Here is a 57671-nt window from a genome sequence, read left to right as displayed (position 1 = left end):
TCCTTACGATCAGCTGTACGAAATGGACGATGTAAACCCTCGCATGGAAAATTATGACGTGGTGATTGTTATTGGTGCCAATGATGTAGTTAATCCAGCCGCAAAAGAAATGAAAGGTAGCCCTATTTATGGCATGCCGGTTATTGAGGCATACCGCGCCAAAACGGTATTTGTATTAAAGCGTTCTGCCAATGCTGGTTTTGCTGGGGTGGATAACCCACTTTTCTTTAAAGAAAATACGCGAATGGTGCTAGGTGATGCGAAAGAAACCATCAACAGTATTATCCGTGAATTTGGTGACGATTAATCACGTTCATCGGTAAGACTAAAGTGGGCCCGGCAATAACTCAATCCGCCGGGCCCAACATATAGTCAAAACTCATACCCAAGAAGCCGCCTTAATCGCATCGCCCAGAACTACAAAATATGTAACGAGTACAAGGTTGTTTAATCTTTCAATACGTTCTAACATCGAATTATTAGCCTTTTTTTAACTACTGAGTGTTAACCCTGTAATGAGTGGCAACCCGTCTCATCGTCCATTTGATATTGAAATATTTCAGAACTGTATTTTAGTGACGCTTCGTGGGCATTGGGATATGGGAACCAATATTAGTTACTTGGGTGAACTGTCAGATGCATTACAAAGCAGAAGAGGCAAACCCTTCCATTTATTTGTTGATATGCGCTCATGGTCTATTCCAAATACCGACATCTCAAGGCGCATAAAAGAGCCTGTTCAACTCGATCGCAGAAATCAATTAAGTGAATTGTGGCTGGAAGATGATACGACTGATGCCAATCACATTGCAGAGAAGTTTCTCGAAAATCAGCCTTTTACTTTTAGTCGCACTAACGATGTAACCACATTTTTAAACGACGCTGACAAGAGAGTTGAACCAAGCGTGATGACATACGTAGCATCATGGATAGATACAGCAAAGCCGCGATAAATTAAATTAGTCGAAACAATCGATATTTTACGTCGCAACATTTATGGCTTTGTCTATAATACGCGACTCATTTTTGCACGCATAAGTTAGGTAAACCCTAACGCACTTTTTAAAAGGTGACCATATTGTCTAATTGGAGTATCGAGGAAGCAGAGCGCGTCTACGGCGTCTCTCAATGGGGTGGCGGTTATTTTCAGGTTGGTGAAAATGGCAACATTCACATTACGCCCGTGCCCGAAAATCCGAGTATACGCATAGACTTCAATTCAATTATTGAAGATATACGTAAAGAAGGTGTTCAGTTCCCCGTTGTTGTTCGTTTTCACGATATCTTGCGCTCGCAAGTAGCAGGGTTAAATAAGGCATTTCGTAAATCGATTGCTGAAGCTGAGTACAAAGGCGAATATCAAGGCGTTTACCCAGTAAAAGTAAACCAAATGCGCGAAGTGGTTGAAGAGATTGTCGATGCCGGCAAACCTTACAACTACGGGCTAGAAGCCGGGTCGAAAGCCGAGCTTTTAACTGTGCTAGCCATGAACACAAACGAAGAGTCGCTCACCATTTTAAATGGTTACAAAGACGACGAAGTCATGCGCTTAGCCCTACTAGGGCGCAAGCTTGGTCGCCGCGTAGTCGTGGTTGTAGAGAAATACACCGAGCTATTGCTGCTGGTAAAAGTAGCAAAAGAATTAGATATCGATCCTATTATCGGCGTTCGCTCGAAAATGACGGTAAAAGGTCGCGGAAAGTGGGAAAGCTCAGGCGGCGAAAGAGCGAAATTTGGTCTTACTATCACCGAGATAATCAATGCTGCTCGCTACTTAGAAGAGCAGGACATGGCTCACTGCCTTAAGCTTTTGCATTTTCATATTGGTAGCCAGCTTACCGATATCAGAGCGGTGAAAGAAGCAGTTACTGAAGGCGCTCGTATTTATGCCGACCTTCATAAAATGGGCTTTGAGTTAGACTATGTTGATGTGGGCGGCGGCCTGGGTATTGATTACGACGGTAGTAATTCAACCAACGAATCGTCGCGTAACTACAGCATGCAAGAATATGTTGCTGACGTAGTGTACGGCATGAAAGAGATGTGCGACCTAGAGGGCGTACCTCATCCTCATTTAGTGAGTGAGAGCGGACGCGCAATTACGGCGCACCACAGCTGCGTTGTGACTGAAATTGTGGGCGAAATTAAATCCAATGCCGCCACCATGGATACGTCAGCTAAAGAAGGTGAGCACTTTTTCTTAAAGAATATCAGAGAACTCGCTGACACCTTCGATGAGCAAGAAAACATGCATGAGGTATATAACGATGCCTCGCAGTACAAAGAGCAGGCTCTTGATGCTTTTAAGCTTCGCGTCATTCCTCTTGAAGAACTTGCCAAAATTGAAACGCTGTATTGGCAAATTATGGGCAGGCTGCAAACCTGGTATCGCAACGAAGAATACGTACCGGAAGAGCTGCAGGAGCTTGATTATAGCTTGTCGTCGCAGTACCTGTGCAATTTCTCTGTGTTCCAGTCGGCTGCCGACACATGGGCAATCGATCAGTTGTTGCCAGTAGTGCCATTAACGCGCATGAACGAGGAGCCAACGGTGAACTGCTCTTTGGTAGATATTACCTGCGACAGCGATGGCAAAATTGACCAGTTCACTATTGGCAGAGAAATTACCGACGTGTTGCCTATGCACCCGTTAAAACAGGGCGAACCGTACTATGTAGGGTTGTTCTTAACTGGGGCTTATCAAGACGTAATGGGTGATATGCACAACCTATTTGGTCGCTTAAACGAAGTACATATTTACAGCTATGACGACGATCCAGAAGATTTCTATATCGAGGAAGTCGTTAAAGGCTCATCGGTAGAAGATGTACTTAACGTTATGCAGTATAACCCTCGAGCCATGGCATCTGACGTTAAACGCTTAATCGATAAACATGTGTGGGATGGTAAACTCAAGCCTAGAGAAGGCGTACGCTGGACAGACTTTTACGAAAAATGTCTAAACGGTTATACCTACCTCAAACAATCAAAGTAGGTACCGCTGCGCTTGGCTAGCTTTTCTTCTGGATATGAAGATTCAAAGTAGCAAGCACAGTGATAAGCCATTGAGTTAGTACGAGCCGGCGAGCTTAGTCGTCGGCTTGTTTTAAAAAGCGTTTCCACAGCTCTGCAGTAGCGCTGTTAATCATGTTCGACTCTGCATTCATCAACATGACATATCCCGCCTTTTTCTCAGGCATGAAAGCCACGTCTGCACGATAACCTTTTACCCATCCGCCGTGATAATTTAGCTGTTTGCCATCAAGGTCGTAAACACGCCAACCCAAGCCATAGTGGGCGTCGTTAATCATACCTCGCCAGCCTCGGCGATAGGTTTCGCGCTTAGTGCGTACTCGTTCTGTGGTGATATATTCCACCATTTCTTTAGAGATTACGGTGGGAAACTCTCCCAGCAATGCCTGCAAATAAATAGTCATGTCGTAAATACTGGCGTTAACCCCGGCGGCAGGTGAAAAGCGGTAGTAATTGCTTTCTACTTTACCCTCGTGCCATTTATTGCGGGCAATGGCGATGTGTGGGCGTGCCCATGATTCTGAGGCAAGCAGCCCGCCTTTACCAACACTTGACGATGTCATACCCAGCGGAGAGAAAAGGTAAGATTGAATTTGGCTAGAATAAGACGTGTCTTGCCCGCTGAAGTAGTACTCTAGCGCGCCAAACAAAGCGTTTTGATACGTGTAGCAGTCTCCCGGTTTACACAGTGGCTCAAGCTCACCTAGGGAGGTTAGTACACGTTCTAATGAATAGTCGGCTTCAATTAAATTATCGTAGGCATTTGGCATAAAGCCGCTTGATTGCCCAATAATATGCTGAAGTTCTAGTGCCTCCATACCCTTGCCCTTGAAAGGAATGTCTGGAAGTAGGGTTTTAATGGGTGTGTTCCACGATAGCTGGTTTCGCTCTACCAATTTAGCGCTAAGCAGTGCTGTGAAAGTCTTCGATACGGATGCCAGGCGAAATACGGTGTCTTTGGTTACCTTTTCGCCGCCCCGCTTGCGCGTTTTTCCGTACACATAAACTCGGGGCGTTTTCCCTTGTTCATAAAAAACAAATGCATAGCCAGGTACATTGTATTTATCTGCCTCTTTTTTTACATAGCTGGCATAGTTATCAAGCCAGTCAGCAGACAATGTGTGCGAGTAAAGCACTAGCAGCGGCAATGCACACATTAGAAAAAAGCGCGACATCGAAATGCGCAAAATAGTTGGCATACAGTTAGCTCATTAGGCCGGCTTCTCTGCAATAAGAGATAGGCAGTTGTTATCAAGGTGGCGATATTATGCGGATAGGTTGGTCATTTATCAAATGCGCGTAAAAACGGCACTTATTTAAAGAGTGACGATAACTATTAATAAGCACTGAGAAACGGTAAAAAAGCAATGCAGCGCGCAGAGCAGAAAAAGTATGACAAAATAGTGAGTTCTGATTTTGTCGCCTTAATTTCGGTTTTTACGCGTAAACTAGGCATCTGTGTATAAGTGTTTTTAAGAACAGCCAAAAAGCAAAAGCGTATGGCCAAGGCAAATATTGCCAACGCAAGCTTAACGCGATTGATATGTGTAAGAGGTTTCAATGTCGTCAATAGACAGTGCTCAACAACAAGCCTATTCATCAGCCAGATGCAGCAGAGATGCGCGATTTGATGGTCGCTTTTTTGTTGCAGTGAAAACAACAGGAATCTTCTGCCGGCCTATTTGCCCTGCAAAGCTGCCGAAAGAAGAAAATGTGGCTTATTATAGTTTTGCGGCTCAAGCCATGTCTGATGGATTCAGGCCATGTTTGCGGTGTCGGCCTGACAGTGCGCCTCAATCTCCCGCTTGGGAAGGGGTAGACACTACGGTGCAGCGGGCACTGTCGTTATTGTCTGAAATACCAGCCCAGCCAATTAGTCATATTGCATCTCGCCTTGGCATAAGCGAGCGCTATGCCAATAAATTGCTTACCGACGCTATTGGTTTGTCGCCAAAACAATTTCAAACAATGCAGCAGGCGCTATTTGCTAAGCAACTTATACAGCAAACCACCTTGCCTCTGCTTGATGTAGCGATAAGCTGTGGCTTTTCATCTCAGCGTCAGCTACAAAGAGTCGTTCAGCAGTACTGTAAAACATCGCCATCAGGGCTTAGGCGCACTAGTAAAAAGGCTAGCCAAGAGCCAGGCCAAGAGAGAGGCCAAAATATCCGGCTATTTCTTTCCTATCGCCCTCCTTACGATTGGCCTTATGTGAGAGATTTTTTAGCTGGCCGTGCGGTTGCTGCAATGGAACTAGTGACCGAGAGCAGTTATCAGCGCTGGTTTGAGTTTGACGGCGTGAAAGGGCATTTTTGCGCCATACACAATGCTCGCAAAGGCGGGTTTGAAGTAGCAATAACATTGAGTGATTTATCGCCGCTTTACCGGGTAATTGAAAACATAAAAGCCATGTTAGATTTAAAGGCGGATCCTATGCTTATTGAGCGCGGCTTACTCAATGCAGGATTAATAAAGACGCAGCTTGTAGAAGGGTTAAGACTGCCAAGTGCATGGAGCGTGTTTGAGGCCGGTTGCCGAGCTATTGTGGGTCAGCAAGTTAGCGTAAAAGCGGCTATTGGCCAGCTGACTTTGCTAGTGCATCATTTGGGTAAAAGCGATGTCTTCGACGATGAGCTTCGCTATAGTTTTCCTTCAGCATCTGCGGTAGCGAGTAGCGATCTATCTTTTTTGCGGATGCCCCAGGCCAGAAAAAATGCGATTAAAAGCTTTGCTCAGCTGTTTTCTAGCAGTCAACCTGATGTCGCTTCGCCGAGTTCTTCAGAGGACTGTTCTGAGAGCCATTTTCCAAGCCGCTCTCAAAGTCGCTCCCCGAGCCATGAAGATATGCTGGCGGTAAAAGGTGTTGGGCCGTGGACAGTAGATTATATTAAGATGCGCGGCGAACGAGACCCCGATGTTTATCTTGAAGGCGATCTTATTGTGAAAAAAATGGCAAAGCGTTACCCCGTTTGCGCAGGTGATGCAGCGCCGTGGCGAAGCTATCTTACGCTGCAACTCTGGCAGCTCTCCCAGCTTCCTCAAGCAGGCGGGGCGCCTGAGCCAGATAAAAATTGTGCACCGAAACCAGTCAGAAAACAAAGCGCCAACAGAGTCAAAAAGGATCCAAGCCAGTGAATACAGACACCGCATCAGAGGTTTTTTCTCAATCGATACCTACAGAGCAAGGCGTGGTAACGGTGACAGCAAGCAATATAGGTGTTACCCGCATTGCGTTTAGTGAGCCTGAAGGTTGCTTAAAAGACAGTGTAAAAGGCAGCGCTAAAGATAGCGGTAAGGAGGGCGTACCTAATGGCATTACCGAAGAAGCTTGTTCACAGCTATCGGCCTATTTTGCAAAAACGCGTCACGAATTCGATTTGCCTATAGAAGTCAAAGGCACAGAGTTTCAAACGTCGGTATGGAAAGCGTTGCAAAGCATACCTTACGGACAAACCGTAAGTTACTTAGACATTGCAAAACACATTGGTAACCCTAAAGCAGTAAGAGCGGTAGGGCTTGCGAATGGTAAAAACCCCATTGCCATTGTAGTACCGTGTCATCGAGTTATTGGCAGCAATAAAACGCTAACAGGGTATGCGGGTGGTTTAGCGCGAAAGCAGTTTTTGCTCAATTTAGAGGGAGCCCAAGGCGGACTATGGGACTAAGAGATATAATCGCACTGGTGGTGTTAGCCGGTATCTGGGGGGGCTCGTTTATCTTCATGCGAGTGGCGGCCCCCGAATTTGGTATTTATGTGCTGGTGGCGGTTCGAACGCTGCTTGCTACGGCGGTGTTATTGCCGCTACTGGTGCTAAAGGGTGGGTTATCGCAAATTAGGCATCATTGGTTTGCCATCGCCTTGGTTGGCTTAGTGAATACCGCTATTCCATTTGTTCTTTTTAATTACAGCAGCCTGCACTTAGAGGCTGGGGTGAATGCCATATTAAATGCAACTGCGCCCATGTTCGGCGCCATTGTTGCCTGGCTGTGGCTAGGAGATAAGCTCACAAAAAGTGCCATTGTAGGTTTACTGGTTGGGTTTGTTGGCGTAGCTGTTATCAGTCAGCAAAAACTCGGTGAGGGTGAGGTGAGCTTCTTTCCCATTCTTACCGCACTGCTTGCTACTACTTGCTACGGAATAGCTGCCAGTATGATGAAAAAGTGGCTGCAAGGTGTTAAGCCTCTTGCCGTCGCGACTGGCAGCCAGGCTTTTGCGAGCATTATGTTAGCGCCCTTCGCCCTTGCTACGCTGCCGGCTACCATGCCAAGTAATAATGCGTGGATTAATGCGGTGGCATTGGCTATCGGTGGAACAGGAATTGCGTACATCCTATACTTTAAACTGATTGCTGATGTGGGGCCGGCAAAAGCGATTACCGTTGCCTATCTGGTACCGTTATTTGGCATTATTTGGGGCGTATTATTGCTGCAAGAACACCTTTCTGCGCAAACCATCGTTGGCGGTATCATGATATTGTTAGGCGTAGCGCTCACTACGGGTGTGTTAACCAAGCGTAGAAAAAAGTCGAGGCTTGAATCGGCCTAAATTAGCTCAAACCCAAGGTAAACAGCAATAAAAAAGCAGCGTGTTTCGGCACGCTGCTTTTTTTGTAGAACACAGGTTAAACGCCCTAGTCTATTAACTGCATACGCACTAGGTTGCTTCCATCTCGCTTAGCCTGATACAGAGCGTCTTCCGCATGGGCGGTCACTTCTTGTAATGGCCGTACTGAGGCGGTGTACGAAATACCAAACGATGCTGTAATCTGAATGTCTGGGTATTCGGCAAGTGGTGGTAGTGTTGCCACACCATGACGTAGGTTTTGTGCCAGTTCTAAGGCCACATGAGGCCCTGTTTGCGGCAAAAAGATAATAAACTCGTCGCTGCTCCAACGCCCTAACACGTCTTGGTCTCGCAGCTTTTCTGATAGGTAAATAGCTACCTTATCTAAAATATCATCACCCGTGTTGCGACCGTGCGCATCAACAATGGTGGTCATTTCATCGACGTTTACCACTACAACACTTAGCGAACCGTGCTCTGCTAGTAGGCTTTTGTAAATAAGCTGCAAGCTGTCCTTTTCGGGAAGGCGGTTTGTCTGGCGAACTATCAGGTCTGGCTGCATATCTTTTCTAAAGTAATACAGTAAGTTGTATATCAATAAAAATAGAGAGAACACAACCACAAGCAGTGTTACAACGCTAAATATAAAGGCTTGTGAAATCTCAGCTTGTCTGTCTTCTAGCGGGCTTAATAAAAACACCGTCCAGCCAAACTGATTCAGCTTTACCTCTGCAATCAAAAAGTCTTTTTCGTTAATGGTAACTAGCTTGTTGTTAAGCGCCTGCTCATTTTGAATGGAAAGCGGCAGGCTTGCGTACCAAGGTAATTCAGACAGGTTGGTAAAGTCTGAATAGGTGGCAACTAACGCTGGATCAGACGACAACATAATGTCGCCCTCTTTATCGACGAATAGAAAGTCGTAGCCGTACTCTTGTTTGTAAGAGTCGAATATTTCTATAAAGCTGCGCAAGCTTTTACCTACGCCAAAAAAGCCAAGAAATTCGCCTTCTTTATTGTGAATTTTAATGTCGATGTACAGGTGGGTGTCTTCCCACTTACCGATATCGGCCACTGCATCAGTAGGGTAATCGCGGTACTTAAAATACCAGCTTACTTCACCTTCAATTAGGTTAATGATGGTGCCATCGGAGTTGTATTGTTTTCTGTCTGTTTCGCTGGCGATGAAAAAAGACAGGCCAAACTCTTCTTCAAGGCGTTGTAAGGTGCTAAATGCAGCGTCGCTATCGACTGAATCTTGATTGAGTAAATCTACAAGCTCTGTCGAGTGACCAAGGGCGTCAGAAATATGCAGGGGTTTGAGCAGCTGTTCTACAATAAGCGATATAGCGGGTGAAAGTGACTGCTGCTGGGCGCGGCTTTGCTCTGCTACTATTTTCGAAATGCTAAAGTGCACTAAAGTTACAATCGCTACCACAACGACTGCAAAAAGCATCAATATGCTTCTATGTAGGGTTCTAAATGTGTTCACAGACTGCGCATGCTCCCTTGCCTGGCTGAACTGAAATTTTCCAAAACAAAGTATACCTGTTGCAAATATGAACTACTAGCACGTTTACCTCAAGATTAGCCTAAAGGGCTAACTAGAAAACAAACTGGCAGGTAGTTGGTGTATTTAAACCGTGACAGGGCGCATTCATCCGCTGACATCTCATCAATGCTTAGTTACACTACGTGCAGATAAAAACTATGTTTACACAATAAAGGGATTGTATGGCTTTTTCAGTGGTTGTTTTAGCAGCGGGTAAAGGTACTCGCATGAAATCTTCGCTTCCAAAGGTGCTTCATAAAGTAGGCGGCGTTCCAATGGTTCAGCGTATTATCAATACGGTGAAGTCGTTAGGTGCAGACAACATCCACCTTGTTTACGGCCACGGCGGTGACTTGCTGCAACAGACCATTGTTGAAGACAACCTAAACTGGTGCCTTCAGTCTGAGCAGCTAGGAACAGGCCATGCAGTTCAACAAGCCGCGCCTCATATAAAAGACAATGAAGATGTTTTAGTACTGGTAGGCGACGCCCCGCTTATTAGAGAAGAAACCTTAGATGCGTTAAAAGAGGTAAAAGCCAGCTGTGATTTAGCCTTACTTACCGTTGAATTAGACGACCCCACAGGCATGGGCCGAATTGTGAGAGAAAACGACAACATCACTCAAATTGTTGAACATAAAGATGCCTCTGATGAGCAGCGCGCAATCAAAGAGATTAATACCGGCATGATGATGATGTCTGGGGCTGATCTTAAGCGTTGGTTACACAACTTAAGTAACGACAATGCCCAAGGCGAGTATTACCTTACCGATGTTATCGCTATGGCAGCCTCTGAAGGAAAGCGTATTCAGTCTGCTCAGCCAGCGTCGGCGGTTGAAGTTGAGGGTGTTAATAACCGCATTCAACTGTCTAACCTTGAGCGCGCCTTGCAGGCTCGTCAGGCGCAGCAGCTAATGACTGACGGTGTTACGCTGTTAGACCCAGCACGCTTTGATATGCGCGGCACGTTAGCAGCTGGAAACGACGTTGTAATCGACGTAAATGTGATTGTGGAAGGTAATGTAACCCTAGGTAACAACGTTACTATTGGGGCAAATTGCATATTACGCGACTGCCACATTGCAGATAACGCTATTATTGAAGCCAACTCTATCATTGAGCAAGCAAATGTAGGCGAAGCCTGTGTGGTAGGACCTTATGCGCGCTTACGCCCTGGTGCGGTTATGCACAAAAACGCCAAGGTTGGCAACTTTGTGGAAATGAAAAAGACAGTATTAGGTGAAGGTGCAAAAGCAAACCACCTTACTTACCTTGGCGATGCCGAGGTTGGTGCTAACGCAAATATTGGTGCGGGCACCATTACCTGTAATTACGATGGTGTAAATAAATCGAAAACCATTATTGGTGAGAACGCATTTATCGGCTCTAACTCATCCCTTGTTGCGCCCGTAAATGTAGGCGATAACGCAACCGTAGGCGCCGGCTCAGTAATCACATCGGCAGTTGACGACAGCGCCCTCGCCGTCGCCCGTGGCAAGCAGCGCAACATAGCAAACTGGCCACGCCCCACCAAAAAATAAAATAAAAGGGGGTCAGAACCGAATAAAATAAGCCAGCAACATGGCTTGCATTTTATTCGGTTCTGACCCCCTTTATTGCTTTAGGAGTTGCTATGATCACTACGCTACTAGTCGGGTTTGGCTTTTCGGCCACCACTTTCCACTTGCCCTTTCTTCAGCACCTTTCTGATTTTGTCGTTGAGGGCGTTGTGTCCTCAAAGCCGGATGAGGTGAAAACTGCGTTGCCTGATGCCGTGGTTTATTCATCGTTGGAAGAAGCACTAAACAGCACGCAATTTGATTTGGTGGTAATAACAACGCCTAATCATTTACATGCGTCACAGTCCTTACTCGCACTTGAGCACAACAGCCATGTATTAGTAGAGAAACCTTTTACCCTAAGCGCAGCCGATGCAAAGCACCTGGTTGATGTGGCGCATGCGAAAAAGAAACAATTATGCGTGTTTCACAATCGGCGTTTTGATGGCGATTTTCTCACCTTAAAGCAGCTTATTGAGCAAGGTAAGCTTGGTGATATTAAGCGCTTTGAAAGTCGCTTCGACCGCTTTAGGCCTACTCCACGCAATCGATGGCGTGAAAACAAAGGCCCTGGCAGCGGGATATTCTGGGACTTAGGGCCACACCTAATCGACCAAGCACTTCAGCTTTTCGGCAAGCCCGTGGCGGTATCGGCCAGCGTACTAACGCTGCGAGATGGTGGGCAATCAGACGATACCTTTGACCTTACCCTTCATTACGCCGACAAGATTGTGAACCTTGGCAGTTCAGCATTTCAAGGCGGGGCAACACTTCGCTTTGATTTACAGGGAACGAAAGCAAGTTTTCGAAAGTTTCACCTAGACCCGCAAGAAAATCAGTTAAGGGCGAATATGAGCCTTGCAAGTGAAAGCTGGGCAGTCACTCCTGAAAGCGAACACGGCCTACTTTCAAATGAAGATATGACTGAGGTAATTGAAACCCGTCGCGGAGAATATTTGGCCTTTTTTGAACAGCTAGCGGGCGCTATCAAAGGCGATGCCGACTCACCTGCCGATGCAGCTAGCGTTGTTGAAGTGATCAACGTTATTGAAACAGCACTGAAAGCGAGCCAAGAAGAAAGAAAGTTGCTGTTAAATTGAGCAAAGTGCTTGAACACACTTTCATAATACCTTACGATTCTTTCAAATTGTAATTCATAGCTTTCGTTTTGAAAGTTATAAGCGTTTTTTCATATTTAAATGCGGTTTGTTTTTGAGGTATGGCAAATAAACTATGCCCCGACAAAGCTGCATACAAATGTGAAAGCTGAAACGCCGTATTTAAAGAAGTAGTTCAAGTTGAAGAGCAGTCATTCGGTTGATGAGCGTCGCAAAGGCATAGTGGAATGGGTTAATGACAATGGCCATACACGTGTAGAAACGCTAGCCAGCCAATTTAACGCGTCTGAAGTTACTATAAGAAAAGACTTAACTGCATTAGCAGCACAAGGTGCGCTAATTAGGCAGTTTGGCGGCGCTGTGCCTGCTGCTTCATCACGTACTGCTAATAATACCTCTGCAGTAACGCCTTCCGCTACTTCCACTACCCCTGTGTCTTCTACCTCTTTTAAAACAGAAGCATCATCACTAGCTGGTAGTGACCTTTCGAAGGCCATCGGACAATGCGCGGCCAATTTAGTTACGCCAGGTAGCAAGCTGGTGATTGACTGCGGCTCTACTACTTCTGCAATTTTACCTTATCTATCCGCTTTAGATGACCTAGTGGTAATGACAAATACGCTATCCACAGCCAACTATTTAACCCAGTGCGATACCGAGCCAACGGTACTAATGGCTGGTGGTACATGGGATGCCCTGTCTCAGTCATTTCAGGGCTCTATGGCTGAACAGCTAGTTAGTGCCTATAGTTTTGATATTGCGTTCATTGGCGCCGCTGGTATTGACGTTGAAAGAGGCACCACCACCTTTAATGAATTAACGGGAGTCACCCGCGCAATGGCCAATGCCGCTTCAAAAGTGGTGGTAATGGCCAGTGCAAAAAAACTATTGCATAAAATGCCTAACCTCGAGTTGGGCTGGGACAAAATTTCTGTGTTAATCACCGATGACACCATCAGTGATTCTGATAAAACGAATATTGAAAATAAGGGCGTGACGGTAATCGTCGCCACGCTTAATGGAGAATAAGCATGTGTGGAATTGTTGGCGCTGTTGCCGAACGTAATGTAGTTGAAATTCTGTTAGAAGGGCTAAAACGCCTTGAGTATCGCGGGTATGATTCGGCAGGCGTTGCATTACTGCAAAGCGATGGAAACCTAACGCGCATTCGCCGCACCGGAAAAGTTCAAGAATTAGCTGACGCGGTAGCTAACAGTGAAGCACTTGGCAGCACGGGTATTGCGCATACACGCTGGGCTACTCATGGTGGTGTAACAGAAGCGAACGCTCACCCTCACTTCTCCAGCGAACGCGTTGCCGTTGTACATAACGGTATTATCGAAAACTACGTAAGCCTTCGCAATCAGTTAACTGAAAAGGGCTACCGCTTTACCAGTGATACCGACACAGAAACAATCGCACACACAGTTCATGAAGAGCTCAAGTCTGGCAAGAACTTGCTCAGCGCTGTACAAAGCGCGGTGAACACATTTCACGGTGCATACGGCACGGTTATTATGGACAAAGAAGATCCTAGCCGTGTAGTAGTAGCACGCTCGGGAAGCCCTCTTGTTATTGGGCTAGGCCTAGGTGAAAACTTTATCGCTTCTGATCAAATGGCCTTGTTACCGGTTACTCGCCGCTTTATTTTCCTAGAAGAGGGTGATGTTGCTGAAATTACTCGCCGCACGGTAGATATTTTTGATAAGCATGGCGCACCAGTAGAGCGCGAAGTTGTAGAGTCTAATATAGAGCACGATGCGGGTGATAAGGGCGGTTACCGTCACTACATGCTTAAAGAAATTCACGAGCAGCCCACCGTTGTGCGAAACGCGCTTCAGCAGCGCATTACCGAAACGGGGTTAGCGCCTGACGTATTCGGCGAAGGCGCTGATGCTATTTTCAAGCAAGTAAAACATGTGCAAATTATTGCCTGTGGTACGAGTTATCATGCCGGCATGACCGCGCGCTACTGGCTAGAACAATACGCGAACGTGTCGTGCAACGTAGAAATTGCGTCAGAGTTTCGCTATCGCAAGTCCGTAGTACACCCAAATAGTTTACTTATTACTATTTCTCAATCGGGCGAAACTGCCGATACCCTTGCAGCGCTTCGTTTAGCGAAAGAGTCGGGATATATGTCGAGCCTTACTATTTGTAATGTTCCCGGGTCGTCGCTAGTCCGTGAGTCTGACTTAGCCTTTATGACCCGCGCAGGCGCAGAAATAGGCGTGGCATCTACTAAAGCCTTCACCACCCAGCTAACGGCGTTTTTAATGTTAACCCTCGCCCTAGGTAAAGAAAATGGCATGCTAGAAAGTGATGAGAGCGGCATTGTTGCAGCCCTTCACAGCTTGCCTGCTAAGCTAGAAGAAACGCTGGCTATTACTAACGGCATCGAAGATTTGGCAGAAGAGTTTGCAGATAAAAACCACAGCCTATTCTTAGGCCGCGGCGACCAGTACCCTATTGCAATGGAAGGGGCGTTAAAGCTTAAAGAGATTTCGTATATTCACGCCGAGGCCTATGCGTCGGGTGAGTTAAAACACGGCCCACTTGCGCTTATCGATGATGAAATGCCTGTGATCGTGGTTGCGCCAAACAATGAGCTGTTAGAAAAGCTTAAATCGAACGTAGAAGAAGTGCGTGCTCGCGGCGGCATTATGTATGTATTTGCCGATAAAGATGCTGCATTTGAAGGTGATGAGTCGATGCGCGTAATCAATGTACCTCACTGCGACGGCCCCATAGCCCCGATCATTTACACACTGCCTCTACAGCTGCTTTCTTACTATGTTGCGTTAATAAAAGGTACAGATGTGGATCAGCCTCGTAATTTGGCAAAATCGGTTACGGTTGAGTAACGGTAACTAGAAGCGACTGAGGAAAATCATGTGTTGTACCACATTTTAGGTACTGTAAGCGCAGTCGCTTTTTTGCTGACCTGGTACGGATTGGCGAAACAAATTATCAATATAGAGAAGCTGCGCGAGAGCAATCAGTCTTCTACCCAAAGCTTGTCGACGAACCAGTTCGCTTCAAGCTTTTTTGCGTTTTATGCCAACTTTATTTTTGGCATCGCCATAGAGCCTTTTAGTCATTACCTGGTGTGGACTCGCTTTGGTGCGCTACTTCTAATCCTAGTTATTTTGTTTCAGCTGTGGCACGACAGACGCTCAATACCCACAGGGCTCGTTCTAGGCCTTTGCGCCACTGCAATGGTAATAGGTTTATGCTCAATGGGCTTTCGACCTTATCCTAGCGTGGCAAAGCTTGGGGCCAATAGCTTAATGCTGATTGTGACCGCGCTGCTTATACAAGGTACGCTGCATCAGTTAATAGTGGTAAGGCGAAGCAAAGCAATAGGTGCGCTATCGCCCGCGCTATTTCGCAGTATTTTGATTAAAGATGTGACGACATTAGCGTTCGCGCTAACTATGCCAATTGCAGTGGCATGGCCTCTCATTGTGCTGAATGGGGCGAGTGTAATAACTCGGGGTGGTTTGTTACTTCAAATGAAAATGGTGGGAGGAAAAGAGGGGTGAAAAGAGCGGACATAAAGAAGCATGGTAATGCGTCATAAAAGTAGGCAGCTCTGCTCACTCAAGGTTGTAAATGGGTGAACTAACCCTATGAAAATCAATTTAGAAACTTTATGATTAGCCTTATCGAGACCTAAAATTAACAGGTTTATTAAGATGATAAGGGTACTTCACCTTTTATTTGTTTTTGTGCCCATCGTCACCTTTTCTGCTTGGGCAAAAGAAAAAGTAGATGTAGCAATAATAGAGACGCTTCCAGTAGCTATTGTTACCGAATCACGCATTGCGTTTGAAGCCGAGCTACAGCGCTTGATGCCCGATAAAGACATTCACTTTCGCGTGTACAACGCTGAAGGTTCGGTAGAGCAAGCCGATGCGCTGCTGTCTGACATGTTAGCCGAATCTACCCCCGAACTCGTGGTGTCGCTTGCTACCCTTGCTACACGTGCCGTGTTAAATAAAGACGAACTATTGTCTATTCCAAAGTTATTTATGGTGGTTTCTGAGCCGGTTACCGAAGGCATTGTTCCCGCTTTTGGTGCTACGAGTAAACGCAACATTACCGGTGAATCCCATGTGGTGGATGCCACAGTAAAACTCGATATATTGAACGGTGTTTTTCAGGCATCCGAGCCCGTTAAAACGCAAAAAATTGCGTTGCTTCATACAACCTATCCGTCCTCGTTTAATGCCGCGAATGCGCTTTTAGCGCGACAAGCCGCTTACAAAAACATCCAGTTTATTCCTATTAAAACGCCTTATATCGCCAAAGAAGCGGGTTTAGAAACAATGAAGGAAGACATCATTCGTCTTTTGAAAGCGGAAAAAACAGCGCTTGATGGGTATTGGTTATCTGCAGGGCCATTAATAGAAACGCCCAATTTAATAGCAGATATAAAAAAGCAGACTGGATTGCTGCCTTTGTTTGCCGAGAGTGTGTCGGCAGTGCAGGAAGGGGCGCTTATTGGCATTGTATCTCAGCCTCAAGATATTGGCATATCTGCCGCTAATAAGGCTGAGCGTATTTTAGCGCTAGGTTCTTCTGAAACTATTCCTGTAGAACAAATTGAAAACTTTACCGTAGCAGTGAATGTAACCACTGCTATTAAATTACAGCTTCCCATACCTTCAAATTACCTGAAACTCTCTGAACAGCACGTTTATCAATAGGGTATGGATAAGAGTTAATATGCGAATAAAATCAAAATTATTAGCGATTTACATACCAATATTATTTGTTGGTATGGCGTTAACTGGCTACTGGGCCTATCTAATTGCTTACGAATCTGTGCGAGAGCGAGAGTATCAACTACTTACTCAAACATTGGCCTTCAACGTGATGGAAATAGTAGAGGATCGCAGAGCGCTATTAATAGACTCAGGCCTTGAAAATGTTCCCGTATTTAGAACGGCTTATCAAAAAGAAGTGTTCGAGGAACTTGAAGGTTTGTATACCCGAACAGGGCGTCATTTCTTAATTAGCGACGAAAGCACGCGGCAAACCCTTTACACCACGTTAAATCAGCAAGGCATTCCTGATACCAGCAGTGCATCGGTGATTACCGTGAGCGACTTCAAATTGGCATTTGGTGAATCGCAGTTCGATGGCCAAGATGTCCTATTTGCATGTACTACGTTTTCTCCTTGGAATTGGAAGCTTACCGTTATTCAGCCAGCCGATGAGCTGCAGGCTTCGCTGTCGAAAATTGCATGGCTGACCATATTGGTAACCGTGTTTGCCGTTGCGCTAGTGGCTCTTTTGATGGGAAAGGTGACTCAATACTTCGTTATTGCGCCGGTGGAAAAAATACGCAATGCAGCAAGCAGAATAGCCATTGACCATAAGCAGGTGAATATTAACGTTCAGCAAGACGATGAGCTTGGTAGCTTAGCAAGAGATGTAGAGGTGATGTCTGCGGAAATCGCTGATTATGTAAATCAGGCGCAGCAGGCTAACCGTGCGAAAACCGATTTTCTTGCGGTAATGAGTCATGAAATAAGAACACCATTAAACGGTATACAGGGCCTTGCGACATTATTGCTAGACACGCCGCTTGACGACAAGCAGCGAAAGTACTCTGCCGATTTGAAAGCGTCAGCGTCTATTTTGGCGAACGTGATCAATGATGTATTAGACCTTTCAAAAATTGAATCTGGAATGTCAGAGTTAGACATGGCGGAGTTCAATCTTGATGAAATGCTGAGCGATCTGATCACCTTGCTCGGGACCAATGCCAGTGCAAATGGCTCTCGATTGATTTACTCAAGTAAAAATCTTGATGATGTTGCAGTCACTAGCGACATTACTAAGCTACGCCAAATTGTTATAAACCTAGTGAGTAATGCGATTAAATTTACTCGCGAGGGTACGGTAACGATATCGGCAAAGCTACAAAAGCCCTCTGAAAAAAACACCCAAGATAATAAGCTCATCATATCGGTAAAAGACACTGGAATAGGTATAGAGCAAGACCGTTTAGCCCACATATTTGATAAGTTTACCCAGTCAGATTCGTCTATCACTCGCCAGTATGGCGGTACAGGGCTCGGGCTTTCTATCGCCAAACAGCTCGCTGAATTATTGGGTGGTGATATTAAGGTAATGAGCAAAGTGGGTGAGGGGTCAAACTTCTTGGTCACTGCCATGGTGAAAAGCCGTCTGAAGGTGGACATCACTGAAAGCGGCACAAACGCAAATGGACAAGGTGCAACCCAACTTCGCAAAGGAATAAACGTACTGTTAGCAGAGGATAACGCGATTAACGCGGTAGTAGCAAAAGCCTTGTTAGAGCAGCTTAACTGCAACGTTACTCACGTAGAAAACGGCATGTTTGCCGTTGATAAGGTGGAAGAAGGCGGCATCGACATGGTATTTATGGACGTTCACATGCCGGTAATGGATGGTATAGAAGCCACTCGTCGTATAAGAAAGCTGTCGGGGGCTCTTGGTGAAATACCCATTGTGGGTTTAACAGCTGAGGCCTTTCAGGAGCGACATATTGCGTTTAAAGAAGCGGGAATGAACGATATTGTTACCAAGCCAATTACTATCGATGGCTTACGGAATAGTTTATTGAAGCTAAATCTGTGATGATTTTTAGGGTGAATGGACGTTCTTGCGCTAGAATCATAGCTCCATTATAAAATTAATCATTTGCAAAACACGGAGGCGTTTTCCTTGCAGGCTAATAAAGCAAAAGAGCGAGTTCGCCTTCGAATAGCCTTAATTATTGGTGCACTCATTGTTGCGTGTTTTATGGTTGCAGACTTTTTCCTGTTGCCAAAACCCATGCATCAAATTTATCTCTATGACCGCCTCTTTGTTCAAATACCGATTATTCTTGTCGCGTTGGTGCTGTCATTTTGGCGTCACTTTTCTCACTACCGAGCCTATATATTTACTACTGTCTTAGTGGCACTGACTTACTCCAACTACTGGGTAATCTGGGTTTGCTGGCAGGAATATCAATTTGCTTTTCCCTATGAGGGAACCATTTTATATGCGTTTTACTGTGTATTTGCCTTAGGCATTCCTTTTCGCTTTGCCATTACCAGTGCAGTAATCAATGTAATTGGCTTTATTGTGGTGATGTGGCTAGCACCCGCCTATGGCGATCGTATGCCTATTTCGGTGGGCTTTGTCGCCGCCTCTTTGTTTACGTGCTCGTACGCAAAATATCGCTTAGACAGAAGCCTCACGTTATTGAAAAAAACCAATGATCGCCTTACCAAGCTCAGTAAGTTCGACCCCTTGTCAGACTTACTTAATAGGCGTGCTCTGCGCAATCAAAGCGAAAACCTTTTGGCCTATGCAAAGCGCCACCAGGTGTCATTAGCAGTCATCATGTTAGATTTAGATGATTTTAAAGCCTACAACGACCACTTTGGCCATCAGCAGGGTGATGAAGCGATACGTCAGCAATCTTCTATTCTGCGAGGCATATTTAAGCGTGAAACAGATATCATAGGCCGCTACGGTGGAGAGGAGTTTGTGGTTGTGCTTAGCGACGTGAATGAAGAGCAACTGAAGCAAAGCTGCCAAAAAATCTTACAGGGCTGGGAGGAGACGAACTTAGCTCATGCACCTAATGCGGCGCATCCATTTATAAGTTGCTCTATCGGCGCTGTTATTACCAATACGCCCGGGGATGCATCAATAGATAGTCTTATTGGTGTTGCAGATAAAGCGCTGTATAAAGCGAAAGATAAGGGTAAGGCCTGTTACGAACTTGCCGCGCTTTGATTAGTGAACCTTAATTAGTTAAGCGGAATTGGAGATTCTTAATTGGCAAAACAGTATAAAACACACCACAATTTGCGCCGTACTGCAGGCCTCAAACCATGGTGTGTTGTGTACAAAGCATCTGCTTAAACGCAGAGCTTATAACGTTCTACAGTTTTACAATCATCTTGCCTGTATTTTTGCCTTCAAACAGCATATTCAAACCTTTCTCGGCGTTTTCTAGTCCATCGATGGCGTGGGCGCGATACTTTATTTTGCCTTGCTGAACGTAAGGTGTGAGCTTTTCAAGCAGTTGAGGTAGTTCGCCCCAGTGATCAGGCATAGCAAAACCGCGAATGGTAATACGCTTTTTGATAAGTGGGATCCAATTTGGACCTGCTGAAGGTTCGTCAGCCTGGTAGTCGGCAATCATGCCACACACCACTATGCGACCATGTGCATTCATTCTATTGAAAACGTGGTGCTGAATGGGGCCACCTGTATTTTCAAAGTAAACGTCAACCTTGTCAGGCGTTAGTTCAGCCAGCTTAGATTCAATATCATCAGTTTTATAGTTTATTGCGCCGTCAAAACCTAATTCGTTGACGATCCAATCCGCTTTTTCATCGCTTCCCACTACACCGATAACGCGTAAGCCATCCGCTTTTGCTAACTGGCCTACCATAGACCCTACCGAGCCCGCAGCGCCAGTGACTACAATGGTTTCACCTTCTTTCGGGTGGCCAAAGTTATACAAGCCTGTTGTTGCAGTAAGCCCTGGTAATGCAAATACACACAGTGCCATTTCTTCTGTTACACCAGACTGTAGCTTGTTAAACCCTGAGCCATCGCTTAATACGTATTCTTGCCAGCCAGTCATGCCCATTACTTTGTCGCCTTCGGCGAATTTGGCGTTTTTAGACTTAACAACTTCACCTACGCCGCTTGAGCGCATCACTTCACCTAGCTCTACAGGCGGAATATAACTTTCTCTGTCTTCACTCATCCAGCCAAGCATCGCTGGGTCTAAAGACATGTGGGTTTGTTTTATCAGTATCTGCCCGTCTTTTACCTCTGGAATGTCTAGTTCTTTGGTTTCAAAAAGGTGAGGCCCTATTTTTTTATCACTAGGACGCTGAACAAGGGATATCGATTTGTAGGTAGCCATGGTTACCTCCTTATAGTGTGAACCATCAGTTCCCTTAAAAAGAAAGGGACTGTTATTTGGTTTAGGCGTTTAACAAGGGTGGGGGCTATTCATTCAAACACAAGTAGCACAGATACTAGTAGTACACACACGCGTTGGTCGATTTTCATTCAAGTGATCAAGTTGGAAGGAGTGTGTAGAGCGCCTAGCTATATTTCATCATTAACATAAAGAAGGCTTGCTGTTTACGTGCAGTTTTCATTTTAGGTTATAAATTCGGCGAACGTGTCGTTAAAATTGTAAAAATAGTGATAAAAGTGCGTGAATAGCATTTAGCTTTGTTGAACAAATGTGCTCCTATCCGTAGAATGCGCGCTGCAATTTTTTCTTCAAATGAGTATTTTATGAAGCAACAGCTCTCTCTTCGTGCCTCGGTATGCCTAGCGTTAACAACATTCGCTTCTTCTTCAGCTTTTTCAGCTGGTTTTCAGGTTAACGAGCACAGTGCTAATGGCCTAGGTCGCGCAATGGCAGGCCAAGCCGCAACTCCCGAAAACGCCTCTATTCTAGCCACAAACCCTGCGGCAATTGGCGTGTTTACACAGTCACAATTTAGCAGCTCGGTTAGCGTTATTGCGCCAAGCGTAGATATTAGCGGTGATGTAAGCTACGCCGCCGGCGGACAAGCCATTGGCTCTACCGATGCGTCAAACAAGGACATTGCCGATACCGCTATTGTCCCAAGCATTTTCTATACAACGCCTATCAATGACAAATGGGCTGCTGGCGTGGGCGTATTTACTACCTATGGACTTCGCTCTGACTACAGCGATGACTTTGACGCACTGCACTTTGCCGATGCAGCAGAGGTGCGCTCAATTACCATTAACCCTGCTGTTTCTTATAAAGTGAATGAGCAGCTAATGCTAGGCGCAGGTATTAACGCTACTTTTGCAGATGCAGAAATAAGCTCAGCAATCTCTAATAGTTTATCGCCAATACTGAGCAATGCACTGCAAACGCAAGTGCCTGCTACAACCTCTATTTTTAAGTTGGAAGGGGAAGATTGGGGCTTTGGATGGAATGTAGGCGCTTTTTGGCAGCCAACAGACATGACGAACATCGCGTTGTCTTATCGCGCTGAAACTGAGCTAACGTTAAGTGGTGAGGTAAGTTCACAAATTACGCCTTCGTTAAATCAGCCTGGTAGCCTAGATTTGAATTTAGCAGCTATCACTGAGCTGGCAGTAAACCAAAAACTAGACAGTCAATGGTCGGTACAGGCCAGTTTAACGTTCACCGACTGGAGCACCTTTGAAAAGCTAGAAGCTAATTTAAGCGATGGTTCTGACTTTTTGATCAAACAAGAAAACTTTGATGACTCGTTGCGCGTATCTGTTGGTGTTACGTATTTGTTCAGCGATGAGCTTACTCTACGCGCAGGTTATGCCTACGACGATGGTGTGGTTACGGTAGAAAACCGTTCACTCAGTATTCCAGATACCGATCGCCATTGGGTTTCAGGTGGCTTTACGTATTCGTTTAGTGAAAATACCTCTGTTGATGGCGCCTATGTTTACATCAATGGCCGAGAAGCGGATATCAACAAAACGCGAGCGCTGAATGAGCAAGGTACATTAACGTCTACGTTTGTGGGTACTCAATCTGCCACTGCGCATATTCTTAGCGTACAGGTTAACCACCGCTTCTAAGCGCATTTTGCTTCATGGTACACAAGTCGCAGCGAGACCGGCGGCTTGTGTGCCGTCTATCTATGTGCCGATTGCTTATGTGGATTGTAATTAGGTTAGATCCAAAGTTTGGAGGTTTTTTTAGTTTAATAAAGTGATAGGTTAAAGTATCTCAATCACTGATATCGACATAACGCTTTCATGAAAAAACACATCTTCGTACTTCTTTTCACCTTTAGTTCGCTGTGGCTATCCGGCTGCACATCAACCATTGATATTGACACTTCAAGCACGACTGCTTATGGGCCTAAAGTGTTTGAATCGCCGTCATTCACCGCTATTACCGTGGCTTATGCTCCTGAGATGCAGGGGATTTTGAATCGTATTGAGCAAGATCCAAATGCAAGTATTCACACCACAACGAATATCAAAGGGATAACGTATCGTTTAGGTACGTATCACGACCAGCCTATCCTCGTGTTTGCCACGGGTATGAGTATTGCCAATGCGGCGCTGTCCATGCAAATGGCGCTAGACTATTTCCCAGTAAAACAGGTGGTGTTCATGGGTATTGCCGGAGCGGTTAATCCAAAGTGGCGCCCTGGGGATGTCATTGTGCCGGCACGGTGGTATTACCACGACGAGAGTGTGTACACCAATGAAGACCCCAGTGCACCGGGCGAGTATATTCTTCCCGAGTATTATGAGGCGTTTGTGAAAGAGCAAGATGCCCGTCGGGTAAATGATCCACATTTGCCCCACTATAAGCCGTTTCAGTTTATTCACCCTGATGAAGTACTCATTGTAAAAGAAGGCATGGATGAGCCGGTGGACACGGCCTATTTCAGTGCAACTCAACGCCTACTGGATGCAGCGCAGACAGCCATGTCCACCATGCCAACACAGCGAGTGCTAGATGACCGGGACGCTACTCTTTTTGTGGGTGGTAACGGCGTTACGGGCTCGGTATTTTTAGACAATCGAGAGTACAGACAATGGACGCGCGATGTGTTTAGCGCAGAAGTGACCGAAATGGAATCGGCTGCCATTGGGCAGGTGTGCACTATCAATGATGTAGACTGGGTTATTATTCGCGCCATTAGCGACTTAGCAGGTGGGCAAGAAGGCCTTAATGTAGAAAGTAAATACGATACAGAAGTATCGAGAATTGGGGCTAATGTGCTTTTTTCAGTGCTAGACGAGCTATCGAAAGGGCAATAACATTTCACTGCTTGTGCGCTTAGACTGCTAGTAGCGCGCAGAGAAAAAGCGCGCTACTAGCAGAGTTGATATGGGACTAGCAATGATGTGCCTTTAGCGAATGGTTCGCACCATGTTGATAGTAGTGGTAGCTAATTTAACTTCGACTAAAAATACAATTAGCGCACTTATCAAAAAGATCATGGCAAGGATAAAAAGCACTATCACCGGTGTTTTTAAATCAACTATCCATAGCGAACCTGCAAATAAAGCCATGATGACAGTACACACGAGAAGGCCTGAGGTAACGCAAAGGCCGATGGCCCAATTAATCACCTTTACTCTTCTCCACAGCACTTTAATTTCGCGCTTAGACCTATCTACAATATGCGGGTCGGATAGCGTATGAATTTGCCGTTCTGCAACACGAACCCTGTCTGAGATTCGCCCTAGCCTTGAAGACATTACGTTTAAAAAGCCTGCAATCCCCGTGAGTAAAAAAACCGGAGCCACAGCGAATTCTATGAGTTGAGAGAGACTTGGGATTAGCGTGTTCAATACATTCTTCCTACATAGCTATGTCTAATTAAATGGTGCAATTACATGGTTATTGTACTTAAAAGTGGGTGAAAGCCAGATCTGTCTTACTTTTATGAACGTTTAACGTAATGCTTTTATTGTAGTGGTAACAATATCGTATAGTAACGTTATCACGCGGTTTATATTTTTATATATGCATATCTGATTTTGAATCGTTGTATCAGTGCGCACAGGTTTATCAATATTTGCTGAATAGGCTTGCGAATCGCAGTCGCTTGCCAGAAAGATAGCAAAGCATGAACATTTGCATCTGAAAAAAAGCTAGCACAAATAAAAACGGATACAAAAAAGTCACCGCAAACTTATTATTCAAAGGATTATTAATGACGTTTAAGCCGTTATTTCCATTGCCTCTTTTTAAATTGTCTATAACCGCATTGTCGCTAACAGCCGGTTTGTCCACTGTTTCAGCTGCAGAAAGTAGCGACAATATTGAGCGTATTGAAACCACCTCGTCCCGTATTGTAGGTAACGAAAACAATGTCGGCTATATCGTATCCTCAATCACGGAAGACACTCTTGACTTGTTATCGTTTCAGCACATTCAAGAATCGCTTAATTACATAGCGGGAGCGGGCGTACAGCGAGGCAATGGACAAGAGTACTTACCGGCACTGCGCTCTCCCGTACTTACTGGCGCAGGTGCCTGCGGCGGCATCTTAGCTGCTGAAGACGGCATCCCGCTGCGAGCTGCAGGCTTTTGTAATATCAACGAGCTGTTTGAAGCTCATGGCGAAATGGCTCAGCGTATTGATGTCATAAAAGGGCCGGCGTCTGCGCTTTATGGCTCAAATGCAATTCACGGCGTTATTAATGTGGTGACGCCTGATACCACCAGAGGGGGCGGAGTTGTAGGCTTGGACTACGGCTCTTACGGATTTCACCGCGTTAAATTAAGACAAGGCAAAGACTTCGGCGATAGTGGAATAGGCATTAATGCCAGCATCACCAGAGATACGGGTTATCGAAACGATGAGGGCGTTGATCAAGAAAAAGTGAATATTCGCCATAGAGCTGATTTCGATAATGTGTCGATAACAAGCGGTGTAACCTACACCAATCTCGATCAGGAAACGGCAGGCTATATTACCGGTTTTGAAAGTTATAAAGATAAGCAGGTAGCAAGGAGTAATCCAAATCCAGAGGCGTTTAGAAAGGCGAGAAGCTTACGCATTTGGAGCAAAGTTGATTGGCTATTTGATAACAACAGTGCACTGTCTATTACGCCTTACGTGCGCGATCAGTCTATGGACTTTAGAATGCACTTTCTGCCGGGCAAGCCACTTGAGCAAAACGCGCAAGAAGGCGTAGGTGTGCTAACGCAATACAATCACATTATGAGCCCTTCATTGAATATTGATGTTGGCCTAGATGCTGAATATACCCAGGGTGAACTCATGCAGTCACAAGACAGTGAAACGGTAGGCTCGGCGTTTCTCGTTGAAACTGTCCCCCAAGGTAAGCATTACGATTACAACGTGGACGCAACGCTGTTAGCGCCGTTTTTTGCCGTTAATTTGCAGCAAGGCGCATGGGATATTTCCATTGGCGGTCGATTCGAGAGCATGCGATACGACTATACCAATAATATGAATGTGGGGAGACTGACAGAGGACGGTTCTGAGTGCGGATTTGGAGGATGTCGATATAGTCGGCCTGAAAGCGGCAAAAACGACTTTGATAACTTTAGCCCAAAACTGTCGATGCAATACGCTTTATCTGACACTACCCGTTTTTATGGGGGCATAGCCAAAGGTTATCGAGCGCCCCAAGCCACAGAGCTTTACCGCTTACAACGAGCGCAACAAGTGACTGACTTAGACGCGGTGGACGCTACCAACATAGAAGTAGGCGTTAGAGGCGAGATTGCCGACGGCAGCTATGTGCTGTCTCTATATAGCTTAGAGAAAGACAACGTAATTTATCGCGATAGCGATTTCTTTAACGTTAGCAACGGAGAAACCTGGCACAGAGGCGTTGAGCTTACCTTTAATTATGCTATCAACTCCCGCTTACGCATCGATTTTGCAGGCTCCTATTCTGCCCATACCTATGAGCACGATCAGCTATCTGGAGAGGTCAACATTAAAGGCAACGATATGGATACGGCGCCAGACTGGTTGGTAAACACTCGACTGCAATATTTGTTAACCGACGCCATAGAAACACAGCTAGAGTGGCAACATGTTGCGAGCTACTTTACTGACCCAGAAAATGCCAACGAATACGAAGGTCACAACCTTTTTCACGCGCGGGCAAGTTATGCCGTGTCTGACAATATGACGTTATATGCCCGCATAAATAACCTGCTTGATGAAACTTATGCTGAACGAGCCGATTTTACCTCCTTCACCGGTGCACGTTACTTTCCAGGGCGCCCACGTAACTTTATGCTAAGCGCCACATTCACGATGTAAGGCTATTATTCAAAGTAGTTCATTCAGTTGCTAAATACGGCTTCTAAATACAGTGACTAAGTGCGGTTGCTATGTAAGGTGCTATGCGAGGTTATCAGAAAGGGTGACTAGAACGGAGTTCCAAAGAGGGCTACTAGGAAAAGCACTTGTTTCTAGAAAGAAAGTGCACTTTTTTGCAACCACTGCGCACTCAACGGGCTAACCAACATCACTTGTAGGCACAACGTGATAGGCGTAGTCTGTAGATGTGCTGCTTGCGCCAGATAAGTCACGCCACCTATAAAGTATTGCATCAGTGTTTATAGGTGGAATGATTTTTATAGGTAAACACGCATGCAGAAAATAGTCATAGTGGGAGGCGGCGCAGGTGGACTTGAATTAGCCAGTCGTTTAAGTCGCAAACTGGGCAGCAAAAAGAAGGCTGATATTACGCTAGTAGATAGAAGCAGAACCCATGTCTGGAAGCCGCTGCTACATGAAGTGGCCGCAGGTGTTATTGATAAGCACTCTGACGGGGTAGATTACGCCATTCACGCAGCATCACATCATTACCGCTTCCAGCTAGGAGAAATGTGCTCAATAGATGCCGCGGCAAAAACGCTCACACTCTTACCTCTCATAGATGAAGAGGGGCATGAAGTGCTACCTGAGCGCCAGGTTGAATATGATCAGCTAGTTATGGCTATTGGTAGCGTAAGTAATGACTTTGGTACGCCAGGTGTGGCAAAACACTGCTACCTGCTTGATTCTTTGGCGCAAGCCGAGCGCTTTCATCGCGCCCTGTTAAATCAACTTATTCGTATTAACCAGCAAGAAGTTTCGAATTCAGATAAAAACGCCCACATTAACGTTGCCATTGTGGGCGCTGGTGCTACAGGCACAGAGCTAGCGGCGCAGCTTCACCATGTGGCTAACCTTTCAAAGGCTTACGGCATGCCGGATATGTCGGCTTCGCGACTAAAAATTACTATTGTTGAGGCTGGAGAACGCATACTTCCCGCACTGCCGACGCGCATTGCCAATACGGCTCGTGAGGCATTAAACGACTTAGGCGTTGTTATTAAAGAACAAACAACGGTAGCAGAGGCAGATTGCGATGGGCTTATCACCAAAGACGGTTCCCGTATCGACGCTGATTTAATGGTGTGGGCGGCAGGGGTTAAAGCGCCGGATTTTGTGACCAGCATGGGGCTGTTTGAAACCAATAAAGCGAATCAAATTCTTGTTGATGAGCAGCTTCGAAGCACTACAGAAAAAACAATTTGGGTGCTGGGAGATTGCTGTGGTTTTCAGCAGGATAACGGAAAGTGGGTTCCGCCTCGGGCGCAGTCCGCGCACCAGATGGCAGATATTGTAGCTCATAATATTTGTGCCGTAGTTAATGGCAAAACAACAAAGCCATTTGTTTATCAAGACTACGGTTCGTTAGTGCATTTGAGTAAATACAGCACGGTGGGCAGTTTGATGGGCTCGTTGTCAAACGGCAGTATGTTTATAGAGGGCCGATTGGCTAAGCTAGTGTATGTGTCGCTGTATAACATGCACCAGTTTGCCGTTCACGGAAAGGTGAAAGGGGTGCTCAAGCTGTTGGTTAAAAAATTAAGCCACGCCATGAGCCCAAAACTTAAGCTTCATTAAGGCTTTATCTTTCGCAAATAACAGAAAGCCCGCATACCGGCTGTTGCTACAGCATCAAACCGGTACGCGGGCTGTTTATTCTGCTTGTTGCTCACTTATCGCAAGCATACTTTGTGCTTATTGCTTAACGCCTTCCACGTGCAGCTCTAGTTCTACAGTTTGTGATGCTGGACCTAGGTCGTAATCAATACCAAAGTCTTTCAGTGCAATAACCGTCGTTCCCATGAACCCAGCGCGATAGCCGCCCCACGGATCTTTACCTTCGCCAATCTTTTTCGCATTAATGGTAATAGGTTTGGTAACACCATGAAACGTAAAGTCGCCCATCACGTCCATCATACCGTCGCCTTTTTCAACAATTTTCGTGCTGACAAATTTTGCTGAAGGGTATTCATCAACGTCTAAAAAGTCGTCGCTTTTTAAATGCTTGTCGCGTTCAGCGTGATTTGAATCGATGCTGTCGGTGGTAATGTTTACCATTATATTTGCATCACTTGGCTTTTCGTCATCATAGCTAAAAGTACCTTCAAAGTCATTGAAGCGACCGGTAAGCCATGAATAGCCTAAATGCTGAATTTTAAAGTTGATTGACGCGTGTGCGCCTTTGCTATCGATAACGTAATCAGCTGCTTGAACCGAGCTCATCGATAATGCGGCTGCGAGTGCCAGTGTTAACTTCTTCATAGTATCTCCTTTCATTGAATTTTAGCGAAGCCGTAACATCTGCTTCAGCGTGTCGTCTTTATTGAAAAAATGGTGTTTTAGCGCTGCTACTGCGTGCAGTGAGGCAGTAACAATCAGTGTCCATGCTAAATAGAAATGGACGTCGCCCGCGATATCCTCTTGGTTCTCAATGAGCTCACCAAGGGCAGGTACTGCAAACCAGTTAAAAACGTCGATTGCTCTACCGTCTGCAGTTGAAATTAGGTAGCCAGAGGTGAACATACTTAACAGCAGCGCATACAAAAAAAGATGTCCGACTTGACTTGCGCGCTTTTCAAGCCGGTTACCATGGGCGGCTGGTCGAGTGCTAAATAGGCGAAAAACTATGCGGGCTAGAGTTAGCGCTAAAAGAATGAGACCTGCACTTTTGTGCCAATGGGGCGCGGTCTTGTACCAGTCGCTGTAGTAGGTAAGGTCGACCATCCACAGCCCAGACGCAAACATACCAGCCACTGCTAATGCGGTAACCCAGTGGATAAATAAAAGAATTCGCGGCCATCTCTTGTTCATAGTGCGTCCATCTATCATGTTAAGTTCAGCATATAGTCTAAACTTAAGGATGAAAATTTCTAAAAATTCGACAGTTCGTTCTTTTTTTTAGAATTTAACCTGAATGACGACTCGCCAGTCGTGACTTAATCAATCATGTCTCTGCTAAGCGGTTAAAAAGAGACTCTGTAAAAGAAGTCTTTAGACATAAAGCTGTTTAAACGTAACTCGTGTTAATAAAGTTTAATAATGGGTAGGTGTTTATATATGCAATCTGGCTCGATTTTGGCAGCACTACTGGGGAATAACGAAAATTAGAACACTAATGCCGATTAGAAGTGAGGTAAGAACATGAGCAAAACGCCGCTCCCCACTAATGTGGTGACAAAAGCGTTCACGTGGGCAACTCAAGAATTAGGCCTAAATGTTACGCAGGTTTCTGAAATGCTGGGGATTTCTACGCAAACCCTAGCAAAGAATACCTTGAATGGATTCGAAAACAGCACACCAGCTTACAGAAAGCAGCTGTCATTTATCCGTATGTATTATTTACTCAGTGCCATGTCAAAAGGAAACACTGAACAAATACACTCATGGTTTTATAGTTATAACATGGCGTTTGGATCAACTCCGTCGGATACGTGTTCGCAATATGACGGACTAGAACGTATATCCGACTACCTTCGTTCGTTAAAGCAAAGCGATGCGGTAGATCAATTTTCGCCCATTTTATCAAAACATAAACAGGGTGATGGCTCGGCGCTGCAAAAGACTACGATGCACTGATATTTTGCGCATGCTTGTCGTTAATAGTAAAAATAAAGTCAGCGCAACGCTGAGGTTGCGTTACGGGGATCATATGCCCTGCGTCTCCAATTATTTCTGATACAGAACCCGCGATAGTGCTTTTTACCGGATGTATATGCATGTCAGGCGCTAAGATAGCGTCTTGTTCGCCATATAACACGCCAACGGGGCAGGTTATGTTAGCGTAAGCTGAGTGCTGACGACCTAAACTACCTTGCGCTGCCACAGTATCGCGGCTCCCCTCGTAAAAAGACTTTGAATGCAGAGCCACCGCTCCACCCCCATGTTTTGCAAAACTTTTTGGGACTGCTTCAGGGTGAAAAATCTGCGATATTTGTTTGCTGCCAAATTTTACCCTGAACGGGCTAGCGATAGTTTTAGATATGCTTTTACGTAGAAAGTTATTAGGAATGTAAAGAATGGAAAGCGGGCCTGCGCCTTTGAGTAACCGCGTGGTGAGTGGACACAGCAGCGATACAGCATTAATGCGCTTAGGGGCATCAATCGCCATGCGCAGTGCAATTCCGCCACCCATAGAGTGACCAACAAGATAGGCATTATCAATACCGACTTTGTCCATCCATTGACGTATCATGCTGCTTTGCTTTTCAAATGACGCTGATGTGGACTTTGCGCGGATAGAAAACCCATTTCCTGGTCTATCAATACTGTAAACGGTGTAGCGAGTTGCTAATATTGATGCGAGCTTCGAGAAATTGGCACTATTGCCTAACAGACCATGAATAAGCACCAGTGCGGGACCACTTCCCTGCATTTGCCAGTGAATTGTGCCACCCTCTACGGGAGTCAGCTTGCCTGTTGCAAAGAAATTTTGTTCAATTTTTTTATCAATGTTAGTGGTGAACCAAACAAGTAGGGCAAGAATAAAAACAATAATAAGCAACGCAATGAACATAAGTGTTCCAACATAAAATAGATAAATAAACGTATAGGTTTCTTGAAACAGCGTCAATAACGTAATCGCGTGTTCGTGTGAAAGGGCATAGCATTTGAGAAATGTATGGTTTGAGAAATGCGTATTGATGAAAAAAGAAAGCGGCGAAACGCTCATTACAAAAGTTATCAAGAAGCCCGTTAAATAGGTTATAGGAAGGTCAATGGAACGGAAAATAACGTCGTCAATATCAATTGATGAAAGCGAAATAGAGATGCAGGCTATTCGTGCACAGGGTGCGGGTGGTCAAAATGTAAATAAAGTAAGTAGTGCTATTCATTTGCGCTTTGATATACGGGCATCATCGCTGCCGGATGCTCTTAAAGAGTCTTTGCTCTCTGCAAAAGACAAGCGAATCACAACCGACGGCGTTCTTGTATTGAAGGCACAAAATTACAGAACGCAGGAACAAAATAGAGAAGATGCGATTACTCGACTGATAGGGTGGATTAAAGCAGCGACGATTAAGCAAAAACCAAGAAAACCCACGCGAGTGAGTCGCGCCGCGAAAGCGCGAAGAGTAGACGCAAAAAAATTACGAGGTGCGAAAAAATCTTTGCGTGGAAAAGTGGAAGTTTAGGAGTAAATAAACTAAAGTATTAGCTTCAAAATTTGTCATTCCGCAAGACAACGGAAAATTCTAATAAATATAACTAGATGTGTCTTGTGTGCTGGGGTGTAGTGCCTAACAGCGCATCTAATCGATGTGTGCTCACTCTCAATATCGGAAATTAGGAAAGCAGAAAAAGTGACTCGTTCAGAAGTTATCCCAATGGTGCTCTTTGCAGCTATCGTTTTTTGTCTTGGCATGAACACTCCCCAGGCAGCAAATGAAATCATTGCGCGACTATTTAATCAATCAATCACAAATAGTGAGCTGCAGCCTTCTGAGGCAGACGTAGAGCGTTTCCAATCGATGTTAACGGATAAGTCTGAAAAGGAAGTACGCCACCTACTTGCCCAACGTGCTTTAGGTAGCAAGATCACTGAATCGGTTCTAGCTGACTTTGCACATAAAAATGAAATTACCCCTGAAGACAGTGAAATTCAATCAGCCTATTCTGTAATAAAGCTGTGGACTGTCGATTTAGACAATGCGGGTGAATACCCTGAAGAAGAGCTTGAGCGTTATCGCATGGCCTTAGCGCAAAGCATGGCTAAAAGCTGGAAAGTGTCTAAAGCGCTTTACGAAGCTTATGGCGGTGACGTTGTTTTTCAGCAAGATAACCCGCTTACTCCGGTTGGCGCATACCAGCAGCTTTTCGAGCAATACAGCGAGAAGGGTGAGTTTGTTATCTACGACCCAATATTTAAAGCGGCATTTTGGAGTTCGGTTCGCATGAAATATGCGAAGACTCAAGAGCCAGACAATATCGACTTTTCTTTTCCATGGTGGGAAAGAAGCATGAGCGCCTCTGAAGGCGGTAAAAGCAACTAAAAGACCCACCTTTTCATCATATGCTATGTGAAAAGGTGGATGCGTAGACTAATTGTCAAATTACTCATTAATCTACATAGCCATCTCACTCAGATGACTATTTAGTTTAAGTAGCTATCGACTTCACGCTCTGCTTCATCGCGATTTTTGCCGTATGCCTGCTGAACCTTACCAATTAATTCTTCTCTGCGACCATCAATTTTATCTAGGTCGTCGTCGGTAAGTTTGCCCCATTTCTGTTGCACTTTACCTTTCATTTCCTTCCAATTACCTTCGATACGATCACTGTTCATAATGTTTTCTCCTTGTCATAATGAATAAAAGCATTTGTTGGCCTTTGGAGTCGACCTGAGTTGCTTACTCAATAATATAGGTGCAATTCACAGTCCAATACGTAAGGTGCTGAAATTAATGACTATTATTAATATTGGATTACATGGCGGACTATAATTCGTGCAGTAATTACAAGCGCCTGAAAATTCTGCATGAACAGCGAGAGCTTGCTTACCCTGCTTTTAAACTATTTACAGACGCTTCGCTTAAACTATTAATAAACGCTTCGCTATCTTGCCGCTTTTCTATTTTATGCTGGTCTTCACTACGGCCTTTTTTCCAGTAGCTACTAATATAAAGCTGTTCGTGAGGCAGTTTTTTTTCGTCTTTCAGCCAGCGTCTTATATTTCGCATATCGCTGAATTCGCAAGCTATCCATACGGCAGGTAAGCCTTCGTGCCACGAAAGTGAAGCCACAGCTTCAGGCAAAGGTGCTTTTGCTTCCCATACAATTTCAACGTCGTCGGGTTTATGTATGTCGACGATATCACCCTCACTTTCAACAGTAATAACTGCATAGCCTTTCGTATTTTTAGGCAGCGCAGCGAGGTGATTCTTAATACTTGGTAAGGCGGTCATATCTCCTGCAAGTAAAATCCATTGGTAGGTGTCGCTTAATCCTTTACTGGTTCCTGGGCCTGCCAGCAGTATGGTATCGCCAGGTTTGGCTGAGCTTGCCCATGCTGATGCGGGACCCGTTGCGCCATTACTGGCGTGTAGCACCATATCAATAGTCATTTCAGGTATCGATGGATTAAAGCTATTTACCGTGTAAGTACGCATTGCAACTTGGCTTTTATCGACCACAGCGGTAAGCGGTTGGCCTTCAAGGTCAAACATCAACTTAACGTAAGCCCCTGGCGTTGTTGACGGAAATGTACGAAGCGCTTCGCCGCCTAAATGAATTCTTTGGATAGAAGGGGAAATACGGCTTGTTTTGGTTACTTCTGCAAGGCGCGGACTTGGTTTTGACATTATTGACTCCTCGATTTAATAATTAACATATTAATTGATAATGATTATCATTAACATGTGCAAAATACGGACAATAAAGCTAATTCAATTCGACTTTGTAGAAAGCGCTAAAAAAAGAAAATAAATAGAAAAAGAGAGGGAATAAAAACAAGAAAGGTAGAAAAGAAAAAGGGGCATAACGCCCCTTAAAAAAACACAATATAACTTGGAAAACACATACACACTACATAAAACCGAACACTCAACGACTTCATGTATAAGTAAGAGGGCAAAGTTTAAAAAAGGTTCCACATTTATTTAACTTTATTTCGCTAAACACATAAATAAGTCAATATTTTCTGAGGTGACATTCAAAAAGCAACGTGTTTAATGGGCTGCCGACCGCCTTATTTTATAAAGTGTGAGTAAAACGACGCATGAAATAAGTGCCATTAATATACTGGCTGCTGCAAATGGCAGTGCAATGTTAACTTGATAGAGTGTTGCAGCCAGTGGCGGGCCTACAATATATCCCATTGCCGTTGTTGCGGTAATTAAACCGGTAATTGATGATTGTTGCGACGGTGAGCAATAGGTTGTCGCTGCTGCAGCAAGAGACGGGTAGGCCATGCCCATACCCACGCCCATAATTGCCATGCCCAGATAAGAGACTGTAAAACTTTTCTGTAAAAACAGAACTAGGTAAGCCAAGGATAGCAGCGGTAATGCTATCGACATCATGCTTTCTTTGCTTATGCGAGCTCTTTGCACCACAGTAAACTGCACTGTGAGTGAGGTTACTGCGCTCATCATCATCGCAAAACCCACTAATCGTGCGGCTTCAACAGGGCTTTTAGCATAAAAATCGATAAAGAAGAAACCCATGGTTTGCTGCATCATTGCCATTGCTGCAAATACGCAAACGCAGCTAGCAACAAAAACATAGGGTAAACGTGTTGGGTTATCTTGTACCAAATTTTGCGATTGAGTCTGTTTTTCTGAAGATTGCGGCGGTAATACAGGTAGCTTAAAAACGACTAATATAAGTGCCAACATTGTTAAAATGACGATGCTATAAAGGGGAGCGAGCAATCCAAAGCCCACAAGCAGCCCCGCATAGGCAGGGCCTATAATTTGACCAACATTACTAGCCGAGGTGACTTTGCTTATAGCGCTTACACGCCCAGAGGCTGAGCTAATCGCCACCGCGTAGCCCACAGCAGATGGAGGCGTCGCTGACATAATAGTAGATTGCAGACTGCGGCTAATAAGCAGTGCTAAAAAAAGGTTAGTTCCGCTGATGAGGCCGGAAAAGCCTGCCATCCACGCACTTGCAAAAGCAAAGGTTCCTGCACTGTATCCTGCAAGTCCAACAATTAGGATGCGTTTAAACCCAGCTCGCCGCGCTATTTTGCTCCAAACATTGGTGCCAATAGCAAAGATCAGCGCCGAGCTAGACATTATTGTAGCGATATGAAATTCAGATAGATTAGCTTCTCGCCCCATTGACGGTAATGTAGCAAGCATAACGCTTTGCCCCACCGATGTAGCAAGGAGCGCACAAAACAGAACTCTGAATACGATTGCCGACGAGGGCTGTAACCTTGAAGAAGAGGGCAAAAGAGGGGATACCTAACAAAAATTCTACACCCTATTAGGGTATCACGAAGTCATGGTGTTACTTAATTTAGAGCAAAAAAATACCCGCCAAAGGCGGGCAAAAATCAGAGTTGTGTAAAGACCGGGATGGGTCTTGGTGGGGAGAGGCTAGTCGTCATGTGACAACTCATTGATAGTGTACGGGGTACATACCAACGTCCTCGCTATGGTTTCGCTGAAGTAACACACAGTCTTCAACGATACCAAATAAGTTACAATCCCTTGCTAGATACGACGTCAATGTCGATACTTTCGATGAGGGTACTGAGAAAAGTTATTTAAGTTCCGTATTAAATAGCCTTTTTGCATCCTGCTCAGTTTTATTGAGTTAATCCCAACTCAACCGCATCATCGATTAGTAGCATAACGGACATTCAGTGTCCTAAAGCGTGGTTCGGTTCAATCCATTTATCCGTGGTTGACACATTCCTTTTAATCGTGACAATTGTCTACCTACCAAACTCGCTCTTACGTAATATGGACTCTCCATTTCAAAAGCCTTCCTGGCTTCACATTACGCTCTTACCTTATCCGTTAGTATAATACATGCTTGAACTGTGCCATCTTTCTTTTCCTGCTTGAAAATTAATTATATTGTTGTTTTGTATAGGTTTTTTAGTTTATCTCGGTTTATTTGTTAATTTTCGAGTAAAACGCGATAATTACCGAGTGTAAAATTTTCTTAATGTTTGAAGTTTTTTACACGCACTTTAACCAATTAACACTCCTCGGCGATTACTTTTAAAACGCTGCCTATTTCAGTCATTATTTGACGACGTATTCCAAGAGCTAATTCAAAGCACTAGTTCAAAGTACTGGCTCAACACTTTATCCCGAAAGGCTATAAAGAAAAATTGAATCAATGATTTAATATAAGAATATCTTTATATGGAGGGTTGCCTATTTAAGGTGGCGCGTGAAGTGAGTGTTAAGTCCGGCGCTGAATCTATTAAAAGAATAAGTATTGGAGTCTTCATTTAAACGCGCAATAAGCCAAGGGCTAAAGCGGGCATTAAAAGCGCTTGGTTTAAAATGCGAGCGCTAGCTAGCACAATATCTAAGTATAAAATGGCAAAGCTCTAGGCAAACTTCATACTACGCCTCAAAAATATAGGTGTAAGACAGCGTTTTTCTCTCGATACATATCTTGATGTCGTCTTCGCTTAGCCCACTGTTTTGCAGTACTTGGCGGGCGATTGTTTTTGACGACATTGTGCTGTGCTCGTCTATAAGTGTAGCAAATGCTTTCGTGATGTAGCTTTGTAGCGCCATGGCGTTTCACCATTTGTGTTGAACAAATTTTAAACGTTTAGTTTTGTCAATTTGATCACACCAACCGAAGTACATCGATTCAACAAAGCACAGGCGAGCAAAAAAAGCCCAACAAAAAAATGCCAACAAAAAAGCCCAACCGAAAAGAAAGCAGAAGCCCACGTTCTTAACGGTTAGATCTTTTCATCACCAATACGTTTAATAAGGCAAATTATCAGTAGCGATAGCTAATCGATATCTGCCATTCGCGCCCAGGATTGGGTACCTTGTCACCAATGGCAACGTCAGACTGCATAACGCGATTTACCCCTGCCGTATGTGGTGCGTAAAACTTGTCAAACAGGTTGTTTATCTGAGCGGTTAGCTGAAAGTTTCTATGAGGCTGCCATCGGGAAGATATATGCAATAAGCCATAGCCTGGTGTGCTGTCCTCGTTTTGTAATGACGAGGTGTGGCTCTGTCTTCCTACTAGCTCAGAGGTAACACTCATTGTCACTGGTGTTGTCAACACCGAGGTCTGCCAATCTATGGTGGTTAAAAGGCGTTCAGGGGCTATACGAAATAGGGCATCATCAATATCGTCTCGATTACCGTGTTGTATACTCAATACCGAATTTAGTGAAACCGTGTCCGAAAGCTGTCCGTTAACAGTCACATCGGCCCCCGTTATCACTGCGTCAGTGTTGCTCCACATAAAAGGGGCACGACCAGACATCATGGTGGAAAACATGTTTGCGGCCATGTTTGAGGAGGGCGAACCGGCAATATAATTTTCTATGTCTTGGTAAAACAGACGGGGTGAGATTTGCCACGATGCCATGGTGTAATCGATGCCTATCTCAAATTGCCGTGCAGTTTCGTTTTCTAACTCAAGATTGCCAATGTAGTTAAATCCATCCGCAAGCCCGCCAGTAATGCCAAGTGGAAGCCAGGTAAAACGCTCAAAAAACGTGGGCGCTCTATTTTTTTGCGACGCACCTAGCACTATGTCGGTTTTATCATTTAAGTGATAAAAAACAGAGGCCGCAGCGTCAACCATATTATAAGTTTTGCTCCGCGGCCCATCATTGAAACTTTGCGCTAAGGAAGCAACAGCCTCGTTCATCATAGTTAGGCTCGAGGCTGCTGCATCTGCATCTAGGTTAACTCTGCTGTAACGCAGGCCAATTAGCGTAGAAAATGTTTTTGATGAATAATCCCATTCGGCGAATGCACTGGTGGTACTGCGGGTGCTGCTACTAAAATTATCAATAAAGAACATAGGGTTGTTAGGGTTAGAAATCACAGAGTTATTACGCCCCTTATGAAGGTTTACTCCCAACCGCAGTTCACCGTCTATCCATGGCGTAACAAAAGTAGTATCGAGCCCTTGCGCCACTGCGTCGGTTGTATTTAAGCGAGCCATGTTGGCCATCATCAGTGGCCGCTGAGAAAAGTTGTCCATAATGTGCTGATTACTGTTTCCAAACACATTAACGGTAAGGTAAGTGTTGGTATCTGCGTTGTAGCGATAACCTAGGCGATACCATGCGGCATCGATAAACGTAATGTCCATAGCGAGGGCGGGTGTGCCGCTTTCATTAGTATTCAGCCACTGATAGCTCGCGTCAAATTGATGTTGCCCAATTTGATGTCCTATGCGCAACTTACCGCCATTTCGTTGATAGTTACTGTTGGGTATTGCTTCTCCGTTACCAGACTCACGCTCTGACCGCTGTTGATGCATAAAGGTGCCGCTGAAGAAACTGTCCTGTGTGGCATAAAAAGCATTTCCTTGATACTGCTGAGCAGAGCCAGGCCCCATTGCGCTTGCGCTGATATTGCCTTGAAATCCATCGGCGATAGAAAACAGCGCATCAGCTGGCGATGCTATATTTACTTGGCCTCCGAGTGTTTGTACTCCTGCACTCACCGGCACAATGCCGCGATACAAGGTAGCAATTAACCCTGGCTCAGGCAGTACGTGGGAAAGAGGCGAGTCCATTGCATTAGGGCCTGCTCCAACAATGTTGACACCATCAACCGATATTCCCACCCTGTCGCCAAACAAGCCTCGATACTGAATGAGTGCAGTAACGGGGCCGTTGCGGGCTATCGATAAACCCGGAAGGGTGCTGAGTTGGTCGCCAAAATCTGCATCCATATTAGTTTGCGGTGTAATTGACTCACTTTTCTGAGAGCGTAATGGCGAGCCGATGACGGTAATGATTTCGGTGGATGCTGATGTTGATGCCGGTGCTATTACCGACTTCGATGCCATTGCCGATGCGGGAGCGCTCTTTTCTGGAGAAAGCGCACTGTTTTTATCAAGGCTGCGGTGGAGGTTTTCGTTAGCGGCGTAGCTTGAGTACGACAAGCCGATGCTCGCCACAGCGAGCGCAATTGCAGATAATTTCATAATACTTCCAAATATTAAATAGAGATGATGCTGCTTGGAATCTACAGACTCTGTGTCAGCAATTTTTTACTAAATGGTGTTATGAAATAGGTGGTGCGCGGCTTAGTGCAGCCGAGTAGGCAAAGGCAGTGTAAGGCTGCTGTTTGAGTCGAGTTTCAAGCGCCTTGTAGCGAATAAAAAGGGCGTCGATAGCATAGTGTGAAACACCGCTATCACTTGATGGAAGGTCTGCCAGTGTACCGTTTGTACAATCGATAGGTTGCGAGTGATCAAGGGTGTCGAGAGTATTCAGTGTATCTGAAAGTGCTGGGAAGTCGGGGGAGTCAAGATTGACATAAACAAATTCGCCTTTCAGTTGAGTTTGACTCACCGAAATGTAGCGCATGTTCTTGCCGGTACAAATTAGCTCTATGTCTTCGCTTACAAGAAGCTGTGCCTGTTGCATTGAAAATGCAGCAAGACCCAGTGCCAATGCATTTTGCATTAGCAATGATAAGCACAACAGCGTGGTAAGCGTAAAACGAATAATGATCTCGTCTCCCCAAATGTTTCAGTTATCCTAGCGCTTTTTACGGGAAGCCGTCTACAGGCAAATGATAAAACTGAGTTAGGGCTGGTTTAAAAGGTAGGATTAAAACAAAAGATTAAGAGAAAGCTCCTTTTATTTTGATATTTGCCTTTTGGAGTTTCCGGTAGAGTGTTCTCACGCTTACGTTTAAGGCTTCAGCGAGTTCTTCTACACTGCCAGTATAATTACGACAAACCTGTTTTAGATAATCTGCTTCAGCGTGCTCAAGCGTCATAATATTTTCTTTTAAGAATGCGTCTGAGTTTGCGGCAGTAAGTGTAGTAGATGTGCTGTTATATGAACCGTTCACTGCACGGTTAAATGTATTATCGGAGCTGTTATTCACAGCGCTATCAGTAGCACTATCAGTAGCTTCGTCAAAAATAGATTCAGGCAGGTCGTGCTCACGAATTGTTGTTTCATTAGCAAGCAGCGCTGCCTGCTCAATTATATTTTTTAACTCTCTAATATTGCCAGGAAAGGAATAAGTAGAAAGGCGGTTTAACACCGTTTTGTGAAGGCGTTTTTTCTCTGCTAGCGCCGATAAAATATGCGTAGCTAACATTGGAATGTCGCTAGGACGCTCTCGCAGGGCCGGCAGCTGAATGGGAAACCCTGCTATTCGGTAATAAAGATCTTGTCTAAATTCGCCACGCTGAACCATCGCTTTTATGTTTTTGTGAGACGCACAAACAAGTCTAAAGTTCGCTTTTTTTACAGTCGTGCTGCCCACCGGGCGGTAGGTTTGAGTTTCGAATAAGCGCAGTAATTTCACCTGCATGGCTAATGGTACGTCACCAATTTCATCAAAAAACAATGTGCCGCCCTCAGCGGCCTCAACCAGCCCTTTTTTACTTGAAAACGCACCAGTGAAAGCGCCTTTTTCGTAACCAAAGAGCTCGCTTTCAAATAACGCATCAGACAGCCCTGTGCATTCAATCACAACAAAAGGCTTGTTGGCACGGTAACTTGCAGAGTGCAAAGCCTGTGATACAAGCTCTTTTCCCGCCCCAGTTTCACCTTGTAAAAGTACACAAATGTCTGATTTAGCCGCACGATTAATTTTATTCAGCATGGCTTTAAACGCCTCAGACTCACCAATCATTTTACCGGGGGACGGGCTATTCGACGCAAATGTCAGCTTATCCAATACTTCCAGGTAGCCTAATAGTTCCCCCGCGCTACCGAATATTGGCCGCATAAGAATGTCGCAATAGCTTTGGCCTTCATTAGTGGCGTGAATATGCACCGCATTCGCTGCCCTGCCTGTTTTTTTACTTTCCTGCATTGGGCAGGTTTCACCGCATTCATTACATGGTTTGTTGTTTCGATGAGACACGTGATAGCAAGTGCTGAAACCTAACTTTATATCAACAGGGTAGGTGTCCCGATACGGTTTATTGACGGCTTCAATAACGTAGTTAGGGCTAATAAAAATAGCAGGCTTATCAATGGCGTTAATCATGGCTTGAATAATAGATATATTCATATCGCACTCACAAAATACATTAGCTAATCCTAATTTATTATTCCAAATACTATCACGTTGGCACGTTGCTTGTTTATCAAACGCAGAACCTTTGCTGTTAAGACAGCCTTTTCACCGCTGAAATACGTTGAAATAGTGCGAAAACACTGAGGAATTAAACAAACAATCAACACCTAAGGTTGGCAAGATGAATCCCTACTCATTTGACAATATCGCGACAAGTATAAGTACTAGCAAAAAAACGCCTCTACGCAAAGGGCTTGTGGTCATCAGTGCCTTCGCTTGCACCGTAGCCATACTGGCCTCAGGGGCGGCAAATGCAACACAGAAACCGGCTTCACCAGATCATTTAGAAGACATCCGCATGGAAGCCAGAGGCCATGCAAAAGCCCTCGGCGGCGCGCTAAAAGTAAGGCTGCAGCAAGCGATTAAACGCGGTGGCTTAGAGGCAGGCGTCGCAGAGTGTAAACTGGTGGCAGAGCCCATAGCACAGTCGTTAAGTAACGAGGGTTGGACAGTAGGTAGAACCGCATTAAAAGTACGAAACCCTAATAATACAGCAGATGAATGGGAACAAACTCAACTAGCTCACTTTGCTGAGCAGCTATCACAAAACCTGCCAGGCCCTTTAGAAGCGATGCATGTGGATGAGCAGACAGGAGAAGTGCGATATATGAAGGCTATTCAAACTGGCCAAGTATGCACAGCGTGCCATGGCAATAATATCGCGCCTGACGTTTACCGTACCATCAAAGAAGCATACCCCAACGACGAGGCCACCGGATTTGATGTTGGAAGTTTAAGAGGTGCCTTTTCTCTTACCTATTTGCCACCTAAGCCACAGGCAGATTAGCTACCCACATTTATACTCAAGACATGTCAAATTTGTCATTTAATTGTCAAATTTGACATTTTTTATCTCGTCAGTCCTTTGCGTTAGATCAAAACCCTGCCTCTTCCTCCATGCAATAATTTTTATCACGGTAAATCAGTTTGCTCGTTGCTTTTACAGCAGGGGAGCTTTGCTGCTAGCTGTTACATGCATTAAGCCAATTACTTTAACCAACGCCAGATGCGAGCTGCGCATCTAAGATACAAGGGAGATAACCCATGAGCGATACGTTAATAGAACTATCGCGGTGGCAATTTGCGTTAACCGCAATGTTCCACTTTATATTTGTACCCCTAACCCTGGGGCTTAGCTTTTTGCTGGCCATTATGGAGTCGGTCTATGTCATGACCGGTAAAGAAATATACAAACAAATGACTCAGTTTTGGGGCAAGTTGTTTGGTATCAATTTCGCTATTGGCGTGGCGACAGGCCTTACCATGGAATTCCAGTTTGGAATGAATTGGTCATATTACTCCCATTACGTGGGTGATATTTTTGGTGCTCCCCTTGCCATCGAAGGATTAATGGCGTTTTTTCTAGAGTCGACCTTTGTAGGTCTCTTTTTCTTTGGTTGGGACAAAATGTCTAAGGTTAAACACCTTATGGCAACGTGGCTGGTAGCCATTGGCTCAAATTTCTCTGCACTGTGGATCCTCATTGCTAACGGCTGGATGCAGTATCCAGTAGGTGCAGAGTTTAACTTTGAAGCAATGCGCATGGAAATGACGAGCTTCGCTGAAGTTATTTTCAACCCTGTGGCGCAAGTTAAGTTTGTGCATACGGTTTCAGCAGGATACGTCACCGGCGCTATCTTTGTGTTAGCTATATCTAGCTATTACTTGCTTAATCACAAGCATATTGCGTTTGCCCGTCGTTCGTTTGCTATTGCGGCAAGCTTTGGCTTAGCAGCAACCCTATCGGTCATCGTATTAGGTGACGAAAGCGGGTATGAACTTGGCGATGTGCAAAAAGTAAAACTTGCGGCGGTTGAAGCCGAGTATGAGACGCACCCAGCGCCTGCTCCCTTTACTGTGTTTGGATTGCCTAACGACGAAAAGCAAGAGACCGAATATGCAATTCAAATCCCGTGGGCTATGGGCATTATTGCCACTCGCTCTCTCACTGAAGAAGTCACAGGGATAAAGGATCTCAAAGAACAAAATCGAGCGCGCATTTTGGAAGGCATCAAAGCGTATGAATTGCTTGATAGCGTGCGAAGCGGCACGGCAACAGAGCAAGAACTCGCCACGTTTGAAGCGCACAAAGACAGTTTAGGCTATGCCATGCTGCTAGAGCCTTACGCTAACGATGTTACCAACCCGTCTGACTTAGCGTTGCAACAAGCGGTGGACTACAGTATTCCGCCCGTCGCTCCGCTGTTCTGGAGTTTCCGATTGATGGTGGCGTCTGGCTTTATCATGTTGGCGCTGTTTATCTGTGCCTTTTACTACAGCACAAAACACCGGATTACTCAGCCCCGCTGGCTGTTGAAAGCGTCTTTGTTTAGCTTGCCTCTACCTTGGGTAGCCAGTGAAGCAGGGTGGTTTGTGGCCGAATATGGGCGTCAGCCGTGGTCAATTGCAGAAATATTACCCGTGCATGCCTCTGTATCTAATCTTGCTGTCAGTGATGTTGTAACCACTATGGTTGCCTACACCGCGTTTTATACTGTCATGTTTATTATCGCATTTTACCTAATGAAAAAGTTTGCCAAAAAAGGGCCAGTACCACCTGAAGAAACGCAGAGTGAATCTGAACTCGAGTTAATTGATATCGACAATGAAGGAGCAAAAGCATGATTGATTACGAGATGCTTCGCGTAGTGTGGTGGTGCTTAGTGGGCGTGTTGCTTATTGGCTTTGCGGTTACCGATGGTTTCGATTTAGGCGTGGGTGCGCTACTCACCCTCATCGGTAAAAACGATAAAGAGCGCCGCGTTATGATTAACACCATAGGCCCTCATTGGGATGGCAATCAGGTGTGGTTTATCACTGCAGGTGGCGCTATTTTTGCCGCTTGGCCCATGATTTACGCAACGGCCTTTTCGGGCTTTTACTTAGCCCTCGCGCTCACATTGATTGCGCTGTGGATGCGTCCTATTGGGTTTGATTACCGCAGTAAGTTACCTAACCCTCAATGGCGTAAAGCCTGGGATTGGGCATTGTTTGCAGGTGGCGTTATCCCTTCACTTATCTTCGGTGTCGCCTTTGGAAACCTGTTGTTAGGTGTGCCTTTTGAGATGGACAACACCTTGCGTTCAACTTACACAGGGTCTTTCTTTGGTTTGCTTACGCCTTTTGCACTTGTGGCTGGCCTATTGTCAGTAGCCATACTGCTGAATCACGGCGCTACGTGGCTGCAAATGAAAACCGATGGGTTTATCGCGGTTCGTGCCCGCGCCGTCTCTATTGTGTTGAGTTTAGTTGGGGTTGTGCTGTTCGTTCTTGCGGGTATTTGGGTGGCGTTCTTAGACGGCTTCGTTATTACCTCGGCAGTGGATACGATAGCCACGTCAAACCCGCTGAAAAAAGAAGTAGCAGTGGAAGCTGGAGCCTGGTTAAACAACTACCGCGATTATCCGCTAACCATTATTGCTCCTGTGTTAGGTACTGTTGCTGGTCTTGCTTGTGCGTTTTTCTCTAAAAGAGGTAACGGTGGGATGGCTTTCGTATCGAGTGCGCTTTTCATTGCAGGGGTTATTTTAACCGCGGGAATGTCCATGTTTCCATTTCTAATGCCTAGTATCACCATGCCGAATGCAAGCCTGACCGTTTGGGATGCTACCTCAAGTCATCTTACATTAAACGTGATGTTTATCGTTGCATGCATCTTTGTACCCATTGTGCTGAGTTACACGGCGTATAGCTTTTATGTCATGCGCGGTCGCATTAAAAACGACGACCTAGACCAATCTCATACTATTTATTAAGGAGACGATTATGTGGTATTTCGCTTGGATATTGGGTGTTTTGCTAGCGTGTTCGTTTGGCATTATTAATGCCATGTGGCTGGAGTCGACAGAGAATATGGACCGGCCTGAAGACGCAGACTAACCCTGTTTTAAAATATAGAAATGTAGACCGCAACAACCTAGCTAGCTCAGTTAATGAAGTTAGCTAAGATAGTGCAGTTAGTTAAGTTAGTTAAGTTAGTGCAGCTAGTTTGCATAAAGCAGGCGCAGCCACTTACACAATAGTGAAGGTGGCTGCACCTATTTTTGAATTAGTTTTTACGCGTGCTTTTGAATAACGCTAGACACACACAATAATATTAAACGAGTAAACAGTGACTAAAGAAAAGGTTCCCAACCGACAAACACTGACTTCCTGGTGTAGGCAGCTTGATGAGGCGCATAAGCTTGGTGTGCGTACATCACAAACACGTCTGGTCGTCATTAAGTGTTTGTCGCTTTTTTCTTTAATCATTGGTTTTTATTTTTTCTCTCATATCGCCCATAGCTGGGTAGTTAATAAGGTTCATGGAACACACTCTCATATCATCGGTCTTGGCCTTGCTTTACTGTTTGCCTGGCTACTGCAAGGGGTGTCTAACCACAAGTCTCTAGACACTAAAACCAATACATTGGCAAAGCTAGAGAAAGCCCTAACGGCGGTTTTTGCCAATCGTCAGCACGCACTGGTTCGACAGCAAACAGTGTTTTACTGGCAGTCGCTGTGGCAAAAGCAATTGCACGACGTAACTGACTGGGCAGTAGAATATAGCGTGCAGCAAGCCATCGCGGTAATAGTACCGCTACTCGCGCTGGCGGTAATATTTGTTGTGAACCCCGTTATCGGTGCAGGACTGCTCGTCACTTTGCCGGTGGTGCCTTTGTTTATGATCATTGTAGGCAAAGGGGCAGCCGCACTTCATCAGAAACACTTTATAGCACTGTCCCGTCTTGGCAGTATGTTTACAGATAGATTGGCGGCACTGCCTATGTTGTCCACCTTTCAAGCTCACGAAAAGCAAACCGATTTACTCAAAGAGGCAAGCGAGACCTTAAATTTACGCACCATGAAAGTGGTGAGTGTTGCTTTTTTATCTAACAGCGTACTGGATTTTTTTGCCACCTTATCTGTGGCGCTAGTCGCGGTTTTCATCGGCTTTACACTACTTGATGAGCTAAATGTTGGCCCTGAAATTACTTTGCAACAGGGCCTGTGGATCCTACTTGTTGTTCCTTTACTGCTAAGTGAAATGAAAAGGTTAGGACAAATCTATCACCAAAAAGCACAGGCCGAGTCTGCTATGGAAGCACTTAAACCAATTGTGGCGAGCTCCTTTTGTGATACCGAAATGAAAGACGATACAGTGGACGCAACGCAAACCATCTCAGCGCATGGTGAAAATGCCAATCGATTTGTTGCAGAAAAATTCGCGGTATTTGATGAGCTGGCAGAGGCAGGGCAAGGCAAGAACGCCATAGTCAGTGCGCAAACCCTGACGCTTAATAAAGGCGACTGCATTTTACTTAGCGGTCGTTCAGGGAGCGGCAAAACCCTGCTTTTAGAGGCATTAGCAGGTCAGCGCCGTGCAACACATCGCTGTCAGTGGCCGTCAATATGGTTAACTCAGCACCCTGTTATTTTACCCAGCAGCGTAAGAGACAATTTGTGTTTATACGACCGATACACAGACCAGCAGCTACTAGCGATGTTAGAAAAAGTCGAGCTGTCCCATTGGCTTAAGCAGCTACCCTTTGGTTTAGATACCCTAATGACCGACTACCCGCTACTTTCAGGTGGCGAGGCGCAGCGCCTAAGCATAGCGAGAGCCCTATTGCGCGATCGCCCATTATGGTTACTCGATGAGCCCACAGCACACCTTCCCGATGAGCAGCACCATCGAATAGCGCAACTTATCTACCGACTAACTCAGGATAAAACAGTGATATGGGCTTCACATAAAGCGTTGCCAGCCAATTGGTTTTCTGGTTTCTGGCACGTAGAGCACCAACAGGTTATTAATAAACATCCGTTGAGTCATGCTGAAAAGAAAGAGCAGTAAAATGAAGAATGAAAGCAGGCCTGCCTACATAACCCTTGTACTTGCTGTGGTTCACGCTACCGCCGGGCTCAGTATCTTAGTGATTTCTTCATGGTTTATCGCCATCAGCGCAATTGCACCAATGGGGTTTAACTACGTGATTCCCGCCGTGGTCATTCGTGGTTTGGCGCTGCTTCGTATAGCATCGGGATATGCCAGTATGTGGGTTGGCCATAAGGATCTGCTAGGTCGAATTGCAGCCGTGAGAATGGATGTTTTCTCACAACTACACAACTGCCAATTAGACGACAAAGCATCGTCTACGGAAGCATTAGCGCAGCACACCGAAGTGCTTGCTAGCAAATGGATAGCGTGGATTTCCCCCTTATCTAGCGTTCTATTTATTTTTACTGTGACGTGTATAACTGCGTTATGGACGAGCCTTCCCGGTGCTATTTATCTCGTTATTTTGTACTGCGCATGGATTATTCTGCTTACCCTTCAATGGCTAAGTGCATTAGCGATAGCGCGTGAAAACACAGAAGCAACGAGCGCATTTAGACGTGCTTCCTCACACTTTTTGGCGGCAAGCCCAATTTGGCATTTGAATAGCAAAAAGAATGTTGAAAATGCCCCAAGCGCGGCGTCTGTATGGCAGCAGCAGCTTCAGCAAAAGAGAAAGACAATACATACAGTGTGGATGTTCCAAGGTGCCGCTTTTTTACTTACGTTGTTATTGATGGCCGGTGTATTGCCGTTTGCAGAGGTCGCCGTGTTTGCTCCCATCGCGCTTATTGTGCCAATGGTGTTGTTAGCCGCGCCAGATTGGGCGTCGGCTAGCTTTAATGCGGTAGCAAATGCGGCGCAACATCAACAGAGCAGTAACGCGTTAGATAGCTTGAACACATCGCCTATACGGCATTTGGCAGAAAAACCGGTGTTAACGTCTTTACAGCTTACGCATTTTGCGGCGAAAGGTCGCAGTACTGTGCCGGTAACCATCAACTTACCTGCAAAGGGTGTGGTAGCGATAAGCGGTGCATCTGGCTGTGGGAAGTCATCTCTTTTGCAGGCAATAGCCGGCTTATTACCCGCTACGGCTAACGGTGAGCGAAAAGTAGATGGTCACGCCTTACCCGAAGGTTTGGTAAAGCGTTGGTTATATGTAGAGCAAGAACCCATTATCTTATCTGGCAGCATTAAAATGAATTTAGACCCCGCAGGGTGTGATATTTCGCAAAAAAGCATGTGTGAATTATTATCAGCATTGGGCTTGGACACGCTTTTACCGTTAACAAATTGGGTTGGAAAGTCGGGCAGGCAACTATCTGGTGGAGAGCGAAAACGGCTTGCTTTAGCACGAGCCGTGTTAGCTGAGCCAATCGTGTTAATGGTTGATGAGCCGTTTGAAGGCCTTGATATTAGAACCCAAGAGCAGGTGTGCGCTTTACTAGAAAAAGAGGCTCAGCGTAGATTAGTTATCGTGGCCTCTCATGTGCTACCCACTGCGCTGTCTATTGATAAGCATGTGGTGTTAGAAGAAGCGAATGTAGAAAACACAGGGTTGCACGAGCGCCAGTTGGCGTAAATTGGTTTGCTTTCTTTGCGGCCACGTAATTAGAGTTTAGTTTTATCTAACCTCAAACGATTCGGTAATTTGCTCTAAGGTTTTCCCCTTAGTTTCAGGGAAGTATTTAACGACCAATACTAAGCTTACTAGGGCAAAAATACCGTAGGAGAAAAAGGTCGCCGCAGCGCCTAAATTCATTAACTCCCAAGGAAAAACAAGCTGTACTAAAAAGCTGGTGAGTGAATTAATCACGCCCACAAGAGATATGGCGATAGCCCGGGTTTGATTAGGGAATATTTCCGCTAGCATGGCCCACATTACAGGGCCAAGGGATACAGCAAAAGACGCCACGAAGGCAATAATGCCAAATAGCACTAAGGGCGCGTTCATAGTAATACTGCTGTTGAGTATATTTTGCTGGTGTGTGTCATATTCAGCGGTGGTCAGCGTAGCCTGCAGACTCTGTTTAAAGGTGACGTCTGAGTAGTACACCACATCTTTTATCTCTGTGAGCTTGGCAGCAAGCTGCTGGTCTGTTTGTTGTATTACTGCAATATCGCTGCTGTCAATTTCATACACTGCCTGTTTAAAGCCGTAGGCACATACTGTCATGCTGATAGCAACACCGCAAAGGCCAATAATAAGCAGCGGTTTTCTGCCCCATTTATCGATGGTTAACATGGCAACCACGGTAAATGCGACGTTCACCAGGCCAATCCAAACCGCTTGCATAAATGCAGCGTCGGTACCCACACCACTTTGTTCAAAAATAGTGGGGGCGTAAAAGAAAATGACGTTAATGCCGGTAATTTGTTGAGCAATGGCGATGGTAATACCAATAAACAATGGATAACGCATCGATTTAACGGTGAGAGAGCTAAGCCGCTCTTTTAACGACCAGCTCTTTTCTGACAGCGATGAGTAAATTTCATCAAGCTGCATTTTTGCTTCACGGGGGTCGAAAAGCGTAGATATTGACTGCTTGGCTTCGTCGGTTTTTCCTTTCAGCATGAGCCAGCGAGGGCTTTTAGGTACAAAGAAAAGCAGGGTAAACCAGAGCGCAGCGGGCAGGGTTTCAAGTCCTAGCATGTAGCGCCAAGTATGGGTATCAATGCCAAGCTCTTTTACCCATGTGAGCTCACTGTTACTGAGCTGCAAGAAATAATAATTACTGAAGTAGGACAGGGCGAAGCCAAGCACGATATTCAGTTGGTTCACCGACACCATTTTGCCTCGGTGTTTAGCCGCGCTAATTTCAGAAATATAAACCGGTGCAATAATTAACGAGCAAAACGCAATACCGCCAATGAAGCGTGCAGCAACCAATAATACATAGTTTGGTGCCAATGCTGAGCAAATGGCCGAGATAAAATACAGTAGTGCAACAATAATAAGTGATTTACGCCTACCAATAGCGTCGCTTATTGCGCCCGCAAACAGCATGGCAAACAATGCGCCAAGGGTAGGAGAGCTTACAACAAAGCCCTGTTGCCAGTCGCTTAAGCCAAATTCAACGTCAATAAAGCCAATGGCGCCAGATATTACACTAGCGTCAAAGCCAAATATAAAGCCTCCAAGGGAGACGATAAGCGTATAGTAAAGCGAGGTAGGCACATTTTTTATCATATTAGCGCTTGCTCAGTGAATGTCTTTCAACGACTTCAGGCACAAACAAATGCTCAATAGCGTGGTTTATCTTGGTGTCGTAGACATTCTTAAGCACCCAGCGCGCGGCCATTTCGCCAAGGGATTGAATGGGGTTATTGATGGTGGTGAGCTTTGGGTATAAATAACGGGAAAACAGCACGTTATCGAAACCCACGATAGACAGATGCTGTGGAATTTCAAGCCCTGCCTCTCGCGCCGCTGTCATTGCACCAGACGCCATTTCGTCGTTGGCGCAGATAAGGGCGGTAATATCAGGAAAGTGCTGTTTCAAATAATGCATGCCCTCTTGCCCCGAGGATTCATGAAAATCACCTTCAAAAATATGGTCGTCTTTTGCTTCAATGCCTGCTTCAGTAAGCGCACGTTTATGCCCAGCTAGGCGATCGCTTGCATCTTTTTTGAATTTGGGGCCGCTAATGTAACCTATCTCTTTATGCCCCTGCTGTATTGCTGCTTGGGCGGCTAAATACCCCCCTTTTTCGTTATCAACAACAAAGCAATGATCATCCAGTCCGTCTACTTTTCGGTTAATAACCACAACGGGTAGGTCGGATTTGCACAAGGTTGTTAAGTACTCATCTGACACCGCTTCAGCATGCAGTATAAGGGCGTCGCACCGGCGACTTTTCAAAAACTCAATGGCGTCATGCTCACGTTTTTCATCCACGTGTCCGGCAGTAATAATAACGTGTTTACCATACAGCTTTAACGCCTGCTCTACGGTGCTCATTAGGTCGCCGAAGTAAGAACCGTGAAGTTCAGAAACTAATAGGCCCACACTATTAGTTCTATTAGATGCTAAGGACTGTGCAATGGCATTTGGCTGATAGCCTAATTCAGCCATTGCGGTCTCAACTTTTTTACGGGTGCGGTCGCTTACTTTCGTGTTTCCATTCATAACGCGGGAAACGGTAGCAAGTGAAACGCCTGCTGCTTCTGAAACTTCGTATATAGTTGCCATGGTGTGGGGTACTTATCCTTTTATCCTATCCCGCTAATGTAACATTAACTCTACTGTTGACCAGTTTTTGATAGGCAATACCACTTTGTTTTAACGTTCTTTTTTGAGTGCTGTAGTCTACATACACAATGCCAAATCGTTTTGTATAGCCAAGTGCCCACTCAAAATTATCCATCAGGCTCCACGCGAAATACCCTTTAATATCCACACCTGCCTTAACGGCATTGTGTACGGCGTTAAGGTGGGAGTTGAAATAGTCAACGCGGTCGCTGTCTGCAACTTCACCCTCTACCATTTCATCATCCATGGCGGCACCGTTTTCGGTAATGTAAATGGGTGGCAGTGAATATCGCTGGTGCAAATCTACTAATAGCTCAGTAAAGGCATCGGGAGTAATTTCCCAGCCCATGGCAGTTAAAGGCACATTCTCAGGTTCTTGTACGTCGAACCAACCATTTTCTGTGGATTTATATACGGTGCGCGTATAAAAGTTAATGCCCAAGAAATCTATTGGCTGAGAGATAATGTCCATGTCTCCCTCGAGAATATCCGGCTGTTGCTCTACGGGCAGTTGGTCGCACACATCCGGGTAGGTGCCTTCAATAATCGGCTGTAAATACCAACGATTATGGTATTCATCGGCAAGCTTTGCGGCCAACTTATCGGCTGGTGATTCTGTGGCACTGTGGCAAGTAGAAAAGTTAAGCACAATACCATTTAAGCTGCTAGGGCATTTCTCGCGAAGCACCTTCATACCTAGACCATGTGCTAACAGCAAATGGTGCGCAGACTTTCTGCCGTTGGCCACGCCGGTTTTGCCCGGTGCATGAATACCGAGTTCGTAGCCTAGGTACGCTGAGCAAAATGGTTCATTTAAGGTAGCGTAAGAATACACTTTATCACCTAACGCACTGGCTACTATGTCAGTGTAATGCGCAAAGGCTGTGGCCGTTTCTCTATTTAACCATCCGCCTTTTTCTTCTAAATACTGAGGAAGATCCCAGTGATACAAGGTGACGAATACTTTGATGTTGCGTTTTACTAACTCGTCAACCAAGTTTACGTAAAACTGCATGCCGATATGGTTGATGGTTCCATCGCTGTTAACCACCCTAGGCCATGAGATTGAGAGTCGATATGCATCAACTCCTAACCCTGCGATGAGTGCAACATCTTCCTGCCATTTTTCCACATGCTGACACGCAATATCACCATTGGAGTTGTCTTCAATGGTGTTATTTTGTGAACAAAATGTGTCCCAAATTGAGTCTAGTCGCCCGCTTCTATCACCCTCTATTTGAAAGCTTGAGGTGGCTACGCCGTATAAAAAGTCCTTTGATAACAACAAGGAGTCGGCGGGCAGCGTAATGTTTGGCATTTTCTCATGTCCTAGGCTTAACAAACTTTGATTATAGTTTGTTATTCATAAATCAAAAATAACATGATTTTTACATTGAATTCGGCAACGCTTCATGTAATTATTCACTGAAATGTAAGCGCTTACAAAGAGTGCATATCTCCATGTAAGCGCTTTCAAATGTTAATTTATCATTAATTACAAAAATAGCAATAGAGGTTATCAGTGGACATACCATCGCAAGCTGAATCACAACCAATGAACAGTGCGGCGCCAAACGGTAATTATCGTTTTGCTCTCATTTCATTAACAACGTTATTTTTCATGTGGGGATTTATTACCTGCCTGAATGATATTCTTATTCCCTATTTGAAAGGTGCGTTTAACCTCACTTTTACACAAGCAATGCTTATCCAGTTTTGCTTTTTTAGTGCGTATTTTATTGTTTCGTTACCCGCTGGCGCAATCGTCTCTAGAATTGGTTACCAAAAAGGCATTGTATTGGGGCTTGGCATAGCCTGCTTGGGATGCATATTGTTCTATCCCGCTGCAGAGAGCCAAATATATGGTGTATTCCTGCTGGCCTTATTTGTGTTGGCATCCGGTATTACCATTTTGCAAGTATCAGCAAATCCGTATGTCACTGCGTTAGGCGACCCAAAAACCGCCTCCTCTCGCCTTACTATGACACAAGCATTTAATTCACTTGGCACCACTGTAGCGCCTTTCTTTGGTTCGTATTTAATGTACGGTGCAACAGGTGAGCACAACGCTGCCACCGCATCGGCTTCTGACGTTCAGATTCCCTACCTTATACTGGCAGCTTCATTGCTATTGCTTGCTCTCGTGTTTTTGTATCTAAAACTGCCTAAGCTTAATCACACCAGCAGTAATACCGGTATCTTCAAAGGTGGCGCGTGGCAGCACAAGCATCTCGTACTCGGTGCAGTCGGTATCTTCATGTACGTAGGCGCTGAAGTGGCTATTGGCAGTATGTTAGTTAACTACCTTGCGAGTCCCTCGGTTGCAGGTTTAACCGAAGCGAAAGCGTCTAAGTTGTTGGCGTATTATTGGGGTGGTGCCATGGTAGGGCGCTTTATCGGTGCATTAATAATGCAAAAAGTGTCTGGTGGTATCGTATTGGCATTTAATTCAGCCATGGCTATCTTTCTAATAGTGCTATCAATATCGACCACGGGACCGCTTGCGTTGTGGACCGTACTTGGTGTGGGTCTGTTCAATTCAATTATGTTTCCTACCATCTTCAGTCTGGCACTTCAGCAGCTTGGTAAGGATACGCCACAGGGCTCAGGCATCTTATGTTTAGCCATTGTGGGCGGCGCTATCATCCCTTTATTCCAGGGTATGTTGGCAGACAGCATCGGAGTGACTATGTCATTCTTGCTACCGGCGTCTTGCTACCTGTATATCGCCTATTACGGTTTGATAGGCAGCCGCGTAACTCAACTGATAAAAGATTAAGGAATCACCATGCGAAATACATTACTCGCTTCAGTCATTGCTGGTGCTTTACTAAGTGGCTGCGCTGAATCTGAAAAAGACGTATCCGTTAATAATGTTGATAGTGCTAACCAGAGCAGTTCGCTAAAAACTAGCTCAGCTGACACAGGCGCTGCAGCAATATGGCCTAAACTCGACATAGAAGTAAAACAAGACCCTGCTGTGGAAAAGCAAGTGTCAGACCTTTTATCGCAAATGACGCTTGAGCAAAAAATAGCGCAGATGATCCAACCGGAAATTCGCAATATCACGGTTGAAGAAATGCGTCAGTATGGTTTCGGTTCGTATTTAAATGGAGGTGGTGCCTTTCCAAACAATGATAAGCACGCCACGCCGGATGATTGGGTTGCCCTAGCTGAAAAATTATACCAAGCGTCTATCGATGACAGCCTCGACGGCTCTGCAATTCCAACCATGTGGGGCACAGATGCAGTGCACGGTCACAACAATGTGATTGGCGCGACCTTATTTCCTCATAATATCGGTTTAGGAGCTGCAAAAAATCCAGAATTGGTAGAAAAGATAGCCCACATTACAGCGAAAGAAGTCATGGCGACGGGTATCGATTGGGTTTTCGCGCCTACCGTGGCGGTGGTGAGAGATGACCGCTGGGGCCGGACCTATGAGAGTTATTCAGAAGACCCAGCCATTGTGCGCGACTATGCGGCATCAGTAGTTAAAGGGCTGCAGGGCGCGGCTGATAAAGATTTTCTCAGTGACCAACGAGTTATCAGTACGGTAAAACACTTTGTGGGTGATGGCGGAACCGTTGGCGGCGACGATCAGGGTGACAATGTTGCTAGCGAACAAGCGTTGTTCGATATTCACGCTCAGGGCTATGTGGGTGGTTTAACCGCAGGCGCTCAATCGGTGATGGCGTCGTTTAACAGTTGGAATGGCGCAAAGCTTCACGGCCACAAATATTTACTAACTGATGTGTTAAAAGAGCAAATGGGTTTTGACGGCTTCGTCGTTGGAGATTGGAATGGTCATGGCCAGGTTAAAGGCTGCAGCAACGTTGACTGTGCACAAGCAGTTAACGCTGGCTTGGACATTTTTATGGTTCCTAGCGACTGGAAAGGGGTATATGAATCTACCTTAGCTCACGTTAAAGATGGCGTCATTCCCATGTCACGTATTGATGACGCGGTACGCCGTATTTTGCGAGTAAAATTGCGAGCGGGTTTGTTTGATAAGCCAAGTCCTGCCAACCGCCCTTTATCTGGCGATCGGTCGCTTATCGGAAACGAAACGCATCGCGAGGTAGCACGTCAAGCTGTGCGTGAGTCTCTGGTTTTGCTTAAAAATAAGCAGGGTATTCTTCCTCTATCTGCTGCTAAACGCATAGTAGTGGCTGGCGATGCAGCAGACAATATAGGCAAGCAGTCTGGTGGCTGGAGTATTACGTGGCAGGGAACCAACAATACCAACGCTGATTTTCCTGACGGCACATCCATATACGACGGCATTAAACACCATGTAGAGGCTGCGGGTGGCGATGTCGTGCTTTCTGTTGATGGTGAAATTGCACAAGGCGGGAACACGCCAGATGTGGCAATTGTAGTATTTGGCGAAGAGCCTTACGCAGAAGGCCACGGTGACAGAGAGACGCTAATTTATCAGTACGGCAATAAAAAAGACCTAGCGCTGCTTGAGCGCTTCAAGTCACAGGGTATTCCTGTAGTGTCAGTCTTTATCAGCGGTCGCCCTATGTGGGTAAACGCAGAGCTTAACGCATCTGATGCGTTCGTAGCGGCATGGTTGCCTGGTTCAGAGGGCGCGGCGGTGGCCGATGTATTATTTGGCAAACAAGACTTTAAAGGTAAGCTTCCTTTCTCATGGCCAGCACAGCCACAGCAAATTGTGAATATTGGCGACGACACCTACGAGCCACTTTTGCCATACGGGTTTGGCCTCACTTACGGTGACGACAATGTGCTAGCGGATAACTTGAACACCGAGGTCAGCATAAGCAGTGACAACAGTCAGTCTCTTGAAATATTAAACGGTGCGGTGCAGTCGCCTTGGGTGTTATGGCTTTACTCTGGCGATGAGTCGCTAACGGTTAATGCGAGCACCCATAACGTGGGCGCGATTACCTATCGCACGGTGGATAAAGTCGTTCAGGAAGATGCCCGTAAAGTCACCTTTGATGGCAGTGAGTTTGCCGCCATGCGTTTTGCGAGCAAAAGCTTCTTCCGCGAAGACTTAAGTGCCCAGTTACTTAATAAAGCTGCGCTTACGCTAAATATTAACCCTCATAGCGCGGTTGAGGGCTCCCTCACTGTGGGTATGAATTGTGAAGGCGAGGGCGATAAGCCAGGTAGCTGTTCTGCACAACTTGATATTAGCGAACAAGTGAACGCCTTAGAGCAAAACACATGGTCTTCGCTCAGTATCGATTTACAGTGTTTTGTAAATGCAGGTATCGACTTTACCGGCCTTGTGGTTCCGTTTGAGCTTGGTAGCTCAGGCAAGGCAAGCATCAGCGTTGCAGATATTCAGTTTACGCCTCAGGCTGCTGAATCGGCCGATATAGTATGTAATTAGTTGTTAGTGTATCCGACAATTCTAGGGCTGGTATTGTAACATTCCATTTTAGTTATGGTTCTATTTGTAGTTTAAAGGGTACGTTAATTATACCTTTATATTTATTAACTCAAAAAAGCGATTTACTAATGTAAGTCGCTTTTTTATTTGTTTTTTCGCAGTGCTAGCGCACTTCGACGACTTCATTAATAACTCATTTTCTTAGTCTTTTCTCAAATTATCTAACACCTGCCTGTAAGCCTTACTTGATTTAATGGTGTCACTTTGTTGAATTCAATTGTCGTACCTTCACGAAGGTTAAGTATTGTTATAAACTCGATTTCTAGCCAACGTTGCTAGTTCACAAAAAAAGGGATTCATGTGACATTAATTAAAAATCAAAAATTCATTCCAACAGTCGCTCTCATTGCCATTGTAGGAATCGCGTCAGGGTGTGCCACTACATCATCTAAAGTTGTTGAAACTCCGAAGGTAAATAGCTTTAACACTCAGTATAACGGTGAAAAAAGTAAGCTCGTTGTCGGTCAGTTTGTCAATCGCTCTAACTTCCAAAACGGAATATTTTCTAACGGCCTAGATAGACTTGGTAATCAAGCAAAAACTACACTAATGAGCCATCTTCAACAGACAAATCGGTTCAGCGTTTTAGACAGAGATAACATAGCATTACTTGCTGAAGAAGCAGGTCGTACAGGCACGCAGCAGAATATTGCCGGTGCAAAGTTTGTTATCACTGGTGATGTGACTGAATTTGGAAGAAAGGCGATTGGTGATAAGCAGCTATTCGGACTTTTAGGA

47 protein-coding genes (2 of these 47 running past the window's edge) are annotated in these 57671 nt (G+C 45.2%); 30 read left to right on the top strand and 17 right to left on the bottom strand.

Annotated features, from left to right (window positions below):
- The 3 genes from JV36_RS0114400 to speA form a co-directional block, all read left to right on the top strand.
- Nucleotides 1-307, top strand: the end of a protein-coding gene (locus tag JV36_RS0114400) for an NAD(P)(+) transhydrogenase (Re/Si-specific) subunit beta (protein WP_032097644.1). Its footprint begins 1082 nt before the window's first position; 307 of the gene's 1389 nt are visible here — the last part of the coding sequence; its start codon lies beyond the left edge, outside the window; the stop codon is at nt 305-307.
- 208 nt (nt 308-515) lie between these two features.
- Nucleotides 516-953 (top strand): hypothetical protein, encoded by a 438-nt coding sequence (locus tag JV36_RS0114395; protein WP_032097645.1) that lies wholly within the window; start codon nt 516-518, stop codon nt 951-953.
- 125 nt (nt 954-1078) lie between these two features.
- Nucleotides 1079-2995, top strand: coding sequence for a biosynthetic arginine decarboxylase (speA, locus tag JV36_RS0114390; RefSeq protein WP_032097646.1), 1917 nt, complete (start codon nt 1079-1081; stop codon nt 2993-2995).
- Nucleotides 2996-3089: 94 nt separating this feature from the next.
- On the opposite strand, the gene JV36_RS0114385 is transcribed toward speA, so the two are convergent.
- Nucleotides 3090-4208, bottom strand: a complete 1119-nt coding sequence (locus JV36_RS0114385; protein ID WP_032097770.1) for a serine hydrolase domain-containing protein — start codon at nt 4206-4208, stop codon at nt 3090-3092.
- A gap of 385 nt (nt 4209-4593) precedes the next feature.
- On the opposite strand from JV36_RS0114385, the gene JV36_RS0114380 reads away from it, so the two are divergent.
- From JV36_RS0114380 to JV36_RS0114370, 3 genes are read left to right on the top strand one after another with little or no spacing between them, the layout of a single operon-like run.
- The gene (locus JV36_RS0114380; protein WP_081926637.1) at nt 4594-6168 is read left to right on the top strand and encodes a DNA-3-methyladenine glycosylase 2 family protein; all 1575 of its coding nucleotides are present in this window, start codon (nt 4594-4596) and stop codon (nt 6166-6168) included.
- A complete protein-coding gene (locus JV36_RS0114375) occupies nt 6165-6698 on the top strand; it encodes a methylated-DNA--[protein]-cysteine S-methyltransferase (protein ID WP_052010357.1) in 534 nt (177 codons plus the stop codon). The genes JV36_RS0114380 and JV36_RS0114375 overlap by 4 nt, the downstream gene beginning before the upstream one ends.
- Nucleotides 6689-7579 carry a DMT family transporter gene (locus JV36_RS0114370; protein ID WP_032097647.1) on the top strand — a complete coding sequence of 297 codons (891 nt, stop codon included), beginning with the start codon at nt 6689-6691 and terminating at the stop codon, nt 7577-7579. Before JV36_RS0114375 ends, JV36_RS0114370 begins: the two co-directional genes overlap by 10 nt.
- Before the next feature lie 85 nt (nt 7580-7664).
- On the opposite strand, the gene JV36_RS0114365 is transcribed toward JV36_RS0114370, so the two are convergent.
- Nucleotides 7665-9050: a diguanylate cyclase domain-containing protein gene (locus tag JV36_RS0114365; RefSeq protein ID WP_200883161.1), complete on the bottom strand. Its 1386-nt coding sequence runs from the start codon at nt 9048-9050 to the stop codon at nt 7665-7667.
- A gap of 278 nt (nt 9051-9328) precedes the next feature.
- Between JV36_RS0114365 and glmU the strand changes: the two genes are divergently transcribed.
- The 8 genes from glmU to JV36_RS0114325 all read left to right on the top strand — a co-directional run bounded on the left by glmU (nt 9329) and on the right by JV36_RS0114325 (nt 19608).
- Nucleotides 9329-10687, top strand: a complete 1359-nt coding sequence (glmU, locus tag JV36_RS0114360) for a bifunctional UDP-N-acetylglucosamine diphosphorylase/glucosamine-1-phosphate N-acetyltransferase GlmU (protein ID WP_032097649.1) — start codon at nt 9329-9331, stop codon at nt 10685-10687.
- Between the two features lie 92 nt (nt 10688-10779).
- On the top strand, nt 10780-11805 hold the full coding sequence (locus tag JV36_RS0114355) for a Gfo/Idh/MocA family oxidoreductase (RefSeq protein ID WP_032097650.1): 1026 nt from the start codon (nt 10780-10782) through the stop codon (nt 11803-11805).
- A gap of 198 nt (nt 11806-12003) precedes the next feature.
- Nucleotides 12004-12852, top strand: a complete 849-nt coding sequence (locus JV36_RS0114350; protein WP_032097651.1) for a DeoR/GlpR family DNA-binding transcription regulator — start codon at nt 12004-12006, stop codon at nt 12850-12852.
- A 2-nt stretch (nt 12853-12854) separates the two neighbouring features.
- Nucleotides 12855-14687 (top strand): glutamine--fructose-6-phosphate transaminase (isomerizing), encoded by a 1833-nt coding sequence (glmS, locus tag JV36_RS0114345; protein ID WP_032097652.1) that lies wholly within the window; start codon nt 12855-12857, stop codon nt 14685-14687.
- 30 nt (nt 14688-14717) lie between these two features.
- A complete protein-coding gene (locus JV36_RS0114340; RefSeq protein WP_032097653.1) occupies nt 14718-15368 on the top strand; it encodes a hypothetical protein in 651 nt (216 codons plus the stop codon).
- 153 nt (nt 15369-15521) lie between these two features.
- Nucleotides 15522-16535 carry an ABC transporter substrate-binding protein gene (locus JV36_RS0114335; protein WP_032097654.1) on the top strand — a complete coding sequence of 338 codons (1014 nt, stop codon included), beginning with the start codon at nt 15522-15524 and terminating at the stop codon, nt 16533-16535.
- A gap of 19 nt (nt 16536-16554) precedes the next feature.
- Nucleotides 16555-18456, top strand: a complete 1902-nt coding sequence (locus tag JV36_RS0114330; protein WP_032097655.1) for an ATP-binding protein — start codon at nt 16555-16557, stop codon at nt 18454-18456.
- Nucleotides 18457-18543: 87 nt separating this feature from the next.
- Nucleotides 18544-19608: a GGDEF domain-containing protein gene (locus JV36_RS0114325; protein WP_032097656.1), complete on the top strand. Its 1065-nt coding sequence runs from the start codon at nt 18544-18546 to the stop codon at nt 19606-19608.
- A 148-nt stretch (nt 19609-19756) separates the two neighbouring features.
- Here the strand turns inward: JV36_RS0114325 and JV36_RS0114320 are convergent, their stop codons facing one another.
- Entirely contained in the window at nt 19757-20755 is a 999-nt protein-coding gene (locus tag JV36_RS0114320) for an NADP-dependent oxidoreductase (protein WP_032097657.1), read from the bottom strand.
- Between the two features lie 383 nt (nt 20756-21138).
- Here JV36_RS0114320 and JV36_RS0114315 point away from each other — a divergent pair, with 383 nt between their 5' ends.
- Together JV36_RS0114315 and JV36_RS0114310 are read left to right on the top strand one after the other, a co-directional pair.
- Nucleotides 21139-22446 (top strand): OmpP1/FadL family transporter, encoded by a 1308-nt coding sequence (locus JV36_RS0114315; RefSeq protein ID WP_032097658.1) that lies wholly within the window; start codon nt 21139-21141, stop codon nt 22444-22446.
- A 180-nt stretch (nt 22447-22626) separates the two neighbouring features.
- The gene (locus JV36_RS0114310; protein WP_032097659.1) at nt 22627-23646 is read left to right on the top strand and encodes a 5'-methylthioadenosine/S-adenosylhomocysteine nucleosidase; all 1020 of its coding nucleotides are present in this window, start codon (nt 22627-22629) and stop codon (nt 23644-23646) included.
- 93 nt (nt 23647-23739) lie between these two features.
- Here the strand turns inward: JV36_RS0114310 and JV36_RS0114305 are convergent, their stop codons facing one another.
- A complete protein-coding gene (locus JV36_RS0114305) occupies nt 23740-24183 on the bottom strand; it encodes a DUF2721 domain-containing protein (RefSeq protein WP_032097660.1) in 444 nt (147 codons plus the stop codon).
- A 365-nt stretch (nt 24184-24548) separates the two neighbouring features.
- Between JV36_RS0114305 and JV36_RS0114300 the strand changes: the two genes are divergently transcribed.
- Entirely contained in the window at nt 24549-26642 is a 2094-nt protein-coding gene (locus tag JV36_RS0114300; RefSeq protein WP_032097661.1) for a TonB-dependent receptor family protein, read from the top strand.
- 333 nt (nt 26643-26975) lie between these two features.
- Nucleotides 26976-28280, top strand: a complete 1305-nt coding sequence (locus tag JV36_RS0114295) for an NAD(P)/FAD-dependent oxidoreductase (protein ID WP_032097662.1) — start codon at nt 26976-26978, stop codon at nt 28278-28280.
- Nucleotides 28281-28397: 117 nt separating this feature from the next.
- Here the strand turns inward: JV36_RS0114295 and JV36_RS0114290 are convergent, their stop codons facing one another.
- Both JV36_RS0114290 and JV36_RS0114285 read right to left on the bottom strand, forming a co-directional pair.
- Complete coding sequence (locus JV36_RS0114290) at nt 28398-28964, bottom strand: YceI family protein (protein WP_032097663.1); 567 nt, start codon at nt 28962-28964, stop codon at nt 28398-28400.
- Nucleotides 28965-28985: 21 nt separating this feature from the next.
- Nucleotides 28986-29513, bottom strand: coding sequence for a cytochrome b (locus JV36_RS0114285; RefSeq protein WP_032097664.1), 528 nt, complete (start codon nt 29511-29513; stop codon nt 28986-28988).
- Nucleotides 29514-29843: 330 nt separating this feature from the next.
- On the opposite strand from JV36_RS0114285, the gene JV36_RS0114280 reads away from it, so the two are divergent.
- Nucleotides 29844-30278, top strand: a complete 435-nt coding sequence (locus JV36_RS0114280; protein WP_032097665.1) for a hypothetical protein — start codon at nt 29844-29846, stop codon at nt 30276-30278.
- On the opposite strand, the gene JV36_RS0114275 is transcribed toward JV36_RS0114280, so the two are convergent.
- Entirely contained in the window at nt 30265-31215 is a 951-nt protein-coding gene (locus JV36_RS0114275; RefSeq protein WP_032097773.1) for an alpha/beta fold hydrolase, read from the bottom strand. The genes JV36_RS0114280 and JV36_RS0114275 overlap by 14 nt on opposite strands.
- 202 nt (nt 31216-31417) lie before the next feature.
- Between JV36_RS0114275 and arfB the strand changes: the two genes are divergently transcribed.
- Both arfB and JV36_RS0114265 read left to right on the top strand, forming a co-directional pair.
- Nucleotides 31418-31834 carry an alternative ribosome rescue aminoacyl-tRNA hydrolase ArfB gene (gene arfB / locus JV36_RS0114270; protein WP_032097666.1) on the top strand — a complete coding sequence of 139 codons (417 nt, stop codon included), beginning with the start codon at nt 31418-31420 and terminating at the stop codon, nt 31832-31834.
- 126 nt (nt 31835-31960) lie between these two features.
- Nucleotides 31961-32692 carry a SurA N-terminal domain-containing protein gene (locus JV36_RS0114265; RefSeq protein ID WP_268746597.1) on the top strand — a complete coding sequence of 244 codons (732 nt, stop codon included), beginning with the start codon at nt 31961-31963 and terminating at the stop codon, nt 32690-32692.
- Nucleotides 32693-32793: 101 nt separating this feature from the next.
- Here the strand turns inward: JV36_RS0114265 and JV36_RS0114260 are convergent, their stop codons facing one another.
- The 7 genes from JV36_RS0114260 to JV36_RS0114235 form a co-directional block, all read right to left on the bottom strand.
- Nucleotides 32794-32985, bottom strand: a complete 192-nt coding sequence (locus tag JV36_RS0114260) for a CsbD family protein (protein ID WP_032097668.1) — start codon at nt 32983-32985, stop codon at nt 32794-32796.
- A 211-nt stretch (nt 32986-33196) separates the two neighbouring features.
- Nucleotides 33197-34000, bottom strand: coding sequence for a siderophore-interacting protein (locus JV36_RS0114255; protein WP_032097669.1), 804 nt, complete (start codon nt 33998-34000; stop codon nt 33197-33199).
- 366 nt (nt 34001-34366) lie between these two features.
- Complete coding sequence (locus JV36_RS0114250) at nt 34367-35599, bottom strand: MFS transporter (protein ID WP_268746596.1); 1233 nt, start codon at nt 35597-35599, stop codon at nt 34367-34369.
- Between the two features lie 1134 nt (nt 35600-36733).
- Entirely contained in the window at nt 36734-36910 is a 177-nt protein-coding gene (locus JV36_RS19720) for a hypothetical protein (protein WP_160173378.1), read from the bottom strand.
- 214 nt (nt 36911-37124) lie between these two features.
- A complete protein-coding gene (locus JV36_RS0114245) occupies nt 37125-39308 on the bottom strand; it encodes a TonB-dependent receptor (RefSeq protein WP_235207852.1) in 2184 nt (727 codons plus the stop codon).
- 79 nt (nt 39309-39387) lie between these two features.
- Nucleotides 39388-39792, bottom strand: coding sequence for a hypothetical protein (locus JV36_RS0114240; protein ID WP_235207851.1), 405 nt, complete (start codon nt 39790-39792; stop codon nt 39388-39390).
- A gap of 160 nt (nt 39793-39952) precedes the next feature.
- On the bottom strand, nt 39953-41341 hold the full coding sequence (locus JV36_RS0114235; RefSeq protein WP_032097776.1) for a sigma-54 interaction domain-containing protein: 1389 nt from the start codon (nt 41339-41341) through the stop codon (nt 39953-39955).
- Between the two features lie 211 nt (nt 41342-41552).
- On the opposite strand from JV36_RS0114235, the gene JV36_RS0114230 reads away from it, so the two are divergent.
- From JV36_RS0114230 to JV36_RS0114205, 6 genes are all read left to right on the top strand, one after another.
- Nucleotides 41553-42218: a Tll0287-like domain-containing protein gene (locus tag JV36_RS0114230; RefSeq protein WP_052010358.1), complete on the top strand. Its 666-nt coding sequence runs from the start codon at nt 41553-41555 to the stop codon at nt 42216-42218.
- Nucleotides 42219-42475: 257 nt separating this feature from the next.
- The gene (locus tag JV36_RS0114225; protein ID WP_032097671.1) at nt 42476-44056 is read left to right on the top strand and encodes a cytochrome ubiquinol oxidase subunit I; all 1581 of its coding nucleotides are present in this window, start codon (nt 42476-42478) and stop codon (nt 44054-44056) included.
- Nucleotides 44053-45186, top strand: coding sequence for a cytochrome d ubiquinol oxidase subunit II (cydB, locus tag JV36_RS0114220; RefSeq protein ID WP_032097672.1), 1134 nt, complete (start codon nt 44053-44055; stop codon nt 45184-45186). The genes JV36_RS0114225 and cydB overlap by 4 nt, the downstream gene beginning before the upstream one ends.
- A gap of 10 nt (nt 45187-45196) precedes the next feature.
- Nucleotides 45197-45310, top strand: coding sequence for a cytochrome bd-I oxidase subunit CydX (gene cydX / locus JV36_RS19445; RefSeq protein ID WP_032097673.1), 114 nt, complete (start codon nt 45197-45199; stop codon nt 45308-45310).
- 232 nt (nt 45311-45542) lie between these two features.
- On the top strand, nt 45543-47267 hold the full coding sequence (locus tag JV36_RS0114210) for an ABC transporter ATP-binding protein/permease (RefSeq protein ID WP_052010360.1): 1725 nt from the start codon (nt 45543-45545) through the stop codon (nt 47265-47267).
- A gap of 1 nt (nt 47268) precedes the next feature.
- Nucleotides 47269-48834 (top strand): ATP-binding cassette domain-containing protein, encoded by a 1566-nt coding sequence (locus JV36_RS0114205; RefSeq protein WP_032097674.1) that lies wholly within the window; start codon nt 47269-47271, stop codon nt 48832-48834.
- A 42-nt stretch (nt 48835-48876) separates the two neighbouring features.
- On the opposite strand, the gene JV36_RS0114200 is transcribed toward JV36_RS0114205, so the two are convergent.
- Genes JV36_RS0114200 through JV36_RS0114190 form a run of 3 tightly spaced genes read right to left on the bottom strand, consistent with a single transcriptional unit; the run spans nt 48877 to nt 52823 of the window.
- Nucleotides 48877-50442 carry a sugar porter family MFS transporter gene (locus JV36_RS0114200; protein ID WP_032097675.1) on the bottom strand — a complete coding sequence of 522 codons (1566 nt, stop codon included), beginning with the start codon at nt 50440-50442 and terminating at the stop codon, nt 48877-48879.
- A 1-nt stretch (nt 50443) separates the two neighbouring features.
- Nucleotides 50444-51445, bottom strand: coding sequence for a LacI family DNA-binding transcriptional regulator (locus tag JV36_RS0114195; RefSeq protein WP_032097676.1), 1002 nt, complete (start codon nt 51443-51445; stop codon nt 50444-50446).
- A gap of 25 nt (nt 51446-51470) precedes the next feature.
- Nucleotides 51471-52823 carry a GH1 family beta-glucosidase gene (locus JV36_RS0114190; RefSeq protein ID WP_032097677.1) on the bottom strand — a complete coding sequence of 451 codons (1353 nt, stop codon included), beginning with the start codon at nt 52821-52823 and terminating at the stop codon, nt 51471-51473.
- A 204-nt stretch (nt 52824-53027) separates the two neighbouring features.
- Between JV36_RS0114190 and JV36_RS0114185 the strand changes: the two genes are divergently transcribed.
- The 3 genes from JV36_RS0114185 to JV36_RS0114175 form a co-directional block, all read left to right on the top strand.
- The gene (locus JV36_RS0114185) at nt 53028-54284 is read left to right on the top strand and encodes a sugar MFS transporter (RefSeq protein ID WP_032097678.1); all 1257 of its coding nucleotides are present in this window, start codon (nt 53028-53030) and stop codon (nt 54282-54284) included.
- Between the two features lie 9 nt (nt 54285-54293).
- On the top strand, nt 54294-56873 hold the full coding sequence (locus tag JV36_RS0114180) for a glycoside hydrolase family 3 protein (protein WP_032097679.1): 2580 nt from the start codon (nt 54294-54296) through the stop codon (nt 56871-56873).
- Nucleotides 56874-57242: 369 nt separating this feature from the next.
- On the top strand, nt 57243-57671 hold the 5' portion of the coding sequence (locus tag JV36_RS0114175) for a CsgG/HfaB family protein (RefSeq protein ID WP_052010379.1). It continues 243 nt past the right edge of the window; the window shows 429 of its 672 coding nt (coding positions 1-429); the start codon lies at nt 57243-57245; its stop codon lies off the right edge, out of view.

The organism is Alteromonas sp. LOR, from assembly GCF_000753865.1.
Classification (GTDB): domain Bacteria; phylum Pseudomonadota; class Gammaproteobacteria; order Enterobacterales; family Alteromonadaceae; genus Alteromonas.
This window is presented reverse-complemented; position numbering and strand designations above follow the sequence as displayed.

Excerpts from the sequence above, each read along its gene's own strand:
- JV36_RS0114395 (WP_032097645.1), top strand. The coding sequence starts at position 516 with ATGAGTGGCAACCCGTCTCATCGTCCATTTGATATTGAAATATTTCAG.
- JV36_RS0114385 (WP_032097770.1), bottom strand. The coding sequence starts at position 4,208 with ATGTCGCGCTTTTTTCTAATGTGTGCATTGCCGCTGCTAGTGCTTTAC.
- JV36_RS0114380 (WP_081926637.1), top strand. The coding sequence starts at position 4,594 with ATGTCGTCAATAGACAGTGCTCAACAACAAGCCTATTCATCAGCCAGA.
- JV36_RS0114370 (WP_032097647.1), top strand. The coding sequence starts at position 6,689 with ATGGGACTAAGAGATATAATCGCACTGGTGGTGTTAGCCGGTATCTGG.
- JV36_RS0114365 (WP_200883161.1), bottom strand. The coding sequence starts at position 9,050 with ATGCTTTTTGCAGTCGTTGTGGTAGCGATTGTAACTTTAGTGCACTTT.
- glmU (WP_032097649.1), top strand. The coding sequence starts at position 9,329 with ATGGCTTTTTCAGTGGTTGTTTTAGCAGCGGGTAAAGGTACTCGCATG.
- JV36_RS0114355 (WP_032097650.1), top strand. The coding sequence starts at position 10,780 with ATGATCACTACGCTACTAGTCGGGTTTGGCTTTTCGGCCACCACTTTC.
- glmS (WP_032097652.1), top strand. The coding sequence starts at position 12,855 with ATGTGTGGAATTGTTGGCGCTGTTGCCGAACGTAATGTAGTTGAAATT.
- JV36_RS0114335 (WP_032097654.1), top strand. The coding sequence starts at position 15,522 with ATGATAAGGGTACTTCACCTTTTATTTGTTTTTGTGCCCATCGTCACC.
- JV36_RS0114330 (WP_032097655.1), top strand. The coding sequence starts at position 16,555 with ATGCGAATAAAATCAAAATTATTAGCGATTTACATACCAATATTATTT.
- JV36_RS0114320 (WP_032097657.1), bottom strand. The coding sequence starts at position 20,755 with ATGGCTACCTACAAATCGATATCCCTTGTTCAGCGTCCTAGTGATAAA.
- JV36_RS0114315 (WP_032097658.1), top strand. The coding sequence starts at position 21,139 with ATGAAGCAACAGCTCTCTCTTCGTGCCTCGGTATGCCTAGCGTTAACA.
- JV36_RS0114310 (WP_032097659.1), top strand. The coding sequence starts at position 22,627 with ATGAAAAAACACATCTTCGTACTTCTTTTCACCTTTAGTTCGCTGTGG.
- JV36_RS0114300 (WP_032097661.1), top strand. The coding sequence starts at position 24,549 with ATGACGTTTAAGCCGTTATTTCCATTGCCTCTTTTTAAATTGTCTATA.
- JV36_RS0114295 (WP_032097662.1), top strand. The coding sequence starts at position 26,976 with ATGCAGAAAATAGTCATAGTGGGAGGCGGCGCAGGTGGACTTGAATTA.
- JV36_RS0114290 (WP_032097663.1), bottom strand. The coding sequence starts at position 28,964 with ATGAAGAAGTTAACACTGGCACTCGCAGCCGCATTATCGATGAGCTCG.
- JV36_RS0114285 (WP_032097664.1), bottom strand. The coding sequence starts at position 29,513 with ATGAACAAGAGATGGCCGCGAATTCTTTTATTTATCCACTGGGTTACC.
- JV36_RS0114280 (WP_032097665.1), top strand. The coding sequence starts at position 29,844 with ATGAGCAAAACGCCGCTCCCCACTAATGTGGTGACAAAAGCGTTCACG.
- JV36_RS0114275 (WP_032097773.1), bottom strand. The coding sequence starts at position 31,215 with ATGTTCATTGCGTTGCTTATTATTGTTTTTATTCTTGCCCTACTTGTT.
- arfB (WP_032097666.1), top strand. The coding sequence starts at position 31,418 with ATGGAACGGAAAATAACGTCGTCAATATCAATTGATGAAAGCGAAATA.
- JV36_RS0114260 (WP_032097668.1), bottom strand. The coding sequence starts at position 32,985 with ATGAACAGTGATCGTATCGAAGGTAATTGGAAGGAAATGAAAGGTAAA.
- JV36_RS0114255 (WP_032097669.1), bottom strand. The coding sequence starts at position 34,000 with ATGTCAAAACCAAGTCCGCGCCTTGCAGAAGTAACCAAAACAAGCCGT.
- JV36_RS19720 (WP_160173378.1), bottom strand. The coding sequence starts at position 36,910 with ATGGCGCTACAAAGCTACATCACGAAAGCATTTGCTACACTTATAGAC.
- JV36_RS0114245 (WP_235207852.1), bottom strand. The coding sequence starts at position 39,308 with ATGAAATTATCTGCAATTGCGCTCGCTGTGGCGAGCATCGGCTTGTCG.
- JV36_RS0114240 (WP_235207851.1), bottom strand. The coding sequence starts at position 39,792 with ATGCAAAATGCATTGGCACTGGGTCTTGCTGCATTTTCAATGCAACAG.
- JV36_RS0114235 (WP_032097776.1), bottom strand. The coding sequence starts at position 41,341 with ATGATTAACGCCATTGATAAGCCTGCTATTTTTATTAGCCCTAACTAC.
- JV36_RS0114230 (WP_052010358.1), top strand. The coding sequence starts at position 41,553 with ATGAATCCCTACTCATTTGACAATATCGCGACAAGTATAAGTACTAGC.
- JV36_RS0114225 (WP_032097671.1), top strand. The coding sequence starts at position 42,476 with ATGAGCGATACGTTAATAGAACTATCGCGGTGGCAATTTGCGTTAACC.
- cydB (WP_032097672.1), top strand. The coding sequence starts at position 44,053 with ATGATTGATTACGAGATGCTTCGCGTAGTGTGGTGGTGCTTAGTGGGC.
- cydX (WP_032097673.1), top strand. The coding sequence starts at position 45,197 with ATGTGGTATTTCGCTTGGATATTGGGTGTTTTGCTAGCGTGTTCGTTT.
- JV36_RS0114205 (WP_032097674.1), top strand. The coding sequence starts at position 47,269 with ATGAAGAATGAAAGCAGGCCTGCCTACATAACCCTTGTACTTGCTGTG.
- JV36_RS0114200 (WP_032097675.1), bottom strand. The coding sequence starts at position 50,442 with ATGATAAAAAATGTGCCTACCTCGCTTTACTATACGCTTATCGTCTCC.
- JV36_RS0114195 (WP_032097676.1), bottom strand. The coding sequence starts at position 51,445 with ATGGCAACTATATACGAAGTTTCAGAAGCAGCAGGCGTTTCACTTGCT.
- JV36_RS0114190 (WP_032097677.1), bottom strand. The coding sequence starts at position 52,823 with ATGCCAAACATTACGCTGCCCGCCGACTCCTTGTTGTTATCAAAGGAC.
- JV36_RS0114180 (WP_032097679.1), top strand. The coding sequence starts at position 54,294 with ATGCGAAATACATTACTCGCTTCAGTCATTGCTGGTGCTTTACTAAGT.